Raw genomic sequence first — 56,312 nt, forward strand, 5'->3', positions numbered from 1 at the left:
AGCCCGCAGGGTGCCCACCGCCCACGCCTCGCCGACCCGTTCACCGAACGGCAGGAACACCCGGGCCAGTCGGCGCGCCTCCCGCAACCGACCGGCGAGCAACCGGGCGAAGGCGGTGGTGCCGCGCAGCCACGCCCGCCCGTACGGATCCTTCAGCTCGGCGAAGAGCCGGGCGGCCCGGCCGAGCACCGCGTCCGTGCCGGCGAAGTCGCCCCGGGTGGTGGTCACCCAGGCGAGGTTCTGCAACGACCAGGCCTGTCCCCGGCGGTCCCCCACGGCCAGGCTGACCTGGTACGCGGCCGCGAGTCGGCTGCTGGCCTGACCCAGCCGGCCGACCAGGAAGTCCGTCATGCCCAGCCGTCGCATCGCGGACGCGCGCAGGGTGGGCAGGTCGGCGTCGCCAGCCACCTGCAGCGCCTCCCGCCAACAGGACTCGGCCCGCCGTAGGTCACCCATCACCTGCTGTGCCTGCCCGGCGATCAGCAGGGCACTGACCCGCGTCGCCGGATCGCCCGCGTTCGCGGCGATCTTCTCGGCCGAGGCCAGGGCGTCGCCGGCCCGACCGACCTGGAGCAGTGCCCGGGCGTGCGCCACCCGATCGACCGCGGGCACTCCGTCGCGGGCCAGTTCCGCCGCGCGTTCGGCGTACTCGACGGCCAGCGCCGGCTCCCCCGCGTGCAACGCCCGGCGGGTGGCCCGGCCGAGCGCCGCCACGCCCAGCGGAGCGACCGCCCGGGCCGGCGCGTCCGGACGGAGCGTGACCGCGTCGGCCAACGCGGTGGCCCGCTCGACGTGCTCGGCCACAAAGTCGTCCCGGGCCGACTCCGAGAAGCCGCCCGGGCCGGTTCCGGTGCTGCCGGTTCCGGTCGCCTCGGTCACCGGAGCCGCCCAGCGGGCCAGCGCGGCGTGCCGTTCCGCCAGCTCCGCCTTGCTGATTCCGGAGTACGCGGCCTCCCGCATCAGCGGGGTGGCGAAGGCGTACCCGCTGCGGGTGCGGTGCAGCATCCGGCGTTGCAGCAGTTCCTCCACGGCCCGTTCCAGCTCGACGGCGGCGACCGCGGCCGGGCGGCCGTCACGACCGGTGCGCTGCTCCCGCAGGGCCTCCAGCGCACCGTCGGGCACGGTGTCGCCGACCACCGCGGCGTCGCGCAGCACCGAGCGTGCCTCGACGGGCAGCGCGTCGATCCGGGCGGCGAGCACCGCCGCAAGGTCCCGGGAGAGCAGCCGGCTGCCGAGAGAGCCGGGTGCCAGCCGCCAACTGTTGTGTGTCCCGGCGGTGAGCGCGCCGCGTTCCATCAGCAGGGTGACCAGTTCCGCAAGGTAGAAGGCGTTGCCCTGGGCGGTGGCGAGCAACCGGTCGGCGTCGGCCTGGGGCAGCCGTCCACCGCCGAGGTAACTGGTCAGCAGCCGCGCCGCGTCGGCACCGCGCAGCGGCGGCAGTGGTTGTACCTCGGCCTCGGAGACCCGGGCCAGCGTGCCGGCGGCACGCACCAGCTCGGGTCGGCCGAGCAGCAGCACCAGCACCGGCCCGGTGAGCCGGGACAGCGTGACCTCCAACGCGCCGATGGTCTCCGCGGTGGCGTCGTGCAGATCGTCCACGATCACCACCAGCGGTGCCTCCTCGGCGAGCGCGCTGAGCAGGTCGGCCACCGCGTTGGGCACCGCGTCGGCGTCGGCCGGCGGCTGGGCGGTGCTCCACTCGCCCTCCGTCGTGCCGCCGGCGGGTAGTTCCGCGTACCCGAGCAGGGCCAGTAGTTGGTCGATGGCGACCGGGGCCGGCTCCGTCCGGCTTCGGTTGAGCCGTTGTTCGAGCCGGCGCAGCCGCTCCTCGACGGCCGCGCGGGTGACCGCGGTCGCGGCGTCGTTGGGCAGCCCTGTCGCGGCGCGCACCAGGTCGGCGAGGGGAGCCAACCGGCGACGCTCACCGAACGCCGCGCAACGCACCGACAGCACCCGGGCACCGGTGTGTGCGGCGTACCGACCGGGGCCGACGTCATAGCCGGCGGCGAGGCGTTCCACCTCGGCCGCGAACCGGGACTTGCCGATGCCCGCCTCGGCCGTCATCAGCAGCACCCGGGGCTCGGAGCGGTCGATCACCTCGGCGAGCCGGCCGGCCACCCGGCCGATCTCCGTCTCCCGGCCCACGAACGGCGCCTCGTCGCCGAGGCCGGAGCGGGTGCCGGGAGCGTCCAGGAGGCCGAGCAGTTCGTACGCCTCGACCGGCTCGCGTTTGCCCTTGAGCCGCAGCGGTCGCAACGCTCGCCAGCTCGCGACGTGCCGGGTCGCCATGGCGGTACGCCCACCGGCGTAGACCGCGCCGACGGCGGCGGCGTCGGCCAGCCGGGCGGCGGTGTTCACCGTGTCGCCGATGACGGTGTACTCGATGGCGGCCTGGATACCGGCGATCACGTCACCGGTGTTGAGCCCGACCCGGAGTCCCAGCGGCGCGCCGCCGCCCCGTTCGTCGTCGAGCACCCGGCGGACCGCCCGCTGCATGGACAACGCGGCGCGTACGGCCCGTTCGGCGTCGTCCTCGTGCGCCACGGGGGCACCGAAGACCGCCATGATCCCGTCGCCGGTCAGCTTGTCGACGTGCCCGCCGAAGGTCTTGACCGCCCCGGCCAGCGCGGCCAGCACGCGGTCGGTGACCGCGCCGACCCGCTCCGGGTCGAGATCCTCCGACCAGGAGGTGAAGTCGGACAGGTCACCGAAGAGGACGGTCACCACCCGGCGCTCGGCGGCGGGCAGGGTCGCGGCGGCCGGCAGCGCGGCCCCGCAGTTGTGGCAGAACCGGGCGCCGGGCACAGCGACGGTTCCACACACCGGGCAGGTCACGCTGGATCCAACCCCGCGTCGCCGCCGTCGGATTCCCGGTCCAGGTATTCGAGCTGGGCGCGTACCGACCATTCCGCCGCCCACCACAACGACCGGTCGACGTCCGCGTAGACCGTGGCGACCACCTCGGCCGCGGTCCGCGCGCCCGCGTCCAGCGCCCGCCGGACCTGGTCGAGGCGGGCGCGACGGTGGGCGAGGTAGAAGTCGGCGGCCGCACCGCAGTCGGCAAGTGCCGGGCCGTGGCCGGGCAGCGCCGGGATCTCCCGGTACGTCGAGAGCAGTTCCAGACTCGTCAGGTAGTCGCCGAGGTGTCCGTCCGGATGCGCCACGACGGTGGTGCCTCGGCCGAGGATCGTGTCACCGGTGAGGACCACGCGCTGACCGTCCCGCTCGGCGAGGAAGCAGACCGAGTCGGCGGTGTGCCCGGGGGTGCTGAGCAGGCGGACCGCCAGGCCGAAGCCAGCGAGATCCTGGCCCGGCCTTGTCAGCGGCTCACCGCCGATGGTGTGCGCCGGGTCGACGGCGAGGACGTGGGCCCCACCGAGCAGTTCGTGCAGGCGCGCCGAGCCCTCGGTGTGGTCCGGGTGCCCGTGCGTGATCAGCACCCGTCCGACCGGCCCCTGTGCGACGATCGCCGCCAGGTGCGCCTCGTCCGCCGGCCCCGGGTCGACCACCACCGCCGGCTCGCCCGGCGCGGCCCGCAGCAGCCAGGTGTTGGTGCCGTCCAACGTCATCGGCCCCGGATTGGGTGCCCGCAGCAGCGTCACCCAGTCCGGCAGTTCGCTGGCGAGGGCGCTCACCGCCCCCGTCACATGCCCTCCCATGGCTGCGATCGTACGACTCCGCCGACGCAGCCCCGCGATCTTGCAGTTCTGGTCGCCGATTCGCCCTCGTTAGGGGCCTTCGTCCCGGCCAGAAGTGCAAGATCGCGGGAAGATCCGGCGGTGTCTCGTGGTCAGGAGACCTCGAAGATGACCTCGACCTCGACCGGGGCGTCCAGGGGAAGTTCCGCGACGCCGACGGCCGAACGGGCGTGCCGGCCCGCCTCACCGAAAACGGTGCCGAGCAGGTCCGACGCGCCGTTGATGACACCGGGCTGACCGGTGAAGCCGGGTGCGCTGGCGACGAAGCCGGTCAGCTTCACCACCTTGACCACGTTCTCCAGACCGACCAGCGAGTCGACCGCGGCGAGCGCGTTGAGCGCGCAACGCTGGGCAAGTTGCTTGGCCTGCTCGGCGGAGACGCCAGCCCCCACCTTGCCGGTGGCCAGGAGCTTGCCCTCGGCCAGCGGCAACTGACCCGAGACGTAGACGTGCTGCCCGGACTGCACCGCCGGCAGGTAGCTGGCCACCGGCGGCACCACCTCCGGCAGCTCCAGCCCGAGTTCCGCCAGCCTGGCGTGAGGTCCGTTGGTCACGACACTCATGCCTTCGGGCGCTTCAGGTAGGCGACCAGTTGCTCCGGGTTCGGTCCGGGTACGACGGAAACGAGTTCCCAGCCGTCCTCACCCCAGTTGTCGAGGATCTGCTTGGTCGCGTGGACCAGCAGCGGGACCGTGGCGTATTCCCACTTCTGCATCGGTGGAGGGCTCCCTCGGTGGCATGGACACTGTGGGGCACAGCCTACGGTCCACCGGTTGGCCGGGATGCGGGACGCTGTTCAGCGGTGGGCCACTGCTCGGCGGCGGTGCGCTGCTCGGGCGCGGGCGGCAGTTCCCCGCACGGGCCGGCATGGTCGTAGGGCTGGGGGCAACGCGTACGGTCCGGCAGCAGCAGGTCGCAGAAGACCCGGTGCCGATTGTTCTGGTCGTCCGCGGTCGACACCTCGGTCTCTCCCGCGTCCAGTTCGAGCAGAAAGTTCAGCGAGGTGGCCACCCGACCGGCCAGCGCGGTGGCGGCGGCCAGGTCGGTCACCCGGATGGGTAGATGGATGACGTAGCCGGGGCCGTCCTCTTCCCGCCCGCCGGCCGGATCGACGCTCGCGATCGGGTCGGCACTCGTCGCCGGGTCGGCACTCGTGACCGGGTCGACCGGACGCCGGTACGAGCGCTCATTCACCGGTAGCCGGGCGGAGGAGTCTCCGCCAGCCGTCCGGCTGCCCCGCCGCAGCCCGCCGGGGAACTGGGCTCGGGGGGTGTTGTCCGTGTCGCGCATGCACTGCCTCCGGGCGTCGTACCTGGTCACGGCCTCGCCCACCGGTCCGGGACCTATCCGCCCGGCCCGAGCGGGGCGTGCCGGAGCGACCGTAGGACCGGGACGTCGGTCCCATCAACAGGACGCGCGCGCCCGATCGCGTTCGGTCACATTTGCGACACCCGACCAGCGGAAAGTTGATCGTGATCTCGGTAAGGGACACACCGGGCACTCCGCAGCGGGACCGCGGACCGCTACCCTTCCCGTCTGGACGGGCGCCCGGCCCGGACACCCGATCCCACGCTCGCCGCCTGTGCGCGGTGCTGCGCCGCACCCGGGGGGACCGATGACCCAGCCACCCGCCGGCGGCCCGACCGGCCCCACCGACCTCCCGCCGGCCCAGTCCTCGCCGGCCACCGGGCCTGGTGTCCCGCCGGCTGCGCCCGGACATCCGCCGTACCAGTCGCCTCCCGCGCCGCCACGTAAGCGGGGGGCCCTGCTGGCCTCACTCGCGCTGGTCGTGGTGCTGCTGCTCTGCGCCGGAGGCGGCGTGGTCGCGTTCCTGACCCTGCGCAACGCCGAGGCGGGCGAGGGCGCACCCGATCCGTCAGTGGCGGTCGACGACTTCCTGACCGCGGTCTACCAGGACCGGGACGCCGCCAAGGCGGCAGATCTGGTCTGCACCGCGGCCCGCGACCAGGACAAGATCCAGGCCAAGGTGGCCGAGATCGAGGAGTACGTCTCGACCTACCAGAACCCCCGGTTCCGGTGGGACACCCCGACGGTGGACAACGAGACCGGCGACCGGGCGACCGTCACCACCACGGTGACCGTGACCACCGCCGATGAGAAGATCGCCGACCAGGATCTGCGCTTCACGGTGATCCGCAAGACCGGCTGGTGGGTCTGTGAGGTCTCCTGAAAACGCCGGGTGGATAGGCTCGACGGGTGGGAGCAGCGCAGCGACCGACTGACCGGGCCGTCACCGACTGGCCCGCCCGCCTGCATGTGGTGACCGGCAAGGGGGGCACGGGCAAGACCAGCGTGGCCGCCGCGCTGGCCCTGGGCCTCGCCGCCGGTGGTCGGCGCACCCTGCTGGTGGAGGTGGAGGGGCGACAGGGCATCGCCCAGCTCTTCGGCACCGAACCACTGCCGTACGCCGAACGACACCTGGCCGACGCCCCCGGCGGCGGCGAGGTGTCGGCGCTCGCGGTGGACGCCGAGGAGGCGCTGCTCGAATACCTCGACATGTTCTACAAGCTCGGCGCGGCCGGCCGGGCGCTACGCAAGTTCGGGGCGATCGACTTCGCCACCACGATCGCCCCGGGGCTGCGCGACGTGCTGCTCACCGGCAAGGTCAAGGAGGCCACCACCCGCACCGCCGGCCAGCGGCGGGTGTACGACGCGGTGGTGCTGGACGCACCACCCACCGGCCGGATCGGGCGTTTCCTGAACGTCACCGCCGAGACCGCCCGGTTGGCCAAGGTGGGGCCGATCAAGACGCAGAGCGAGGGAGTCTCCGCACTGCTGCGCTCACCGATGACGGCCGTGCACGTGGTGACCCTGCTCGAGGAGATGCCGGTGCAGGAGACCGTCGACGCGATCGCGGAGCTGACCTCGCTTGGTTTCGGGGTGGGCCGGGTGATCGTCAACGGAACCCGGCCACCGCTGCCGACAGGACGGTTGGTCACCGAGGCGGAGTTGGCGCGCGGCCTGCGTGCGGCGGGGCTGCCGGCCAGCGGGCCGATCGTCACCGGTCTGCACGACGAGGCGCGCGACCTGATGATCCGCCGGGAGTTGGAGGATTCGCTCCGCACGGATCTGGTGGAACTCGGCGTGCCCCTGGTCGAGCTGCCGCTGCTGCCCGACGGGGTGAACCGTGCCGGCCTGGAGGTGCTCGCCGCCGCGCTCGTGCAGGGCGATTGACTCACACCTCACCTCGGCCAGGCGCGCGGAGTCGGCGCGCCCTATACGCTCGATTGGTGCCTTCCGACAACGCCGCGCCGCCGCTGGACGTCGACCGGATCCTGGCTGACCCGGGAGTACGGATCGTGGTCTGCTGCGGTGCGGGCGGGGTGGGCAAGACGACCACGGCCGCCGCACTCGCGCTGCGCGCCGCCGAGCAGCACGGCCGACGCACGGTGGTGCTCACCATCGACCCGGCGCGGCGATTGGCCCAGTCCCTCGGCCTGACCGAGCTGGACAACACTCCCCGGCAGGTCAAGGGGATCGACGTCGAGGACAGTGGCGGCGAGTTGCACGCCATGATGCTCGACATGAAACGCACCTTCGACGACGTGGTGCTGGCGCACACCGATCCGGCGAAGGCGGCGGAGATCTTCGCCAACCCCTTCTACCAGGCCATGAGTTCCACCTTCGCCGGCACGCAGGAGTACATGGCGATGGAGAAGCTCGGCCAGTTGCACGCGCGGGGCGAGTGGGACCTGATCGTGGTGGACACCCCGCCGTCGCGCTCGGCGCTGGACTTCCTCGACGCGCCGGCCCGACTGTCGCGATTCCTCGACGGGCGGATGCTCCGGCTGCTGCTCGCGCCGGCACGAACCGGTGGCCGCAGCATGTTCAGCCTGGTCACCGCCTCATTCGGGATGTTCTCCCGGGTGGTGCAGAAGGTGATCGGCACGCAGTTGCTGACCGACCTGTCCGGTTTCGTCGCCGCCCTCGACTCGATGTTCGGCGGGTTCCGGCAGCGCGCCGAGCAGACGTACCGCATCCTGCAGGCGCGGGAGACGGCTTTCCTGCTGGTCGCGACGCCGGAGCCGGACGCGGTCCGGGAGGCCGCCTACTTCGCTGGCCGGCTGGGCGCGGAGAAGATGCCGCTCGCCGGCCTGGTACTCAACCGGGTGCACCAGCCGACGGTGGCCGAGTTGGACGCGACGGAGAGCCGCGCGGCCGCTGACCGGTTGGCCACGGTCGGTGGCCATGAGGGCACCGTCGAGGTGCTGCGGGCGCACGCCGCCCTGGCCGAGCAGGCGGTGCGCGAACAGCAGGTGGCAGCACGTTTCACCGAGGCGTTCCCGCAGGTGCCGACGGTGTCGGTGACGGCGCAGCCCGCCGACGTGCATGACGTCGACGGGCTGCGGACGATCGCAGCGGCGGTCAGCCGCTCCTGACCGACGTTCGGTGCGGCGGAAGCCGCAACTGACCGTGCCGGTTGGTCAGTTGCCGGCGGCGGCCAGGATCTTGTCCTTGCCGGCCTTGTCCTTGGCGTTCTTCTTCATCGCCGCCTCGAACATCTTGCGCCAGCTGGTGACCTGGGGGTGACGACGCAGCAGCGCCCGACGTTCCCGTTCGGTCATGCCACCCCACACGCCGAACTCGATCCGGTTGTCCAGCGCGTCGGCCAGGCATTCGTACCGGACTGGGCAGCTCCGGCAGATCCGCTTGGCCACGTTCTGTTCGGCGCCCTGTACGAACAACGCGTCCGGGTCCCCGTTCTGACACGCCGCCAACGACGGCCAGTCAGTGATCATGCCCATCTGTACACGTCCCCCCTTGCAGTACTACCGACGCCGTCGCGGGCCAGCCGGCAATCCCCCCGGATCGTCCGGCACGCCTTACCCCAAGGCGGCACAGACGACATGTGGCGCTGTCGCCGCCTACATCATGCTCTGTAGTCGCACGATTACGCAACGTTGTCGGCGAAATCCATCATTCCGGACACTCCCGACGTCTCGGGCTCGGGACCGCCGCTTACCCCACCGAGGTCCGCGAAAACGCTGCAAGCCACCTCCGTGAGGAGGAAACTCGGCTCGGATCCACGCAACCGGACACCCGGTGCCACGCGTCTAGCACAACGAGGACGGCGCGCGCAGGAAATGGGGAAAAGACGCCCCAGCGCCCCTCGTTACCTGTTCGCGTACCCTGTCGAGGTGACCTGGATGCGGAAACGTGACCACAACATCCTGACCAACGCCGCATCGCTGCTCATCTGTGGGCTGTTGGCCGGCGTGGTCGTTGCCGCTGCGGCCTTCCCCGCCGTGGCGATGTCGGGCCTGGCCGCGAAGGCCGGCGCGGAGACCTTCGGCGCGCTGCCGAAGGAACTGACCGTGGCCCGCGCGCCGCAGATCAGCTACCTGCTCGCCTCCGACGGCAAGACACCGCTCGCCACCATGTACGACGAGAACCGGCGCGACGTGAAGTTCGCCGACATCTCGAAGAACATGCGCGACGCGATCATCGCCGCCGAGGACCACGACTTCTACAACCACAACGGGGTCGACCTCAACGGCGTGGCCCGGGCCTTCGTCAACAACAGCCAGACCGGTGCCGACCGGCAGGGCGCGTCGACGCTGACCATGCAGTACGTCCGGATGGGCATCGCGTACTCGGCCACGCATCCGGCCGACGTGATCGCCGCGACCGAGGACACCAGCGCCCGCAAGCTGCGCGAGATGCGGTACGCGATCCAGCTCGACAAGGAGATGTCGAAGGACGAGATCCTGGAGCGCTACCTCAACCTCGCCGCCTTCGGCAACGGCGCGTACGGCATCTACGCCGCAAGCCAGGTCTACTTCAACAAGCCGCCGAAGGATCTGAAGATCGAAGAGGCGGCCATGCTGGCCGGTCTGGTGAAGGCCCCCACCTCGTTCGACCCGACCACCAAGGACGGTTACCCGCACGCGGTGGCCCGGCGCGACTACGTCATCGACAACATGGTAAAGATTGGGGCGATCACCCAGCAGCAGGCCGAAGAGGCCAAGGCCGTCAAGCTGGTGGTCAAGGGCAAGCGGGCCCCGAACGGCTGCGTCGCCACCAACAAGAACGCCTGGGGCTTCTTCTGCGACTACTTCTACCGCTGGTGGATGGCGCAGGAGACGTTCGGCTCGACCTCGTACGACCGGGAGCGGCGGCTCAAGAGCGGTGGCTACACCATCGTCACGACCCTGGACAAGCAGGCCCAGACCGGAGCCGACAAGGCGGTACGCAGGGCAAAGCCGGTGAGTGCCAAGGAGGCCGCCATGATTGCGGTCGTCGAGCCCGGCACCGGCCGGGTCCGGGCGCTGTCGGTCAACCGGAACTTCAAGCTCGACAACCCGGACAAGCCGAAGAACAAGCCACACAGCGATCCGGTCCAGCGCCGGAAGGGCAAGCTCGGCAACTACCCGAACACGGTCAACCCGCTGCTGACCGGCGGCGACGGCATCACCGGCTACCAGGCCGGCTCGGTCTTCAAGATGTACACGATCGTCGCCGCGCTGGAAAAGGGCATCCCGCTCAGCTACACCTTCAACGCGCCGCAGCAGTTCAAGTCGGAATACATCATCGACCGGGGCAACCCCGCCGCCTGCGCCGGCACCCACTTCTACTGCCCGACCAACTCCGGCCTCAAGGCCGGCGGCGTGCAGAACATGTGGAGCGCCTTCTCCGCCTCGATCAACACCTTCTTCGTGCCGCTGCAACAGCAGGTCGGCGCGGAGAACGTGGTCGACGTGGCCAAGCGCCTGGGCATCCAGTTCCGGCAGAGCAAGGACGCGGAGTTCGCCAACAACAAGGAGGCTGCCCACCAGTGGGGCGCCTTCACCCTGGGCGTCTCGCAGGTCACCCCGTTGGAACTGGCCAACTCGTACGCCACCCTGGCCGCTGACGGCAAGTACTGCGAGCCGATTCCGGTGCAGGAGATCCGGGACCTGGACGGCAACAAGCTGGACGTGGCCAACCCGCGCTGCGAGAAGCGGTTCAGCACCGAGGTGGCCCGCGCGGCGGTGGACGCGGCCCGCTGCCCGGTCGGTGACAACTCCTCCACCAGCAAGTGCGGCGGCAGCCGTACCGCCGCCGAGGTGAAGTGGAACGTCGGCAAGCCGGTGGCCGGCAAGTCCGGCACCACCGACTCCGAGAAGACCGCCTCGCTGGTCGCGATGACCAAGCAGTACGCGGTCGCCGGCATCCTGGCCGACCCGGACTGGCCGCAGACCAACGTCAAGATGAAGCACAAGACGCCCGACGGCATCAACCCGCCGGTGTGGAAGACGTTGAAGGCCGCCATGAAGGGCAAGAAGGGGATCAACTTCGACCCGCCCGGTAAGAAGATCTCCCTGGGTGACCAGCGCACCATCCCGGGCGTCTCATGTCTGGACGTCGAGCGGGCCAAGTCCCGCCTCTCCGGCGCCGGCTTCGAGCCGATCGTCTCCAGCACCCGGGTCACCTCCGACTGCCCCGCCGGCACCGCCGCCGGCACCAGTCCCAGCGGCCGCACCATCAAGGGCGGCATCGTGACGATCATGCTCAGCGCCGGTAAGGCCGACAACGACGACGGGGGCGGCAACGGCCGGCCGGGCACCAGTCCGTCCTCCGGCCCGCCCAGCAGCCCCGGTCGTCCGCCGGGTAGACCCGGCGGCTGACCGGCCGCAGTGACGCCTGAACGGGCGGGCACCCCACACGAGGGGTGTCCGCCCGTTCATGTTCGGTTCACCGCCGCAGCAGCCGAGCCAGCGCAGTCAGCACCAACAGGACCCGGTCAGCCGCGCAGGTGGACCTACGCAGCGGTGCTCGGCGAGACGATTCAGAGGCCCAGCTGGCGGCGTACCTCGGCGGCCACCCGACCGCCCTCGGCCTGGCCGGCCACCGCGGCCTGGGCCGCCTTCATCGCCGGGCCCATCTGCGCCTTTCCGGTGAAGCCGCCCGCGGAGAGCGCCTGCGTGACCACGTCGGTCAGCTCGGCGTCGGAGAGCTGCTTCGGTAGGTAGCGCTCCAACACCTCACCCTCGGCGGACTCCTTGGCAGCCTGCTCGGCGCGGCCCGCGTCGGCGAAGGCGGTGGCCGCCTCGCGGCGCTTCTTGGCCTCCTTGGTCAGCACAAGCACCACCTCGTCGTCGCTGAGCTCCCGCTTGGCCTTGCCGGAGACCTCGGCGGTGCCCACGGCGGCCAGAGCCATCCGCAGGGTGGAGGTGGTCAGCTCGTCGCGGGCCTTCAGCGCGGCCCGCATGTCGGCGGTGAGGCGGTCCTTCAGCGTGCTCATGGACGGTCAAACTACCCTGATCGGCATGCGAAAGCGCACACTATTCCGGCTCGCGACCGCGACCGTCGCGACGGGTGCCGCCGCTCTGGCGTACGCCTCCCTTGTCGAGCGCAACATGTTCACCCTCCGCCGCTTCGACGTGCCGGTGCTGCCGACCGGCACCGAGCCGCTCCGCGTGCTGCACCTGTCGGATCTGCACATGACCCCCAACCAGGTACGCAAGCAGCAGTGGGTCGCCTCACTGGCCGCCCTCGACCCCGACCTGGTGGTGGTCACCGGAGACAACATGGCACATCCGGGCGCGGTGCCGGGGGTGCTGCGGGCGCTGCAGCCCCTGCTCGACTACCCGGGCGCATTCGTGTTCGGCTCGAACGACTACACCGGGCCGGTCTGGAAGAACCCGTTCAGTTACTTCCTGCCCGACCGGGAGTACACCGATGGGGTCGAGTTGCCCACCGAGGACCTGCGTGACGTGCTCACCGGTGCCGGCTGGGTCGACCTGAACAACCGGCGGACGACGGTCAAGGCCGGCGGCCGGGCGATCGACATGGCCGGCGTCGACGACCCGCACGTCGAGCGGGACGACTACGCCTCGGTGGCCGGCCCGGTCTCCTCCACCGCCGATCTCTCCATCGCGCTCACCCACTCTCCCGAGCCGGCGCTGCTCGACGAGATGGCCGCCGACGGATTCGGGCTGCTGCTCGCCGGGCACACCCACGGTGGCCAGGTGTGCGTACCGGGAGTGGGGGCGTTGGTGACCAACTGCGGGCTACCCAGGTCGATGGCGAAGGGTCTGCACCGCTGGCCCGGATCGGACTCCTGGCTGCACGTCTCCGCCGGGCTCGGCACCCACCCGACCGCGCCCGTCCGCTTCGCCTGCCCGCCGGAGGCCAGCCTGCTGACCCTGATCCCGAGCTGACCGCCCACACCCCGGGTACCGAGTTTGAGCCCCGGCACGGGTGGGCTACTATTTGTCGGCACGCCTCGGGGTGTGGCGCAGCTTGGTAGCGCGCTTCGTTCGGGACGAAGAGGTCGTCGGTTCGAATCCGGCCACCCCGACCAGGTAAGAGGGCACACCCCATCGGGGGTGTGCCCTCTGGTGCTTTGGTGGTGGTCGGTCGGTTCAAGCTCGTATCGGCATGAGCAGGTCGATCCGGTCATGGCGGCGGTAGAACTCGATACTGGGGCGAGCGTCGTCTCGGTCTCCGGAGCGCCGCAGCTGTTCAAAGGCCGGGGTGAGCAGGGCGTAGGTGGCGGGTTGGGGACCACGCACGGTTGCGCTCAGATACCGACCTCCTGGCACGACGCCTGATTGCAGGTCGAGTTGGTCAGGGTCGTCGCCAGCTCGGATCTGGACGCAGCAGCGGTAGATGCCGGAGTCGTCGAACACGCCAAGGAACTTGCGCCCGCGTAGCGACCCGAGCAGGATCTCCAGGTGGTCCCAGGCTGGCCCGATCTCGTCTGATCCATCTTTGACAGCTACGAACATAACCGGCGTCTCGGCGCGCTCGACTCGCCTGAGCGGTAGTTCCATCTGCGGCCTTCCTCGGCGTGATGGTCCGTATTGCATAAAGCTACTCACCACCTCTGACATGGCGGGACCCGCAAATCAGGTTCCCGTGGTCCGGCTGGCGTTTCCACGCCATGGAGGTTCCGGTTTGCGGACCTTGAACCTGGCGATGGCCTTGGTGGTGCTGCGAGCTCCGCTGGCGCTCCGACTCCGGCCACGCAACACGCCCGGCTGCTGGCGCGGAGAGCAGGTAGGAGTCGCCGGTGTGTGAGGGGTTATGGGTCGGCCTGCGGATCGGTAGCGTTGGGCGTGATTGTGGCCGTTGAGTCGGTGCTACATCCCGCGCTTTGCGAGGAGGTTCCGGGTGGATTCCTTGCCGGAGTTGACGTTCGGGCAGCGGTTGAAGGTTTACCGGGAGCGGTCCGGGAAGACCAGGGCGGTGCTCGGTGGGTTAGTGGGACGTAGCGCCGAGTGGGTCAAGGCGGTGGAGACGGATCGGATCCTTCCGCCGCGCATTCACATGCTGGATCGGATCGCGCGTGCCCTGAAGATCGATGTTTCTGTCCTGGCTGTGGAGTTTGGTGACCGCTCTGCTGCGGTCAACGGGCCGGAGCATCCGGCGCTGGGGTCGGTCCGGGATGCCGTGAACCGTGTCGGATTCTCCGGCGATGCTCCGGCCGAGTCGTTGTCCGGTCTCAGGGAGCGGCTTGCGGTGGCATGGCGAGCGCGGCATCAGGCGTCGGATCACCGTACGGTGCTGGGCGGGTTGTTGCCGGGGTTGCTGCGCGACGGGCAGAGCGCCGTTTTGGCGTACCAGGGTGAGCAGCGGCGGCAGGCACAAGCGCTGCTGGCAGAGACGCTCGGGCTGGCGCAGATGTTCATCGCATACCAACCGGCTGCCGAGTTGCTGTGGCGGGTGGCGGACCGGGCGATGGTGGCGGCGCAGGAGTCCGGCGATCCTGAGGCGATCGCGTGTGCGGGGTGGTTCCTGTGTCAGGTGCATCGGGATGCCGGGGACTGGGACACCGCAATGGCGGTGACGCTGGACGTGCTGTCGGCTCTGGAGTCGCGAGCGGCTGACGGGAGCACGAATCTGCTGGCGCTGTGGGGTGCGCTGAACTTCGAGGCCGCGTACACGACCGCTCGTGCCGGTGAGGAAGGGCGGGCCTGGCGGTACTGGGATCGTGCGGATCGGGTGGCGCAGCGCCTGCCGCAGGGTTTCTACCAGCCACAGACGTCGTTTTCGCAGGTCATCATGGGCGCTCATGCGGTGACGGTGGCGGTGGAGTTGCAGAAGTCGGGTGAGGCGGTGCGGCAGGCTCGTCGTCATGATGCGGCGGCGATCCCGTCGAGGCCACGTCGGGCACGCCATCTGATCGAGGTCGCGCGGGCGCACTACGGCAAGAACAACAAGGAAGCGGCCGTGGCGACGCTGCGGCAGGCGTACGAATCGGCGCCGGAAACGATTCGCTTCAACGGGTACGCCCGTCAGATCACCTTGGACCTGCTCGACGGGCCGCGTTCCACCCAAGATGACGCGCGCGACCTCGCGGCCAGGGTCGGACTCGTCTCCTGATTCAGGGGTAGAAACCTTACCCAGCCTGGATCGCGACTGACCGTAACTTCTCGCTCACGGGATGCGGCGAGCGGTGTAAGGCCTTTCAGAGCACGTCGCCGCGCCCCTACCAGCGGAGGTGGGGCATGAGCGAAAACTCTTCGTCCGAGAACCGGGGCGAGCAGATTCAGGCAGCAGAGCGGGAGGCCGCGAAGCAGCGAATCCTTGCCCAGGCGGAGGCGGAACGAATACCGGTCGCGGAGACGACTCGGGCGGTGCCGGATCGGCCGTGGCGTCGTCGTGAGCGGTGACCGCGTGCCGATTGGTCGGCGGGTGGCGTATCTGCGGGTACGGCGGCGGCTGTCGCAGCAGTCGTTGGCTGATCGGCTGGGCAAGTCGAAGAGTTGGGTCGACAAGGTCGAGCGTGGGGTCCGCTCGCTGGAGCGGGTGTCGACCATTCGCGACATTGCCGCCGTGCTCCGGGTCGACGCCGCGGCGTTGCTCGGTCGGGACGCTCAGCCCACCGGTGCGGCAGAGCGGGACGAAGATGTCGCGCGGATCCGGGAAGCTTTGTCGGCGTACGAGATGGTGCGCGACCGGTCCGCGCCGGTGCTGCCGGTCGAGCGTGTTGCCCGGCACGTCGGGTACGCGTGGACCGCCTACCAGCACGCCAGGTATCCACAGGTGGTCGAGCTGCTACCGGACCTGCTGCGCGATGTTCAGCGAAACTACGCCCGGGATCCGACGGCTGGCCGACTGGTGGTGGACGCGTACCGCATGACGGCAGCGTTACTGGTCAAGCTGGACGCGACGGATCTGGCCTGGCTGGCCGTCGATCGGGCGATGGCTGCCGCGACGGGGGACCGGGCGTTGATGGCGTGCGCGTCGGTGCAGCTCGGGCAGGTGTTGCGGTCCTCGGCGCGGGCGCGGTCGGTGCTGCTGGCGGCGGCGTACCAAATCGCTCCTTCGGATCTTGACGCCGGCTCCCCGCAGGAGTTGTCGCTGTGTGGGGCGTTGTTGGTGCAGGCCGGGTTGGTCGCAGCCCGGTGCGGTGACGAGCGTACGACCGGTGACCTGCTGGACGAGGCCGCCGAGATGGCGGCTCGGGTGGGCGACGGGCACGACCATCACCGGACCGCGTTCGGGCCGACCTCTGTCGAGCTGGCTCGGTGCGCTGCCGCCGTGGAGTGGGGCGACGGGTCGGCGGCGATCGCGCGGCACCAGCAGGCGATTCGGCGGGACGGGTGGCGGTTGCTGCCGGTGGAGCATCGGGCCGCGCATCTGGTCGACGCCGCCCGCGCGTACCTTCAAACCGGCGATCCCGGGAGTGCGGCTAGGGTGCTGCTCGACGCGGAGATCCTGGCGCCGTACGAGGTACGTCGCCGGCCGGCGGGCCGGGATGTCCTCGCCCAGGTGGCCCGTGATCCGAAGGCTCCGGCGATGATCGGTGAGCTGGCCCTCGGTCTCGGGTTGGTGTGCGGGTGACCGCGCCGTTCCTGTCCCTGGCCCAGATCCGCAACCGGCTGACCCTCGCCGCGCGGCACACCCTTACGAGGCCGTCAGGTGAGCAGGTTTGGCCGATGGGTCGGCGGGGATGTCGGATCATGCGCTTCAACGTGGACGAGCCGGACGCCCGCGAACGGTTCTGGGAAGGGATGCGAGAGGTTGCCGACGCGGCGGCGCGCTACCAGGATCAGTCCCTCTACCAGGCAATTGTCAAGATCGGCAGAGCGGCTCTGGCGCAGGGCATCCAGGTGGTGTCGTCGGGCGGGCTGTTCCTGCTCTGCCCGGTCTGCGACGCCCAGCCAGGTCAACGCTGCATCAACGTTGCCGGCCGTCCACTCGGTGATCAGGCACTCCATCCTGAACGCGTCGAGTTGGCCCAGAAGACGATGCGCGGAGAAGGACCGCTTCCCCCTCCACTGTGACGGCCTGGGCGATTCGACCGTGCTGCGGCGAGTGGGCCTCAACCAACCCGACGGCGATGTTCCCGGCTCAGCCGAGCCGCCTGCACGACGGCAACGCCGAGGAGAAGCAGGAGCACCGGCCCGCCGGCAAGAACGACCAGGCCGGCGCCGATGTTCGCTCCGATCGCTCCGGCGGTCGCGATCCGCCAGGCCAGGCCGATCAGCACGCCGGCGAGGACCACCGGCACCAGCACCGACCACCAGCGGGGATCAAGCTTGCGGGTGGCGGTGGCGTGGATCAACAGGGCCAGCGACACCACCATGAGCACGCTGGCCACGACCACCAGCACCCGGTCGCCGACTGCGCCCAGACTGACCGGCTCCACCGCGTAGTCGAGTGACTCCCCTTCGGCGGCGAGCCGCCGGGCCGCCCCGCCGGTCAGGTCACCGACGAGCCACCCGGTCACCACCGGCGTACTCAGAAACAGGGCCAGCGCCAGCACCGCAAGACCACGCCTCAACACGACATCCCTCTGTTCCGCTGGATGGTCGGGTCGGACCGCCCGGGACGACCACCAGCACGCTCAGCGAACCACGATAATGATCGATCCGCACCAGCACAGGTCGTCCCGGGCCGTAGCCGGTCAGCAGGTCGTGTAGCCCTTGCCCTTCTTCCAGGAGCACTTGTCGATCTGCTTGCCACTGGCGTTGCGCAGGTACGCGGTGTCGCCGGTGTTGTTCCAGATGTAGTTGCCCGAGCCCCAGTAGCGGGTACCGGCGGTGTTCTTGCCCTTGCCGGTCCGGATGACGACGCTCTTGCCCTTGGCGAGTTTGACGTCGCCGCTGAACTTGTAGACGTGGTTGGCCTTGTCGCGCAGGGTCCAGTTCTTCAGGTTGATGGTGCGGGCCCGCCGGTTGGTCAGCTTCACGTACTCGGCGTTGAGGCTGGAGTTCGAACGGTTGTCGGCGCCCGGCGAGTCGTAGTAGACCTTCGTGATCTCGATGGCCGGGGTGGCGGCCTGCGCCGGGGCGGCGACGGTGAACGAACCGCCCACCACCACGGCGAACGCGGCCACGAACCCGATGAGCCTTCTCGTCATGCGTGTTACCCCCACGGACGGCGCCGGAGTTTCGGCGCGGATGTGTCACGCCGACGCGTGACGGAGCGAGGCTAACGACGCAGCGGTGTGCCGTGAACACCCGAACACGCCCCGCCACCGATTAGGCCCGACCGGCGGCTCAGGGACATCCGGCCGGTGTGTCGCGGGCGTCCGGCCGGCTCGGTGGAGCCGCCCGGTCCGACCGCTCGGACCCGCCCCGCGACGATGATCAGTTACCCGAAACGGTGTTCCGGATCATGCTTTCGGCGTCCACTTCGGACCTTGTCGACGGACGTCGGCCACTCCCGCGCGGATCGGCCCCGCGCCGTGGGGATGCTCAGAAGCCGCAGGTCATCCCGGCGGTGTGGCTGACCTGCACGGTGTGCGTGACGCAGCCCGCTCCGGACACCACGTGCAGCAGCAGCGCGGTGGGCTCGGCGACCCAACCGATCCGCTCGTCGTCGCTCATGGTCAGCGTCGCCTGTCGCCAGGTGCTCGGGGCGACCGACAGCACCGTGCCCGCGAAGGTCGCGGTCACCGGACGGTGCAGGTGGCCGGCGGCGACGCGTACCACGTGCGGGTGTCGGAGCAGCACCTCGGCGAGTTCGTCGCCGTCGGCGAGCCGGATCGAGTCGGCGACCGGGATGCCGACCTCGACCGGCGGGTGGTGCAGACAGACCACGGCCGGCACGTCGGGGCGCGCCCCCAGCACCCCGTCCAGCCAGGCGAGCTGTTCATCGCCGAGTCGCCCTCCGTCCGAGCCGGGCACGAGGGAGTCGAGCACGACCAGCGTCGCTCCGGGATGATCGACCTGGTAGTACGCGGAGAAGCCACCGCCCAGCCAGGGGGTGCCGCCGAAGGCGTCGAGCAACGACTCCCGGTCGTCGTGGTTGCCGGTGACCAGGTGCACCGGCAGCGGAAACCGCCCCAGCACCTCGCGCAGCACGGCGTACTCATCGGGGCGACCGTGATCGGCCAGGTCGCCGGTGATGACCACGCAGTCGGGTCGGGGGTTGAGCGCCAGCACCCGGCCGAGCGCCCGGTGCAGGCCGGCAGCCGGCTCGGCACCGAGGACACCGGTGGTCAGGTGCGGATCGCTGAGGTGGGCGATGAGCATCGGGCCTCCACTCGACCGGAAAAACCCACGCTATCGCCGCCGAGCCCCGCCGGTGGCCCACAGGCCGTGTCCACACCCTGTGGATAGCACATGTGTACGACCGCAGCCGGCTCTCAGTCCCGGCTGAGTACGCTTGATCCGCGACCCGGCGCCACCGGGAACGGATCCGACCTGGGACGACGTAAGAGTGGATCACCAGCAAGTCATCCGTGACGTCACGGTCCGCCTGCCCATGGCGTCGACCGTGGCCGAGGTCTGCGAAGCGACCGTCGACGCCCTCGCCCAGCACACCCCCGCCACCATCGCCGTCCTGTTGCACGTGCAGGGCCGGCTCCGCTGCGTTGCCGCCACCGGGTCCTGGCAGGTCTTCGCCACCGTCGCGCCGGACGCCGGAATCGTCGGACGGGTCTACACCGGTGGGCGTTCCGCCGTCGTCCCGGACGTCGCCGCCGACCCCGCCCACATCCCGGTACGCCCCGACGTCACCGCCGAGGTGTGCGTACCGGTGCTGAATCCGGCGGGCCGGACCATCGGGGTACTCGACCTGCAGTGGACCGGGCCGACCGACCTGGTCTGGTGGCGGAAGGTCGCCGAACGCATCGCCGCCCGCCTCGGCGCCCGCATCTCGGCACTCGGTGGCCCTGCGGAGAGCCGCAGTGAAAAGCTGCTCCGGCACGCTTCGGCGATGACCGCCGCCACCACTGATTGGGACCTCATGACCGCCGCGATCGCCGCAGCCCGGGACGTGTCGACGCTCGCCGCGGCCGTCCTGCTGCTCAGTGGCCGGGGCGGCCCGCGACTCGGTGCCCCCACGATCGCTCCGGGCGACCTGGAGACCCGGGTGCGTGCCGAGTTGGCCGAGCTGGACGCCCCGGCACTCGCGCGCGTCATCGACCGGGCGCACCGCTACGGGGCCGGCTACACCCTCGGTGAGGCCGGCCATCCACCGACCGACGAGCACCAGCCGCTGGTCCGGGCCGGCGTACGCACCCTGGTGGCGGTGCCGTTCGGGCCGCCGGAGCGCGGCGGGGTGCTGCTGGTCGCCGACGAGCGGCTGCTGCGGCCGGACCCGATCACGGTCAACCTGCTGGAGCTGTTGGCCGGGCAGGCGTGGAGTTGCCTGGACCGGCTACGCACCCTGGATCGGCTACGCGAGCAGGCCAGCTCCGACCCGCTGACCGGGCTGCGGCACACCGGCCCGTTCGGCCAGCGGATCGCCACCGTGATCCCCGGCCGCACCGCCCTGCTGGCGATCGACGTGGACGACTTCAAGACCGTCAACGACACGTACGGCCACCAGGCGGGTGACCAGGTGCTGATCGGGCTGGCCCGGGCGCTGGAGGATGCCCTGCGCCAGGGCGACGAGTTGTATCGGATCGGCGGCGACGAGTTCGTCGCGGTGATTGAGGTGAGCCGCCCCGAGGAGGCGGTACGCGTCGCCGAGCGGCTCACCGAAGCCGCGCGCCGGGTGGGGCGCACAATCAGCGTCGGAGTCTCCCTGCCCCGCCCCGGCGAGTCACCCGAGCTGGCCCTACGCCGCGCTGACCAGGCCCTCTACGCGGTCAAACGCCAAGGCCGCGACGGCGTCCACCTCTCCGCCGCCTAACCCCCACCCCCACCCCCACCCTCCCCCTCCCCCTCCCCCTCGCCCTCCCCTTCCCCCTCGCCCCGGTGATCATGAGGTTGTTACCCCGGAGAGCGCTCCCGAGCGACAACAACCTCATGATCGACGCGAGCGGGGGGTGGGGTGGGGGAGGGGAGGGTGGGTGGGGAGGGTGGGGTGGGGGGTGGGGGTGGGTGGGTTAGGGGCGGGGGAGGGCTTGGGCTAGGAGTTCGGCGATCTGGGCGGTGTTGAGGGCGGCGCCCTTGCGGAGGTTGTCGCCGGTGACGAAGAAGTCCAGGGCCCGAGGGTCGTCGACGGCGCGGCGGATCCGACCGACCCAGGAGGGGTCGGTGCCGACCGCGTCGATCGGCATCGGGAACTCGCCGGCCGCCGGATCGTCGACCACGATCACTCCGGGCGCGTTGCGCAGTACGCCACGAGCGCCCTCGGCGTCGATCTCCGTGGCGAAGACAGCGTGCACCGCGACCGAATGGCCGGTCACCACGGGTACCCGTACGCAGGTGGCGGAGACCTTCAGGTCACGCAGCCCGAGGATCTTGCGCGACTCGTTGCGCATCTTCATCTCCTCGGACGACCAGCCACCGTCGGTCAGCGAGCCGGCCCACGGGACCACGTTGAGCGCCAGCGGTGCGGGGAACGGGCCGAGGTCGTCGCCGACCGCCTGCCGCACGTCGCCGGTACGCGAGCCGAGCAGCCGATCACCTGCCACCTTGGTCAACTGGTCGTGCAGCGCGTCCGCGCCGGCCTGACCGGCTCCGGAAACCGCCTGGTACGAGGCGAGCACCAGTTCCCGCAGGCCGTACTCGCGGTGCAGCGGGGCGACCGCGACGATCATCGCGAGGGTGGTGCAGTTCGCGTTGGCGACGATGCCCCGTGGCCGGTTGCGCACCTGCTCCGGGTTGATCTCGGGCACCACCAGCGGTACGTCGGGATCCATCCGGAAGGCACCTGAGTTGTCCACCACGATGGCGCCGCGACCGACCGCGATGGGCGCCCAGTGGGCGGCGACCTCGTCCGGCACGTCGAACATGGCCACGTCGACGCCGTCGAGCGCCTCCTCGGTGAGGGCCTGGACGGTCAGTTCCTCACCCCGGCAGCGGATCTTGCGCCCGGCGGATCGTTCGCTGGCCAGCAGCCGGATCTCGCCCCAGACGTTGCGCCGCCCGGTGAGCAACTCGCACATCACCGTGCCGACGGCCCCCGTCGCCCCGACCACGGCCAGGGTGGGCAGGCCGGTCACGCCCGCTACCGCCCCGTCCCCGCGTACACCACGGCTGCGGTGTCGCCGCCCAGGTCGAAGGCCTCGTGGATGGCACGGACCGCCGCGTCGAGGTCGGTGTCCCGGCAGACCACCGAAACGCGGATCTCCGAGGTGGAGATCATTTCGATGTTCACCCCGGCCTGACCCAGCGCGGCGAAGAAACCGGCGGCCACCCCCGGGTGCGAGCGCATCCCCGCGCCGATCAGGGAGACCTTGCCGACGTGGTCGTCGTAGAGCAGGCCCTTGAAGTTGACCGTCTCCTGGATCTTGCTGAGGGCGGCCATCGCGGTCGGACCGTCGGCCTTCGGCAGCGTGAAGGAGATGTCCGTACGGCCGGTGCCCTCGGTGGAGACGTTCTGCACGATCATGTCGATGTTGATCTCGGCCCCCGCGACGGTGTCGAAGATGCTCGCGGCGGCACCCGGCTCGTCGGGCACCCCGACGATGGTGATCTTGGCTTCGCTGCGGTCGTGGGCGACCCCGGTGATCAGTGCCTGCTCCACAGAGAGATCCTCCATCGCTCCGGTGACCATGGTTCCGGTGTTGGTCGAGTATGACGAACGGACATGGATCGGCAGCCCGGCCCGCCGGGCGTACTCCACGCTACGCAGGTGCAGCACCTTTGCCCCGCAGGCAGCCAGCTCCAGCATCTCCTCGTAGGTGATCTGCTTGATGTGCCGAGCGTTGGGCACGATGCGCGGATCGGCGGTGAACACCCCGTCCACGTCGGTGTAGATCTCGCAGACGTCCGCGCGCAGCGCCGCGGCCAGCGCCACGGCGGTGGTGTCCGAACCACCGCGCCCGAGGGTGGTGACGTCCTTGGTGTCCTGCGACACGCCCTGGAAGCCGGCGACGATGACCACCGCACCCTCGTCCAGCGCGCCCTTGAGCCGCCCCGGGGTGACGTCCATGATCCGCGCCCGGCCGTGCACCGATGTGGTTATCACGCCCGCCTGGGAACCGGTGAACGAGCGGGCTTCGTACCCCAAATTGTGTATCGCCATGGCGAGCAGCGCCATGGAGATCCGCTCGCCGGCGGTGAGGAGCATGTCCAGCTCTCGTCCGGGCGGCAGGGGACTCACCTGGTTGGCCAGGTCGAGCAGTTCGTCAGTGGTGTCGCCCATCGCGGAGACCACCACGACCACGTCATCCCCGGCCTTGCGGGCCGCGACGATGCGCTCGGCCACCCGCTTGATCCGCTCGGCGTTGGCGACGGAGGACCCGCCGTACTTCTGCACTACGAGTGCCACGACGGTGCACTCCCTCCCGGTTGCCCTGAGCGTGCCGACGCCGCCGGCACCGGGGCCGGCGGCGCGGGTCGGACGACCTCAGGGTATCGGTCGGCTCTGACCGCCGGGTCAGGTGATCCCACGATCCGGCCCCCGGACACGGCGACAGTGGCCTGCGACACGCCGGAAACGCCAGCCTTTCCGGGGGTGTCCCGAACCCTGCCCAACACCCAGAATGACCGAGTGCCCGCCGCCCATCATTCGATCCGCCGACGGACCGTCGCGCTCGCACTCGCCGTGCCCGCTCTCCTCGTCGCCTGCTCACCCGACCCGCCCGCCGATCCCGCACCGCCACCGACCGTCGCGCCACGCCCGGCCGGTCCCGACGCGGCCCGGGACGAGTTGGCAGCCCTCGCGGCCGCCGCGCAGGACCGGCACCTGATCGCCCGGTACACGTTGCGGGTGGACGGGGTCGCCGACCGTCTGATCGTCTTCACCAGCGCGAACGACGGCAGCTGGCGGATGGACGTGCCGGGCGGCGCGCTCGGCGGCACCCGCGACATCGCCCTGGCCGCCAATGCTGACGGGTTGTTCCAGTGCGGGCTGCCGTCGGCCACCCGGCCGGAGCCGGCGAGCTGCGTACGCCTCGGTGAGCGGGACGACACGCTGCCGCGGCGACTGGATCCCCGGGTGCAGCATCCCTTCACCGACTGGCTGGATGTGCTGACCGACCGGCGCGCCCCACTGGCGGTGTCGCCGGCCATGGTTCTGCCCGAGGCGACCGGCAGCTGCTACTCGGTGGAGACCACCGCGGCGTCGATCAACCCACCACTGGACGTCGGAATCTACTGCTTCGACGCCGACGGCACGCCGACCGCGGTACGAGCGGCGTTCGGCACACTGACGCTGTCCGCTCCGCCGGAGCCGGCTCCGGGCACGGTGCAACTACCCGGCCCGGTGTTCGAGGGCGAGCCGCTGGGCATGGAAGCGCCTTCCGTGGAGCCAGCCGCGCCCGACGGTCTGGATGCCACCGATGCCGCCACTGAACCGACCGGCGCGGATGAGCGCGCGGGAACGCTCTAGGGGTTTGTTCCGTTACGGGTGTCATTGCCCACATTCATCCGACCCGACCGTCCGGGTCAAAACGCCCATACGGGATGCTCTTCGCATGACCGACATCACTCCGCTACTCGCCTTCCGCTGGAGCCCCCGCTCCTTCGACCCGATTGCGGAGGTGACCCCGGCCGAGGTGATGACCCTGCTGGAGGCGGCGCGATGGGCCCCCTCGATCGGCAACCGGCAACCCTGGCGGTTCACTGTCGGGCACCGCGAGGACGAGACCTTCAAGCGGATCCTGGTCAACCTGTCGGCGTCGGAGCAGCGGTGGGCCGCCCGGGCGAGCGTCCTGGTGCTCACCGCGTATCACGCCAGTGGCAACCCGTTCGCGACGTACGACCTGGGGCAGGCGGTGGCCCACCTGACGGTGCAGGCCACCGCGCTGGGGCTGCACGTGCGTCAGGTGACCGAGCTGGACCATCCCGGCCTGATCGCCGACCTCGATCTGCCCACCGACGTGCGACCGTACGTGGTGTCGGTGGTCGGGCAACTCGGTGATCCGTTCAGCCTTCCGGCCGACCTGCTGCGCCAGGAAACCTCGCTACGCCACCGTCGACCACTGGCCGACCTGCTTCTGAGCTGCACAGACAGCGCAGTTTGAGGTCACCGCTGCGAGTCTCGTCCCAAATGCCGGACGCACCTTCCCAGACCACGTCCCATCACGTAGTGTCACTCTGTCATGTGGCAGGCGCACCTTCTCCTTGGTCGCCGCGACGAGGCCTGACGGCCGGCACCTCGTCGCGGAGTCGAACCGCGCCGCCAGCATTTTTGGATCATCCTCGGCATCGCTGCCGACCTCCACCGCTGACGTCACATGACCACGGGAGAACTCCGCCATGGCTCACCCAGCCGGCACCACCGACATCGACTCCGATCCGATCGCCCAACAGCGCCCGAGCCGGATGCCGTACACCCGGTACCAGCCGTACCAGCAGCAGTTCCGAATCGACCTGCCGAATCGCACCTGGCCGACCCGACACGTCGAGGCCGCCCCGCGCTGGTGCGCGGTCGACCTGCGGGACGGCAACCAGGCGCTGATCGACCCGATGTCACCGGAACGCAAGCGCCGCATGTTCCAGCTCCTGGTGCAGATGGGTTACAAGGAGATCGAGGTCGGCTTCCCGTCGGCCAGCCAGACCGACTATGACTTCGTCCGACAGTTGATCGAGCAGGACCTGATCCCCGAGGACGTCACGATCCAGGTGCTGACCCAGTGCCGGGAGCACCTGATCGACCGCACCTTCGAGTCGCTGCGCGGGGCCCACCGGGCGATCGTGCACTTCTACAACTCCACCTCGACCCTGCAACGCCGGGTGGTGTTCGGGCTGGACCGCGATGGCATCACCGACATCGCCACCAGCGGTGCCCGGCTCTGCCAGAAGTACGCCGAGATCCACACCCCGGACACCGAGATCTTCTACGAGTACTCGCCCGAGTCGTACACCGGCACCGAGCTTGAGTACGCGCTGGAGGTGTGCGCGAAGGTCATCGAGGTGGTCGACCCGACCCCGGACCGGAAGCTGATCGTCAACCTGCCGGCGACCGTCGAGATGGCCATGCCGAACGTGTACGCCGACTCGATCGAGTGGATGCACCGGCACCTGCCCCGACGCGACAGCCTGGTGCTCAGCCTGCACCCGCACAACGACCGGGGCACCGGAGTGGCCGCCGCCGAGTTGGGCCTGCTGGCCGGGGCGGACCGCATCGAGGGCTGCCTGTTCGGCAACGGCGAGCGCACCGGCAACGTCGACCTGGTGACGCTGGGGCTGAACCTCTTCTCCCAGGGCATCGACCCGATGATCGACTTCTCCGACATCGACGAGATCAAGCGAGCCGTCGAGTACTGCAACCAACTGCCCGTGCACGAGCGCCACCCGTACGCCGGCGACCTGGTCTACACCGCCTTCTCCGGATCCCACCAGGACGCCATCAACAAGGGTTTCGCCGCGCTGAACGCCGACGCGGTGGCGGCCGGAGTGCCGGTCGACGAGTTCACCTGGGCGGTGCCGTACCTGCCGATCGACCCGAAGGACCTGGGCCGCAGCTACGAAGCGGTGATCCGGGTCAACTCGCAGTCCGGCAAGGGTGGCGTCGCGTACATCATGAAGACCGAGCATCAGCTCGACCTGCCCCGCCGGCTCCAGATCGAGTTCTCCGGCGTGGTGCAGCAGGTCACCGACCACGACGGTGGTGAGGTCGACCCGACCACCATGTGGCAGATCTTCGCCGGGCAGTACCTGCTCGACCACCAGCGCGATCCCTCGGTGTCCCTGACCGAGTACGCGATCGGCACCGCCGACGGAAAGGTCGAGATCACCGCCCAGATCCACACCGACGGACAGTCCCGCTCGATCACCGCGATCGGCAACGGGCCGATCGACGCGTACGTCAACGCGCTCGGCTCGGCCGGCGTGAGCGTACGCGTGCTCGACTACCACGAGCACGCACTCTCCTCCGGCGGTGACGCGCAGGCCGCCGCGTACGTGGAGTGCGAGGTGCAGGGACGCACGGTCTGGGGTGTCGGGATGGACGCCAACATCGTCACCGCCTCCATCAAGGCGGTCACCAGCGCCGTCAACCGCGCCCGAGGCTGAGTTGCAAGGAAGGGCCCCTTGTTAACGGATTCTGTACAGGAAGGGGCCCGGGTTAACACCAACCTTGTTAACCCGGGCCCCTTCCTAACTCCGGTCTACCTCGGAGTGGAGGTCGGCTGCGAGCCATGGGGCGGGGCCGGTGGCGGCCGACGGACCGGACGGTGCACCAGCAGAGCGGCGATGAGGGCACCGGCCAGCAGCAGACCGGCGCACCAGAGCAGCGCGCCACGGTAGGCGGCGGTGAGTTCGGCGGGTTGTTCGTACCCGGTGCCGGAGAGCCCGACCAGCAACGGCAGGGCAGCCACCGCGAGCAGCCCACCGACCCGCGAGGCGGCATTGTTGAACCCGCTGGCCACTCCCGCGAAACGGTCGTTGACGGCGGCCAGCACCGAGGCGGTCAGCGGCGCCACGACCAGGGTCAGCCCAGCTCCGAAGATCGCCACCCCGGGTAGCACCTGCTGCCAGTACGATGCCCCCGGCTCGACGCCGCGCAGCATCAGCAAACCGACGGCGGCCAACACCGGTCCGACGGTCAGCGGCAACCGAGGTCCGATTCTCGTCGACAGCGCACCGGTGACCGGTGAGCCGACCAGCAGCAGCAAGGTCATCGGCAGCAACGCGACACCGGTGAGCAGGGCCGACCAGCCGATCACGTTCTGCAGGTACACGGCGATGAAGAAGGTGAACCCGCCGAGGGCCGCGTAGACCAGCACGGTGAAGAGGTTCAGCACCGAGAACAGTCGGCTGTGGAACAGGCCGACGGGCAGCATCGCGGTCTCCCCACGCCGCCGTTCCAGGAACACGAACGCCACCGCGGCGACCACCCCGGCCAGGACCGCCGCCACCACCGCCGGCGAGTGCAGACCCCGACCCGGCGCGTCGACCAGGGCGTACGTGACACCGGCCAGCGCGAGGGCACCGAGCAGCGCGCCGGCCACGTCGAACTGGCGGGTTCCCCGTTTGCGAGAGGCGTTCTCGTCCCGGCTCTCCGGGACCCAACGGAGCGCCGCCAGCACGACCAGCACCGCCAGCGGCACGTTCAGGAAGAAGATCCATCGCCAGGAGAGCGCATCGATCAGCCAACCGCCGATGAACGGCCCGAGTGCGGTGGAGACGCCGGACAGTCCCGACCACGCCCCGATCGCCTTGGCCCGGTCGTCAGGATGGAAGCTGGCCTGGAGCAGCGCCAGCGAACCCGGGGTGAGCAGGGCTCCACCGGCACCCTGCAGGAACCGTGCGGCCACCAGCCAGTCGATTCGCAGGGCCAGCCCGCAGAGGACGGAGGCGACGGTGAACCAGACGATCCCGAGCAGGAATATCCGCCGACGCCCGAAGCGGTCACCCAGCGCCCCACCGAGCAGAACGAAGGCGGCGAGCGTCAACAGGTAACCGTTGATGGTCCACTGGAGACCCGCCACCGACGCGTCGAGTTCGGCACCGAGGCGAGGCAGCGCCACGTTGACCACGGTGCTGTCCAGGAAGACCATGCCCGAGGCCAGCACGGCGGCGGCGAGGGTGCCTCGGCCTGCGCTGCTGCGCAGGCGGAGGGGGGACGAGGGTTCAGCCATGGTTACCAATCTGCCGTGCACCATCCGTCAGACACCACGAAACGCCGAAACCCTCGCCGGGTACTGTGCGGGATCGCCGGAAGCCCGCAAGCTGGAGAGGTGTCGTCTGTGCGTACCAGATCAGGATCGCGTGCCGTGGTGGCGCTCGCGCTCACCGCGGCGCTGACCCTCGGCGTGGCCGGCTGCGTCCCTCTTGAGGAGGAGCCCCTCCCGCCACCGAGCGGCAGCGGCAACATCAACCAGATGCTCTCCGAACTCACCGTCGCGGAGGCAGGCTCGATGCGTGGCTACAGCCGCAGCCGTTTTCCGCACTGGCGCAAGACCGGCCAGAACTGCGACGTCCGGGACACCGTCCTGGAGCGTGACGGCAAGGACATCGAACACTCCGGCTGCAACGTGATCGGGGGCCGGTGGGAGAGCGTCTACGACGGACGTACCTTCACCGACCCCTCCGACGTGGACATCGACCACATGGTCCCGCTGGCCAACGCCTGGCGCTCCGGTGCCGACGAATGGGACAACTCAAAGCGCGGCGACTTCGCCAACGATCTTGACCGACCGCAGCTCTTCGCGGTTTCCGCGTCCTCCAACCGGGCAAAGGGTGATCAGGACCCGTCCCAGTGGAAGCCGCCAAACCGGTCATACTGGTGCCAGTACGCCGGGGACTGGGTGGCGGTGAAGCACCACTGGAAGCTGACAGTTACCAGTGCCGAGCAGGCCGAGCTGGCCGACATGTTGGAGGGCTGCACATGGGAGAGCAAGCCGTAACCGGCGGCGAGGACGCGACGGCTACCGGCAGCCCTCCGCCCGGCCCGGCCACGGCCGGCATGACCGCCGACGGTGCTGCCGGGGGCGAGGCGGAGGTGCCGGGTGCCGGAATGACCGCCGATGCCGGCGGTGCCACCGGCCCGCAGAGTCGCAGCGCCGACATCGTGCCGGGCCCGGGCGGCGTGATGACCGACGAGGTCGGCGTGGTGACCGGCGAGTTGACCCTGCGTACCGACTTCGCCGACGGGCGGGTCAGTCTGCACGTCCAGTACAAGGACGCCGACGAGTGGTACGCCGTCACCGGTGGCAGCGCTCCGCTGGCCGACGCCGCCGGCTTGGACGCCGTGCACGGCATCGCCGTCGGTCTGCTGCACCGCCCGGAGGGCTGACCGCCGCGGCGCGACAGCTCCAGGCGTTAGGAAGGGCCCCTTCCTATACCGCAGGCGTTAGGAAGGGGCCCTTCCTTGCATCTAGACGAAGGAACCGGGCTCGGTGGGGGCGGAGACGACGGACGGTTCCTCGCCCTCTCCCGCCGGCCGGACAAGCTCCACGCTGACCTGGTGCGGGCGTAGCTCCCCGCTCGCGATCTGCTCGGCCCAGTGGCAGGCGACCCGACTGCCGCCGATCTCCCGCAGTTCCGGCCGCTCGTCGGCGCATCGGGTCGGCTGCGCCCACGGGCACCGGGTGTGGAAGCGACAACCCGGCGGCGGGTTGGCCGGCGACGGCAGGTCACCGGCGAGCAGGATCCGCTCCCGGCGGTCCTCCACGTCGGGGTCCGGCACCGGCACCGCCGACATCAACGCCCGGGTGTACGGGTGCAGCGGCTCGGTGTAGAGCCGGTCGCTCGGTGCCTCCTCGACCAGTGCCCCCAGGTACATCACGCCGACGGTGTCGGAGATGTGCCGGACCACCGCCAGGTCGTGCGCGATCACCAGGTAGGTCAGGCCCAGGTTGTCCTGGAGTTCGTCGAGCAGGTTGACCACCTGGGCCTGAATCGACACGTCGAGCGCGGAGACCGGCTCGTCCGCGACGATCAGTTCCGGTCCCAGCACCAGCGCGCGGGCGATGCCGATGCGCTGCCGCTGGCCGCCGGAGAACTCGTGCGGGTAGCAGGACAGCGCCCAGCGCGGCAATCCGACCTGGTCCAACGTCTCGCTAATGATCTTGCGACGACCGTCCCGGTCACCACCGATGCCGTGCGTCTGCAGGCCCTCGGTGAGGATCGACTCGACATTCTGCCGAGGGTCGAGGCTGGACATCGGATCCTGGAAGATCATCTGCATCCGTCGACGCATCGCGCGCAGCTTGTTCGGTGCGAGCGTGGTCAGCTCGACCCCGTCGAAGGAGACCTCCCCCGAGGTCGGCGGCGTGAGCTGGAGCAGCGCCCGCCCGAGCGTGGACTTGCCACAGCCCGACTCGCCGACCAGTCCGTAGGTCTCGCCCCGCGCGATCCGCAGATCGACGCCGTCGACCGCCTTGACGTGGCCGACCGTACGGTCGAACAGCACCCCCCGCTTGATCGGGAAGTGCACCTTCAGATCCCGTACGTCGACGAGGACGTCACCCCTGCTGCGCTCGCTCATGACGTCTCCTCCTCGCTGGGAGCGGCGGCCAGACCCGGCACGGCCGGCGGGTCGTTCGGCACCGCCTGCGCGGGTACCGAACCCGGCGTGGCCTGCCCCGGCACCACCTCTCGAACGTCCTCGCCCGGCGTCAGCCCCGGCACCGGGGCCGGGTTGACGCAGCGGTAACTGCGACCGTCGTGGGTCAGCACCAGCTCCGGCGGCTCGCCGACACAGGCGTCCACGCGCCGGGCACAGCGCGGGGCGAAGGCGCAGCCGTCCGGCCAGGGCAGCAGGTCACGCACCGAGCCCGGGATGGGGTTCAGCCGCTCACCACGCCCCGCGTCCAGACGCGGCACCGAGCTGAGCAACCCCACGGTGTACGGATGCCGGGGCTGGCGGAACAGCGGACGTCGCCGTGCGGTCTCCACCACCCGGCCGCCGTAGAGCACGTTGATGGTGTCGCACATGCCGGCCACCACGCCCAGATCGTGCGTGATCATCACCAGCGCGGTGCCGGAGTCCCGGACCAGTTCCTTCAACAGTTCCAGGATCTGCGCCTGGATGGTGACGTCCAACGCGGTCGTCGGCTCGTCGGCGATGAGCAGCCGGGGCTGACAGGCCACCGCCATGGCGATCAGGGCACGCTGACGCATCCCGCCGGAGAGCTGGTGCGGGTACTCCTTGAGCCGCCGCTTCGGGTCGGGGATGCCGACCCGGTCCAGCAGCTGCGCCGCTTCCTTCGCCGCCGCCTGACCCTTCATCCCGCGGTGCCGGGTCAGTACCTCGGTCACCTGGATGCCGATCGGCACGACCGGATTCAGCGACGACAACGGATCCTGGAAGATCATCGCGATGTCCCGGCCCCGGATGTCCCGCCGCGACCGGTCGTCGATCTGGAGCAGGTCGGTGCCGTCGAAGACGGCCTTGCCACCGACCTGGACACCGGGCTGCCTGGGCAGCAAACCCATGATCGCCAGGGAGGTCACCGACTTGCCGCAGCCGGACTCGCCGACCAGGCCGACCACCTCGCCCGCGTCGACGGAGAAGGAGACCCCGTCGACGGCCCGAACGGTCCGCTGATTGCGCCGGGCGAAGGTGACGGACAACTCTTCGACATCAAGCAGTGCCATGCCGCACCGCCCTTTCGTTCACGGCTACGGAGATCGCGTACGCACGTCTCATGCTCGGCGCACCTACTTCCGCAGCTTCGGGTCGAGGGCCTCACGCATCGCCTCACCGAGCAGGGTGAAGCCCAGCGCGGTGATGATGATCGCGACTGCCGGGTAGATCGCCAGCGCGGGTCGGATACCGAGCCACGGCTGCGCGTCGGCCAGCATCACGCCCCACTCGGGGGTGGCCGAGTCGGGGTTGCCGAGACCGAGGTACGACAGCGCGGCAGCCTCGATGATCGCGGTGGCCAGCGTCAGCGTGGCCTGCACGATGACCGGGGCGAGCGAGTTCGGCAGCACGTGGGACAGCGCGATCTTCGACTTGCGTACGCCCAACGAGGTGGCCGCCAACACGTAGTCGCTGTTGGACTGCGCGATCATCGAGCCCCGCAGCAGCCGGGCGAAGACCGGCACCGAGACCATACCGACCGCGATCATCACGGTGATCAGGCTCGGGCCGAGCAGCGCGGCGATGCTCACCGCGAGCAGCAGGCTGGGCATCGCCAGCAGCATGTCGATGAAGCGCATCAGGGTGGTGTCCACCCAGCGGCCCCACCGACCGCCGAGGCCGGCGGCGGCACCGGCGACGCCACCGATCAACGCACCGATGGCCAGACCGATCATGGTGGCGACGACGCCGACCAGCAGGGTCTGCCGGGCACCGACGATCATCCGGCTGAAGACGTCCCGGCCCTGGTGGTCGTAGCCGAGCCAGTGCTCGGCCGAGGGGCCGGGGATCAGGCCCTGGCCCACCTTGACCACGCCCTCGCGGATGCCCATGGTGTCCTTCGGGCCGTACGGCACGAAGAACGGGCCGACCAGCGCGACCAGGACGAAGACGATCAGGATGATCGCGCCGACGATGGCCGCGGGGTTGCGCCGCAGCCGGCGGAAGGCGTCCTGCCAGAGGCTGACTCCGCGTTCCTCGTCGCGGGCGGCGAGTTCGGCGAGCCGGTCGATCTTCTCGCGCTTCTTGCCACTGATGATCGTCATCGGACCCTCACCCTCGGGTCGATCAGGCTGTAGGAGAGGTCCACGATCAGATTCACCAGCACGTAGACGATTGCGATGATCATGATGAAGCCCATCAGGACCGGATAGTCCCGATGATCGATCGCCTCGGCGAGGAAGGCGCCGATCCCGCTGAACGCGAAGACCGTCTCGGTGAGGACCGCGCCGGAGAGCAGGCCGCCGGTGAGCAGACCGATCGAGGTCGCCACCGGCAGCATCGCGTTGCGCAGCACGTGCCGGCGGCGGACCACGTTCTCGGTCAGGCCCTTGGCCTCGGCGGTCCGCACGAAGTCCTCGTTGAGCACCTCCAGCACGCTGGCCCGGGTGATCCGGACGATGATCGCCAACGGGATGCTGGCCAACGCGAGGCCGGGCAGGATGAGGTGCCAGAGCGCGTCGGCGGCGGCGTCCCACTCCCGGGTCATCAGCCCGTCGAGCACGAAGAAGTTGGTGATCCGGGTGGCGCCGAGGGTGGGGTCCTGCCGGCCGCTGGACGGGAACCAGCCCAGGTTCTCCGAGAAGATCGCCTTGAGGATGTACGCCAGGAAGAAGACCGGGATGCAGATGCCGATCAACGACCCGCCGACCGAGGCGTGGTCGAGGAACCGGCCGCGCCGACGGGCGGCCAGGTAACCCAGCGGGATGCCGATGCCGATCGCGATCACCATCGCGGTGATCGTCAGCTCGACAGTGCCGGGGAAGCGCTGGATGAACTCGGTGGTCACCTCGCGCTTGGTCGAGATCGAGGTGCCCAGGTCGAGCCGGATCATCCGCCGGACGAACCGGCCGTACTGGATCAGGATCGGCTCGTCGAGGCCGAGGTTCTGGCGGATCGCGGCCCGCATCTCGGGCGTACCCCGTTCGCCGAGGATCGCGGTCTCGGGGCCGCCGGGCAGCCGACGGAGCCAGATGAACAACAGGATGGAGAGCCCGAACAGCGTGGGTATCAGCTGGAGCAGGCGTCTGACGATGAACCGGATCACGGCGGCCTCGAAGGTGTGCAGGGGATCGCGGGCGGGCGCTGTGGGTCACAGCGCCCGCCCGCGGTCAGTGCGTCAGATCAGGACTTGAACTCAGCGGAGGAGAACCGCTCGTCGGTGAGCGGGCTCGCCTTGACCCCGGTCACGTCCTTGCCGAACACGATGGCCGGCGGCGAGTGCGAGATCGGCACACCGGGCAGGAAGTTCATGATGTCGGCGTTCAGCTCCTTGTAGAGCGCCACCCGGGCCGCCTGGTCCGCGGTGGAGTCCGCCGTCTTGAACTTCTCGAACAGGGCGGGGTTGTTGAAGCCCCACTCGTCCTTCTGCCGGTCGAAGAACGTACCGATGAAGTTGTAGCCGTCGCCGTAGTCGCCGGTCCAGCCGAGGAAGTGCAGGTCGTGCTTGTTACCGGAGGTGGTGGCGTTGAGGTAGTCCGGGCTCCACTTCAGCGGAATCGGCTCGATCGTGATGCCGGCCGCCTGAAGGTCCGCCGAGAGCAGCTCGAAGAGGTCCTTCGGGTTCGGCATGTAGGGCCGGGTGACCTCGGTCGGGTAGTGGAACCGCAGCTTCAGGTCCGACGCGCCGGCCTCGGCCAGCAACGACTTCGCCTTCTCCACGTCGTACTCGTACTTGGTGACGTCGCCGTTCCAACCCTCGACCGTGTCGGGGAAGAAGTTCACCGCGACCTGCGCGCCCGGGGGCAGCTTCGAGTCGACCAGGGCCTGACGGTTGATGGCGTGGGCGAGTGCCTGCCGCACCTTCAGGTCGGCCAGCTTCGGGTTCCCCTTCTGGTTGATGGCCAGGTAGAGGATGTTGAAGGCCGGGCGGGTCAGGACGTTGAAGCCCTCGCTCTTGAGCGGCTCGACGTCGGCCGGACCAACCAGGTCGTAGCCCTGGATGCCGCCGGACCGCAGCTCCTGCTTACGCGCGTTCTCGTCCGAGATGGTCTTGAAGATCAGGCTCTTCAGCTTGGCCTTGTCGCCCCAGTAGTCCTCGTTCCGCTCCAGGGTCAGCGTCTTGTTCGCGATGTCCCAGGCCTTGAACTTGAACGGACCGGTACCGGTCGGGTGCTCGGTCGCGTACGCGGGGTACTTGATGTCGTCCGCGCTACCGCTCACGTTGCTGGCGTCGTGCTCCTGGAGCGCCTTCGGGCTGTGCATGGAGAACGACGGCAGCATCAGCGCGGCCGGGATCTTGCTGGAGACCCGGCTGAAGGTCAGCGCCACCGTGGTGGGGTCGGTGACGGAGCAGGACTTGAAGAGGCTCTCACCGAGGGTGTCGCTCTCGTTGGCGGCGAAGCCACCCATGACGTCCTGCCAGTAGGCGGTCACGTCCGGGCTCTGCATGAGGCCCTTGGCGTTGTACCAACGGTCGAAGTTGACGCAGACGGCCTCGGCGTTGAAGTCGGTGCCGTCGTGGAACTTCACGCCGGACCGCAGCTTGAACGTCCACGTGGTGCCCGCGGCGTCCGGCTCCCAGGACTCGGCGAGGCCGGGGCTGACCTTGGTGCCACCCTCCTCGGGGCGGACCAACGTCTCGAACACCTGGCGGGCCACGCGCAGCGACTCACCGTCGCTGGCGAAGCTGGGGTCGAGCACCTTCGGGTCTCCGGCGACGCCGAAGACAAGGGTGTCCTTGCTACTACCGCTGGAACCTTCGCGGTCGCTCTCGGCACAGCCTGCTACCGCGAGGGCCGCGGCCGCCACGGCCGCGATAGCGACCTTCGGCCTGGATGCACGCATGGTGCTTCACCTCGTCCTTGGGGGTACGGACAACGTGGTGACAGGGTCACCGATGGCCGTGACCTTAGCTCCCGTTCGGACCACCCGGAAACGGCGCGGGAAGCTCTTGGTACCGGATCGTGTCCTTAGTGCCTGGCCCAGGTGAAACGGGCCAGCAGACCCACGGACAAAAACCCCAAGAGCTCCATGCAATCGATATCATTCTGTTACATCAATTGGACGACCCTTAACCCCGGTGTCATACCGTCGGCCAGCACCTCTCACGGTGTGGGTGGCGTCGGGCAGGAGGGCAGACGCACCAGATCAAAGCCGGCGTCAGGTGTGCCCAGCGCCCGGAAGTCGAGTCGGTGGCACAGCTGCAACGTCGCCTGCGGCCACCGGCCATACCCCTCCGAAGCCTCGATCACCAGCGACAGCTCCGGCTCACGGCGGGTCTGCCACAACTGGACGTCGTGGTCGGCGGCCAAGGTCCGTAGCCGATCGTCCGGCACCGGATCGCCGACGGCCAGCACCGCCTCGGCGTAGCGGGTGGCCCGGCGGTCCAACTCCGCTTCGGCAAGCGCCGCGCCGTCCCCCTGCGCCTCTCGGAACTCCCGCAACTCTGCCGCGATGAACCAGCCGGCGACGAGCACTCCGACGACGAGCAGACCGGCCAGCACCGAAGGGGTCCAGGACCGCTTGTTTCGCTCCTGCCGCATCCGGACTCCTCGTGTCGCGTGCCAACGGTGGGGCCGGCCCTTGCACAGACCGGCCCCACCTGCGCACTCAGTTGTAGCCGACAGCGGCTAGCCGGGCAGTGACCGCGTTGGCGTACGTCACATTGCCGGTGTCCTTCGGATGGAACGAGGCTCGGCTGATGCAGACGTTCAGGCCGGCCGTGATCCATCCGACGCACGTGGCGTAGGTGTCGCCTTCGATCATTCGGAAGTCACCCCTGCCCGCCGGACCGGCCACCACCGAGTTGATGTCGTCGGGCACCAAGATGTCGTGGGTAGTGTCGTACTTGCGGCAGGTGCCGTGATCCAGCATCCCCTCCACCATGTCGGTGAACTGGACCCGACGACCCGCAGCACGGGCCTGGTCCACCATTTGCCGCTGGCCGTCGCGCATGTGCAGGGCGAGCCGGTTGACCATGCTCATCTCGCCACGGCTGTACCGGCCGAAGACACACTGGTCCTGGTGGTAGTCGGCGAACAACCGGGGATAGCCGACCAGCATGATCGTCGCATTCGGCGCTCTGGTCGCTACCGCATCGATGAGCTGCCGCACCTGGCTCTGCGAGCTGTCAATCCGCTGACGGACAGTCGTCTCGTAGCTGGCAGTGTCGCAGGTTTCGATCGCGCAATGGCTCATCGTGCCGGAGAAGTTGGCATCGTTGCCGCCAGCCGAGAGCAGCACCAGGGTGGTGTTGTTATCAAGCGCTCCCGACTCGATCTGCGACATCTCCCGGAACTGCCCCTCGGCCTGCCCGTGGTAGTAACCGATCGAGGGTGACGAAGCCTGCCAGTGGCTCGGCGTCGCCGTACCACGCATCTTCGCGGCCGTGGCACCCGAACAGCTGACGAACTGGAAGTCGAGACTTGGGTCGTGCGCCGCCACCCGATCCCTTATCGAGCTGGACGATCCGGGCAGCCGGGTCAGCATCTGCCACGACCTGTTGGTACGCCGGCACGCGTTCCAGGATTCGCTGCCGTAGTTGTTGTCCGTCTCGCCGTAGTAGCCGCCAGCACCCTCACCCGAGCCGTAGGAGTCACCCATCGCCACCACGAAGTGCCGGGGCTTGGCGGCCAGCGGTACGAATGCCACGGCATCCCAGGCAACGTCCTCCACGCCCTTGCCGTCCTCGGTGATGTTCGTCAACTCGACGTACTGCGCCGCCTGGTTGGAGAACTGATATGTGCCCAACTTCACCCACCGGTGCTGCTCGGTCCGGGTCGGGATGTAGCGGGTCTTTACCCCCTGCCCCGTGTTGATTGTGTACTTCGCCTGTTGGGTGTGTGCCCCGTGATCCGGTAGGTGCACCATCACGGTGGCCCAGCCGTTCAGCCGGTTCGTTGGCGTCCAACGCCCCGTGACCTTGTGCGGGGAGTTCTCGGACGCCTGGCTGTGCGCGAACCAGAAGTGGCCGCCGAAACCACCACCGATCTGGTGGGTGTCCACCTTGCCGGGGTAGATGGTCGTCCCGTTCGGTCCCGATCGCCCCTGGTAGGTGAAGGAGAACTTGCCGACCCGGGTGTGGTTGCGGGCGCAGCCCTGCGGACCGAGTGCACTGGCACTGTCGATGTCGTCGATGACCAGTGCGTTGTCCGGCAGGCCGTTCCGGCCGCATTGCGAGTCGTAGATGGCGGTCGCGTACGGGCGTGGCTCGACGGTTGTGTACCGCCTGGTCTCCAGGCCACAGTTGATGGCGCAGTCCGTCCAGGTCACCGGTCCGTTCCACCAGCACTTGAGGTCGTCCCGGGTGCACGGACCCGCTGGCTCACCCGGATGGCCACCCGGCACCTGGGAGGTGGCCGGGTCGCAGGCGTTACGCGCGGGCACGCAGAAGGTGAACCGGGTCGGCTGTGCCACGAACTTGTTGCGCTCCAGTGCTGTGGAGTACGTCGGGGAGTAGTTGCCGGTCGAGTAGTTGTAGCGACGCAGCGAGGTGTAGGCGAAGCCCATCACCCGCTCCGGGTACGACCAGTGGTTGGGGTGCTTGGCGTTGTCGTACCCGATGTCGTCGTCGATCGGCGGGTTGGCGGTCGGCACGTCGAGCGGCGCGGTGAGAAACATCTGCCGATCCGGCGGAAAGTTCGGGTTGCTCGGATTGTTCGCCCAGCCCACGCCCCAGGGCTGCGACCCGTCCTGCGGATAGAAGCCGGTGTTGTACGCCCAGATGGCGAACCACCAGTTTTCGATGTACTGCGGGTCGCCGTTGTTGGCGATCAGGCCGGCGTTGCGGGTGGTGTTCCACTTGTCCTGAAGGATGCGCAACCCGGCGGCGGCGTTCGTGGCGTAGTCCAGGGCCACGGCCCGCTGCTTGGTGTAGTCCCACTGAACACCGGTGATCCACTGGTCGGTGTCGGACCGCTTCATCCCGGTGGTCACCTGACCGACGCCGTAGCCACAGTCGGTGTGTGCCCAGTTGATCTTCGTGACGTCGGGATTCATCAGGTCCAGTCCGTAGAAACCAAGACTGGTCAAGGGGTTACCGGCGAGCCCGTCCACGGCGTGCCAGCTGGCCTGGAGCAGATTCGACTCCTGCGCCAGAATGCCGAGAAAGACCTGAGCCGGCACGAAGCCGCCACCTGACAGGGGCAGGGAGGGAAACATTCCCTGCGGCGCGTACGCCGGCAGCCCGTTGTTGGACCAGTTGGCCGGCCGCTGGAACGTCAGTTGACCGCGAACAGCGAGGTTGGCGGCCCACTCCATCTGCTCCCGGCTGGGCTGGTAGACCTGGATGGTCTCGTCGTTGCGTGGCACGGCGCAGGACCGGTCCGGATCCCAGGGCACCGTCGCGGGATCGGGATCGGCCGCCGAGGTCCGGGCGGTCGTGCCTCCATCGGAACTGCCATCGGAACTGCCATCGGAGCCGCCGTCCGCAGCCGTTCGCTCCCGGCCCTGCCGGTGCAGCATCGGTGCCACGGTGAACGCCACATCCGACCCGTCGGCGAGCTGCGCCGAGATCGCCACCCGGTCCGGCCGGCCGTCACCAGCCCCGCCACCCTGCCCGGCCGCCTCGGTGCCCGTACGAACCCGCGTGACCACCAGGTCGCCACTACGCGACACGTCGCTGTCCGGCAACGCGTCGACAGAACGCCACCGGGTAGGCAGCGACCGGCCAGCGAGCCGGGCACCGCTGCGACCACCCACCACAAACACCTGACCGTCCGCGCCAGGCCGCAGCTTGACCGTGCCGAGCGGCGCCGAGGCCACCGTCGTCAGCTCACCTCCGGCGTAGCGGACCAGGTCGGTGGTGTCGACCCGAGCTACCTGGAATGCGACGTCGTCGGCTCCGTCGGGCAACAGCCGGAAGGGAGTTCCGGCAGTACGGGCACGGGTGGTGAGCCGGCCCTGCCGGTCGATGCTCACGAGTTCGTCGCCCTTGGCGGCGACGATCGTCCGCCCCACCGGAATGGCGGAGGTGACCTGGCCGGGCGTGATCACCTGACGGGCGCCGCCGATCCGACGGGTGTCCAGCGTGGTCAGCACTGTCCGCGCGGTCGTGCCCGCCTGCGGAGTGGCCGGCAGCTCCAGTCGGGTCAGCACCACACTTTCCCCGCTGCCGCAGCCTGGATTGTGGTAGGCGAGCGAGTAGCGTTCGGGCAACTTGCTGACCCAGCCGGTCTCCAGGTTCACCACGGCCGCGAACGCCCCCGCGTTGGAGAGCGTCTCCCGGTTGGTGAACTGCCTGGGCGCGTAGACCGCCACCGCCGTTCGGCCCGAACCGGTGAGGCAGGCCTGGCCCACCCACTGATCCGTCGCCACGCCGGGCTCCGCCAATGTCGTCACGGTCCGCCACTGGTATGCCGTATCGGCGTCCGCAACCAGAATGTGCAATCCGGTCTCGTCAGCCGAGGTCGTCATCACGCGGTCGGCCGACTGCCGCCAGGACTTCCCGAGCCGGCGGTCTGGATCCAGCACCCGGTCCGGTGCGAGTGGTGCCGCCTGCGGTGGCCGAGGTGGCTCGGGATCAGAATCCGGGGTGGCCGGCGCGGCTGACGCCGCGCTGCTGGACGGTGCCAGCGGAAGGAGCACCGCCAACGCCAATAACGAGATGAGGGGACGACGCACGGCGACCTCCGTGAATCCAGACATGGGCATCCAGATTCACGGACGTCGTCATCGGCGCGTCACTATCGGCCCACCGGCGACCGACATCGGCGGTGGCGGATCCGTCAGACGGCTCGGCGGCCTTCGAAGGCGCGGCCCAGGGTGATCTCGTCGGCGTACTCCAGATCGCCGCCGACCGGCAGTCCACTGGCCAGCCGGGTCACCGCGATCCCCATCGGCTTGACCATCAGCGCGAGATAGGTCGCGGTGGCCTCGCCCTCGGTGTTCGGGTCGGTGGCCAGGATCAGCTCACGGATCACACCGCCACCGAGGCGGGTCATCAGCTCGCGGATGCGCAGATTGTCCGGACCGATGCCCTCCAGCGGATTGATCGCACCGCCGAGCACGTGGTAGCGACCCCGGAACTCACCGGTCCGCTCGATCGCCACCACGTCCTTCGGCTCCTCGACCACGCAGATCACCTCATCGGTGCGGCGCGGGTCGCGGCAGATCCGACACTGGTCCGACTCGGCGACGTTGTAACAGCTCGTGCAGAACCGCACCAGATCCTTGACCTTGCGCAGCGCGCTCGCCAGCCGGTTCACGTCGGCCGGGTCAGCGGAGAGCACGTGGAAGGCGATCCGCTGGGCGCTCTTGGGGCCCACCCCCGGCAGCCGCCCCAGCTCGTCGATCAGATCCTGAATGGCGCCCTCGTACATCTGCGGGCTCAGAACCCGGGCAGGCCGAGGCCGCCCATCCCGCCCGCGACCGGGCCCATCTTCTGCTCGGTCAACTCGCGGGCCGCCTCGGTGGCGTTGTGCAGCGCGGCGACGACCAGATCCTCCAGGGTCTCCACGTCGTCCGGGTCGACGGCCTTCGGGTCGATCTTGATGCTCTTGATGTCGCCGGAACCGGAGACGACAGCGGTGACCAATCCACCGCCGGCAGTGCCGGACACCTCGGCCTCGGCCAACTCGGCCTGCGCCTGGGCGATCTGCTGCTGCATCTTCTGCGCCTGCTTCAGCATCTGCTGCATGTTCGGCTGTCCACCAGGCCGCACGATGACTCCCTCAACTCGCCTACCCTGCCGCCGCTCACCCTAACGTCCCCCACCGACCTACCCCGCGCGCCGCACCCCTTACCCGTCGCCGGGCGGGCGCGAGAGTCAGTCGCTGAGTTTTTCGACGCTGCCGAAGGTCTCACGGAGCAGGCGTACCGCCTGTTCCTCACTCGACTCGCGGGCAGTCTTCTCGTCGATGATCTCGTCGAGTGGTTCGTCACCCGGGTCGAAGCCTTCGTAGGTGGCAGCAACGGCCGGTGGGGCACCGCCGGGACGCCCCGCGCCGCCGCGCAGTGGGCCGTCGAAATCCGGGTCGTACGGCGGCTCGCCGGCAAACTCCACGTCCGCGGTCTGCCGAGCGCCCTTGCCGGTACGCGCGCCCCGCCCTGCCGCCGCCGCCCGAGCTGCCGCGATCGCACTACTCACCGGGGCACCACCGGGGCCGCCGTTTCCATCGCGTCCAGCCGCCTGGCGCGGCGCGGCACTCGAGCCATGGCCGCCCGGCCCGCCGGCTGTCCGCGTTCCACCGGACCCGCCATTCGTCCCGGTCCGGTCCGCGCCGGAGGGCGTCCGCGTGCCACCCGGCCCGACGCTCTCCCCGCTTCCGGGCGAGCCAGCGGTCGTCCGCGCTCCGCCCGCCCCGTTTCCGCCAGGCCCGACGCTCGCCTCCGCCCGGCCCGACGCGGTGAACGCCCCCGGACCGGCGGCCGGTGAACCGTTACCCGGAGTCGCGTCACGGGCAGTCGGGTCCGCCGAGGTGGGCGACGCAGCCCGAGGGGCACCCGACGGGCCCGCTGCCGCATCGGCGGACGCGCCGCCAGGACGGGCCGCTTCCGGCCAGTCCTCGTCGGAGCTGCCGCCGGCAGCGGACGGATCACTGCCACCTGGTCGCGCCGGTTCCGGCCAGTCGTCGCCGTCCTCGGCGGCGGCGGCCGGGTCAACGGACCGATGAGCGCTGGCGGAACGACCTCGATCGGTTCGTCCCGGGGACACCTCCGGGCTGGTGCCCGCCGGAGCGGAAGCAGAGCCGGGAGCGGAGGAGCCGCGGGGCGGACCGAGCGACGCTCCGCCCCGCTCGCCGGCCACCTCGCACCGGATCTGCCAGCGTCCGCCCAACTCCTCGTAGAGCGCGTCGGTGAGCACCTGCGCGTGGTCGGACATCATCCGGGCCAGCACCGCCGACTTCACGGTCAGCACGAGAGTGTCCCCGTCGAGGTCCCGGACGACCGCGTCCCGCATCAGCGCGGCGATCCGCTTGTTGCTCCGGTTGACCTTGCCGACCACCTCCGGCCAGACCCGGCGCACCGCCACGGCGTCCAGCACGCCGGGGCTCACCGCACCGGGGCGGGGCGGCTCCGGGGTCGCCGGGTCGGGCATGACGGCCGACGGTGGCACGGGACGCCGGGGCGTGGCACCGCCGTGGGTCGCCACGTCCCGGGTGTCACCCGCGCGCTCCGGACGGCCTCCATCGGATGCACCGGCCGGGGCGGTCCCGTTCGTGCCGGCGCGGTGACCCGCGTCGGCTCCACCCGCTGCGGTACCACCGGTCGAGGTCGCACCGCCACGACCGGCGGCCTGGATCGCGCCGTCGGGACCGGCCGACCCGTCGCCATGACGTGAATGCCCGGGGCCACGATCGGCCGACGGGGACGCGCTGCCGCGACCGGTCGGCGGGCCTGCGCTCGACGACGTGGCGGTAGCCGGCGCGGCAGCGCCGGTCCCGGCCCGGTTCGCGGCGGCAGCCGCGGGCGCGGCGGGAGGCTGGGTGCGTACGGCCGGGGGGTTGGTGGCGGGCGCGGAGCCGGCGGTGGCCGACGGCGCGTCGGTGCCGGCGAGGGTGAGCCGCCGCTCCATGCGTTCGAGACGCTGGAGCAGACCACCGGTGGAGTCGTCCACGCCCGGTAGCAGCATCCGGGCGCAGATCAGCTCAAGCAGCAGCCGGGGCGCGGTGGTGCCGCGCATCTCCACCAGACCGTCGTGCACGATGTCGGCGCAGCGGGACAGGGCGCCCGGCCCGAGCTGCTGGGCCTGGGCGGCCATCCGTTCGATCTGATCGTCCGGCCCGTCGATGAGCCCCTTGGCCACCGCGTCCGGGACCTGCTGGAGCACGATCAGATCGCGGAGACGTTCCAGCAGATCGGAGGCGAAGCGCCGGGGGTCGTGCCCGGCCTCGGCGACCCGGTCGACGGTGGCGTACGCGGCAGCACCGTCCCCGGCGGCGAGGGCGTCGCACATCTCGTCGATCAGCGCCGCGTCGGTCACCCCGAGCAACGCGGCGGCCCGGGCGTAAGTCACCCCGTCGGGGCCGGCACCGGCGATGAGCTGGTCGAGTACGGAGAGACTGTCCCGGGCACTGCCGCCACCGGCCCGCACCACCAGCGGGAAGACCGCCGGCTCGACCTGCACCCGCTCGGCCTCGCAGAGCTGCTCAAGATAGGGCCGGAGCACCTTCGGCGGGATCAGCCGGAACGGGTAGTGGTGGGTCCGCGACTTGATCGTGCCGAGGACCTTCTCCGGCTCGGTGGTGGCAAAGATGAACTTGACGTACTCCGGGGGCTCCTCGACCAGCTTGAGCAGGGCGTTGAAGCCGGCCGACGAGACCATGTGCGCCTCGTCGATGACATAGATCTTGAAGCGGCTGTTGGCCGGCGCGAAGAACGCCTTCTCGCGCAGCTCACGGGCGTCGTCCACGCCTCCGTGACTGGCCGCGTCGATCTCGATGACGTCGATCGAGCCGGCCCCGTCGCCGGCCAGCGAGCGACAGGAGTCACAGGTGCCGCAGGGCTCCGGAGTGGGCCCGTGCTCGCAGTTGAGCGAGCGGGCCAGGATGCGGGCACTTGAGGTCTTGCCGCAGCCGCGTGGACCGGAGAAAAGGTACGCGTGGTTCAGCCGCCCGCTACGCAGCGCCTGCGACAGCGGCTCGGTGACGTGCTCCTGCCCGATGACCTCGGCGAAGGTACGCGGCCGGTACTTGCGGTAGAGCGCCAGTGCCACGGCGTCCCGCCTCCTCTCGACCGAGCCATTCTGCGCCGCCTGCGCCCGCCCCACCACCCACCCCGCTGACGGCGGTGCAAGGAAGGGCACCTTATTAACGCCTCCGGTAGAGGAAGGGCCCCTTATTAACATGCCTGAGCCGGCAGCACCCGGGCACGGCGAGTGAGGTGGGAGGCACCGGAGGCGGAGACAGAAAGGCCTCCCGTGCACCCGGCAGAGCTCGCTTATCCTTGCTGCCTTCCGGCCCTGGGGAGGTTCACGAGATACCGCCGCACGGGAGGTACGCCCAGCCTACCCGACCGATCGTGGATCTTCAGGGGGTGGTGGGGTGGGATGCTCGGCACAGACCTGTATCCTGGCTCGCGGAGGATTCGCCTAGAGGCCTAGGGCGCACGCTTGGAAAGCGTGTTGGGTTAACACCCTCACGAGTTCGAATCTCGTATCCTCCGCTCACCTGAGCACCACGAAGGGTCGGCCCCGACGGGCCGACCCTTCGTCGTCTCCACACCCCCGAACCGAACTCACCCCAGCAGACACCTGCCAATCGATCATGAAGTTGTTGTCATGCCACGCCGGCGTCGATGACAACAAGTTCATGATCGACGCAGTGGGCGGTGGGCGGGTGGATGGCGGGAGACCCTCGGGGGGTGATCGGTTGACGGTATATATCGGTGGTCGTACTATCGGCTCATGCAGGAACCCACCTTTCTGATCCTCACCGCGCTGGCTGCGCAGCCGTTGCATGGCTACGGGGTCATTCGAGCGGTCGACGAGCTGTCGGCGGGCGAGGTCAGGCTGCGGCCGGGCACCCTCTACGGCGCGCTGGACCGGTTGGCCGAGCAGGGCCTGGTCACCGTCGACCGGGAAGAGGCGGTCGAGGGCCGGTTGCGCCGCTACTACCGGCTCAGCGACGCCGGGGCCGCCGCGCTACAGGCACAGGTCGAGCGACTGCGCCGACACGCCGCTGCGGCCGAGGTCCAGTTGGGCAAGCGTCTCGGAAACGCGCTGAGCTTCGGCCCGACAAGCGCCCCGATCTCCCGCGTGGTGACCGGATGACCGCCGCTTGGCCGAGCGCCGACGACCGGCTGGTACGCGGCTACCGCAGGCTGTTGCTCGCCTACCCCCGCCGACACCGAAGGCGGCACGGCACCGAATTGGTGACCACGCTGCTGGAGATGGCCGAACCGGGTCAGCGTCGCCCCCGAGCCGGCGAGGCTCTGCACCTGATCGTCAATGGCGTACGGCTGCGGTTCCGGCTGCCCGCCGGCCGGCCGTTCATGGCGCTTGCCGCGCTGCTCACCGCGTTGACCATGGGTGGCTTCGGTGCCGCCGCCGGCTCGTGGCTCGGCGCGCAGACCTTCGCGGACCTGCCCGACGACGCCACCATGAACCGACTCTTGCAGCAGGCCGGCGGTTTGCCGGGCGACGTAGCGCCGCGTCGCGGTGCGTCGCCCTGGCAAGCCGAAAGCGTGGTGTCGACCGCTCACGGCGGCGGCAGCTGGGATGCCGAGCAGGTCCGGCAGCGGTTCGCCGCCGACGGCTGGTCCGTCTCCGGGTTGACGCCGGTCTCCGGCCTCAGCGTCATCGGCCATGCAGACGGGACCGCGACCGAGACCAGGCTGAGTGGTGCGGAGTTCACCGCCGGGTCGGACGGCCTACTCGTCAGCGTTCGGGGATGGGACCACGGCCACCATACGGTCTGGGCCACGCCGACGCGTACCGCCGTGTTCCTGCCCCTGGTCGTCGTCGGCACGGCCGTCGGGCTGGTCGTCGGCTGGTTGGTCGCGGCGGCCGTCGCGTACCGGATCACGGCGACATCTTCCGGACGGCGCGAGACCGCCGCGGGGTTGTGGGGGCTCGCGGTGCTGGCGCTGGTTCTGCCGGCGGTCGCGCTCTACGGCAACGTCATGCGGGTGTTCCGCGTCGGCAGCGCCACGGATTCTCCCGTGTACACCGTGCACAGCGCCTTCAACCCGGGCAGGTACTACCCCTTCGGCCCGTCCTGGCTGGTCCTCGGGCTGACCATCGTCGGCTTCGCGCTCGCCGTCGCCACCGCGCTCGCCGCCCGCCCGGGCGAGCAACCACCACCGCAGCAGGCCGCCGTAGCCGGCTGAGCTGAGCTGAGCTGCACGCAACGACACGGAGACGGGGGCCGCCGGCAACGCCGAGCGGCCCCCGATCGCACCCATGGCACCGTCGCGGGCATTCCCGCCCGCCACTGGCGCGCGGAGTCCTGTTCAGCCCTTCGGCGGTACGCGGACAGCCTCCTCATCCCCGCCCACGCGCCCAGGACACGAAGCGGTCGAACAGCCCGACCACCGACGTCACGTCACCGAGTTGCGCGGCGGCCTCGGCGTACAGTTCCGCGAGGTGAACCAGCAGAGCGACCCGATCCTGCCGGTACTCCCCGAGCAGCCGTAGCTTCGCCCTGCCACAGGGCCACGCGGCACCACATGCCCGGCATCGCCACGTCGGGCGCGACGGCACGTGTTCCGGGCGAGGTCGACTCATCGGCGGGCCGCCACGGCCGGGTCGCTCCGGATCAGACCGGCGGGCATCAGGAACAGCTCGCGGCGGTCGAGCGCGTCACCTCGGGCGTCGAGCTGGTAGCACTCGATCCAGGTCCACCCGTCGTAGGTGGTCCGGTCGGTGCGGTGGCGGATGACCCGGACGGTGATCGGGCGGACGAACTGCGGGGAGGCCGCCCGGGTCAACAGGAAGACTTCCCCGGGCTTCATCGAGCCACCGCAGACGCACGGCTCGGGCCTGCGGCACGGATGCGGCCCGACGCGATCCCGCCCGGCAGCATCCGGCCGGAGAACGGGCCGCCCGAGGGCGGGGCCGGCTCGATGCTGATGCGGCCTTGCGCTCGCGGTGTGGTGCGGCACTGTGTCACCCCGATCCGTCCGGCGGTCGAGCTGTGGCGCGGTTAGGAAGGGGCCCTTGTACAACGCGAGGCGTTAACAAGGTGCCCTTCCTTCGCTCTCGTGGTGGATGGGGGCCGCCGTGGTTGCTCGCCCGACGGCGGCCCCCGGACGTCACGACCGCCGGGTCAAAGGGGGATGACCTCCGCCGGCCGCGCCGTCGCTACCTCCAACTTTCCGTAGGTAACGGGACAACTACATGGCGTGTGGGTATGGTCGGCGGATATTCGAGACGTCCGATGGGAGACGGCCATGAACGATGCGCTGCGGGTGGCGCTGCGGGACACCGGGCACACGATCGAGTCGCTCGCGGAACGCGTCGGCGTCGACCCGAAGACGGTCAGCCGGTGGTTGCTCGAAGATCGGATTCCGCACGCCCGACACCGGCTCACGGCGGCAGACACGCTCCAGAAAAACGTCTCGGACATTTGGCCGGACATTTCGAGACGTCGCGCGCTGGTCTGGTTCCGTCCGTGGCAGGAGATCGAACGCGAGGCGACCACGCTGCGCTGGTTCGAACCAAACGTCCTACCCGGCCTGCTCCAGACCGAGGCGTACGCCCGTGCGGTGCTCACCGGCGGCGGCCTGATCCCCCGCAGCGAGGTGTCGCGGCTGGTCGACCACCGGATGTCCCGCCAGTTGATCCTGCACCGCGAGGAGCCACCACTGCTCACCGCCGTGCTGGACGAGGCGGTGCTGCGTCGCCCGGTCGGCGGCCCGGCCGTCATGCGCGAGCAACTGCTCGCGCTCGCCGAGGCGTGCGCCGAGCCGCACATCCGGATCCATGTGGTGCCGTCCACAGTGGGCGAATACGCTGGGTTGAACGGCCCGTTCATCATCGCCACCGCGCCGGATCACCGCATCGCCGGCTACCTGGACAACCAGTTGCAGGGGCAGGTGGTCAGCGAACAGGCCGAGATCGCGGCGATACTGGCCGCGTGGGAGAACGTGCGCGGCGAGACGCTGTCGCACTGGCAGTCGGTCGACCTGATCAGGGAGGTGGCGCAGTCATGGCAGTGAACGACATCCCGGTGCTGTCCGGCGCCCGGTGGCGCAAGAGCAGCCGCAGCAGCGGCAACGGTGGCGCCTGCGTCGAGGTCGCCGGGAACCTGCCCGACGTGGTGGGCGTACGCGATTCGAAGGACCCGACCGGGCCGGCGCTGATCTTCACTCCGGCCGCCTGGCGCGCCTTCGTCACCGAGATCAACAAGACCTGACCTCCGTCGTACACATGTTCTATCCACAGGCTGTGGACGCCGGGTGAGTTACCAGCTCAGCGCGATCGTCGCGGACGCCGAGCTGCTGCGCGAGGAGACGCGTGAGCTGGACCATGCCGTCCTCGGCAAGCTGCGGCAGGACTTCGCGTTGCTGCCCGTCACGCCGCAGCTCGTGCAGGAGCTGACCGGCACGCCGCCCGACTACACCACGGAACCGCCCGCGCCGGAACACCCGTTCACGCTGATCCTCTCCCCCGCGCTGACCGACATCCTGGCCCGCTGGTCGCTGCGCGGCCCGGTGGCGTACGTCGAGGCGGAGTTCGCCGGTGGGACCGGGCACCAGGCGGCGGCGGTCTGGCTGAACGGCGACCTCTCCTGGGGGCCGCGCTTCGACGCGACGTTCGACGGGCCGCGCCCCGGATGGCCGATCAACGCGGCCCTGGTGGAGCTGGGCGCGGAGCCGGGTCGGTGGATCGACCCCTTCGCTGAGCTGGGATTACACGTCGAGCGGAGCACCGAAGGGTGGCTCGCGCACGGGCGACGAGGGCTCAGCGTCGACTACTGGGACGAATTGGCCGACGAATGGGAGTCCCGGCAATAACCTCAGCGCCCCCGTCACGTTGGGGACCGGGGGGATTCTGATGAAATTGCGACAATTCGGCTTCATCGCCGCACTGCTTCTGGCTGCCTCGGCATCGGGTAGCGGAGTCATGCCACCGGACACCACCGCCGTCCGCGAGCCCGTCGCCTCGGTCAGCATCGTCGATCTCGACGGGGTGGCCGATGTGGACTTCGGGGACTCGGAGAGCGAGCTGGCCCGGCGTGGCATCCTGCGTACCGACGTCGACGCCTGCGGGCCGACGCTGGCCGGACACGACGAGATCAGCCCGATCTTCATCGATGACCGGCTGGTGCTGCTCTGGGCCGGCGACCCGGTCCGCACCCCCGAGGGGATCACCGCCGGCTCACCCATCGCCGAGGTCCGGGCCAACCATCCGGCGGTACGCGAGCTGCACGCTCCACACGGGACGCACCGCTTCGACGGCCTGCTCGCCCGCGACGGCGACCGCGCGTATCTGTTCTTACACGACGGCCACGCGGTCCAAAAGATCATCGTCGGTTACGCCGCCTGGGCACACCGCCTCTTCGTCGACGGCCACGCCCCCTGTTGACCCGCGTCACCAACTGACCGGCAGCTCCGCCGGGCCCAGGATGGCGTGCCCCTGCTTCCACCGCACCTCGTCGGGGGCCACGGCCAGTCGCAACGTCGGCAACTCCCGCAGCAGGAGCGCCAACGCGACGCGGACCTCCAGGGCGCCCAGGTGCGCGCCGACGCAGTAGTGCGGGCCGTACCCGAAGGAGAGGTGGGGGTTCGGGTTCCGCCCGAAGTCCATCCGCTCCGGGTCGGGAAAAACCCGAGGATCCCGATTCGCGGCGTCGTGCGACGGGATCACGATGTCACCCTCGGCCAGCCGCGCACCGCTGGGCAGGGTCACGTCCGCCATCACCCGCCGGGGCATCTCGTCGCCGTTGGAGGTCGAGTGCAGCCGCTCCAACTCGGTGACCGCCCCGTCGACCGCCTCCGGATGCGCCAGCAGGTAGTCCCACGCGTGGTCATGCCCGGCGTACGGGCGGGTGCGCAGCAGGTAGACGAAGGTGGAGATGGAACTGGCCGTGGTCTCCCAACCGCCGACGAGCAGCGACAGGGGAAGTTTGACCTGCACGTCCACCGGCTGGTCCGCCGCCGCCGTGGCGATCCGGGTCATCAGGTCGTCGCGTGGACAGCCCCGTCGCCCGTCCAACTGCTGCCACAGGTAGCCGCCCATCTCCTCGGCGGAGCGGGCGGCCTCGGCTCGGGTGAGGTCGGCGGTGCCCATGAACATGTCGCCCCAGCGGCGGAACTGCGCCCGGTCCGGCTCCGGTAGGCCGAGCAGGTCTGAGATCACGTTCAGCGCGAACGGCACCGCGAAGTCGCCGACCAGATCCGCCCGACGGTCCTTGGCGACCAACACCGCGAGCTGCGCCTCGGCGGCGGCGCGCACTGTGTCGCGCAGCTCGGACACGGCAGGCTTGGTGAAGCTGTCCTTCACCGTCCCCCGGACCGCGGCATGCTCCGCCCCGTCCATGCCGAGCATCGTCCCGGACACGTCGACCTGGTCGGCGTGGGCGGCTGCGGAGCGGGAGAAGAGGTCCTGCCGCCGGAGCACCATCCGGACGTCGTCGTACCGGCAGATCAACAGCGCCGGCAGCCACTCCCCGCCAACCTGCCGGATCACCGGCAGGACGCCGGAGTCCGAGGCAGCGAGCTGCGCGTAGTAGGGGTGCTTGTCCGGGCCGGGTGTCCGGTCGATGCCATCAGCGTCGACGTTCAACGGGTGCCGTACGGGATCTTCATCGACCGCCACCATGGAATTACCATGGCACGACTTCCCAGTGAAGGCAATCAATCACTGAGAGTATTCCGGGATCATGGGGAGGTTCAGAGACCTCCGGTCTGGGGGGTGGCGAGCCGGCGGCCGTACCACTTGGGCCAGACGAAGTCGGTACGCATGCTCAGGCCGCTCCACGAGGTGGACTGCGGCACGAGCCCGCCGGAGCCGCCGTGGAACAGGGCAACCGATCCGGAGCCGAACCCGGCGGAGTCGCCAGACACCTCTTCGCCGGGCGAGGTCACCACCGCGTCCAGCGGACCGGCACCGTTGAGATTGAGGATCGCCACCGCACCACCGAACCGGTCGCCCCGCTCCGCTCCGCCCGGCACGATCGCGTGGTCCTGGTCGAAGCCCTGAGCGCCGGTGCCGGTCAGCCCGGAGGCAGAACCCTTCAACAGCGCGACGGTGCCCGCCTCAGCCTTCGTGCCGATCGCCTCGCCGGGCGCACCCACCAGCACGTCCGCGCGTCCGTCGCCGGTCACGTCGCCGACCGCGAGCGTCGCACCGAACAGGTCACCGGCCTCCGGCGACCCCGGCACCCCGGCCGTACGCTGCGAGAAGAGCTTCACCGCGCCGCTGGACAGCCCGGTCGAGTTTCCGGGGAAGACGGCGACCATGCCCTCGTTGCCCTTCGGGCTCTGCGCGTACGGCGCTCCGGCGATCACCTCACCCGACCCGTCGCCGTTGACATCACCGATGGCGAGCGCCATGCCCAGGTCCCACACGTAGCTGTCGCTGCGACCGGTCGCCTTGCGGAGCGCCGCCCCGGTGACCGAGGTGGCACCGCTGAGCTTCACCCCGCTCGCCGAACCCCACATCAGGGTGAGCATTCCGCTGCCCGTCGGCGAGCTGCTCTTGTTCTCCTGCGGCGCCCCGATGACCAGGTCGGCGTACTTGTTGCTGTTGACCTTCCCGATCGCGAGGGTCCACCCGAAGTGGTCACCGCGTTCAGCCGAGCCGGGCACCGCCGCCTGGTCCTGGTGCAACTGCTGCGCACCGGTCCCGCTCAGGCCCCCGACGCCGCCGTACAGCACGGTGACCGCGCCCGCCTCCCTGATGCTGCCGATCGCTTCGCCGTACGCCCCGATCGCGAGGTCGTCCCGACCGTCGCCGTTGAGGTCACCGGCGGCCAACGCCGAGCCGAACCCGTCTTCCTTCTCCGAGTCACCCGGTACACCTGGAGAACTCTGGCTGAAGTGTTTCGCGGAGCCGATCGCCAGCCCGGTGGCGCTGCCCGGGACCACCCACACGCCGCCGGCATGCACCTTCGCGGTCGGGTCGTACTCGCTCGCGTCCCCGATCGCCAGATCGTCGTATCCGTCGGCGTTGAAGTCCCCGGCGGCGAGGATCTCGCCGAAGGTGACCGCACCGCCAGCCGGCGAGATGAAGCTCGTGTAGTAGTCCACGTACGGTGCCGATGAGTACCGCACCACCACCAACCCGCCCGGCGACTCAGGCATCGTGTGTGCGAACGGGTCGGCGGAGGCGGCGATGTCGTCGACGCCGTCCCCGTCGAAGTCGGACCGCGTCTGCCCGGTCCCCTTGACCGGGGTGGTCGCCTTCGCAACCCGATGCACCTGGAGGGTGATGCCCTCCCGGGTGACGGTCCGCACCTCGTCCGCCGCCCCGGCGGGCGCTCCCACCACCAGACTGGCCGCCACCGCCAGCACCGACACTCCGGCAACTCTCCGCCGCACTGTGGCCCCCGCTTTCATGGCCGCTTCAGCGGCCTGTGCAAAAGAACTCGATGAACTCAGTACCACGGGCCGCTGCTGTGCGGACCGGCGATTTTCTGGCCGTAGTGCAGCACTTCGAGCCGGTTGGTGTTCAGGGAACGACCGCTCCAGGAACCGGTCTGCGCGACGATCCCGCCTGAGGAGCCGTGGAACCGGGACAAGGTCGCGGAGGCGTAACCGGGGACGTCGCCGGCGACCTCCTCCCCGGTCGATGCCACGAGGGCGTCGAACGGACCACTGCCGTTGAGGTTCAGCAGCGCCACCGAACCGCCGAACCGGTCGCCGCGCTCGGCGCCGCCCGGCACCACCGAATGGTTCTGGTCGAACCCCTGAGCACCACTGCCGGTCAGTCCGGACGAGGAACCCTTGAGCAGGGTGATCATGCCAGCCTCGGCCTTCGTACCGATCGCCTCGGTATGGGCACCGACCAGCACGTCCGCCCGGCCGTCGCCGGTCACGTCACCGGCCGCCAACGTCGCGCCGAACCGGTCACCGTCCTCGGGCGAACCCGGCACCCCGGTCGTACGCTGGGTGATGATCTTCACCGCACCACCGGAGAGGCCGCCGGTACGTCCGGTGAAGACTGCGATCAGGCCACCGTCGAGGTGCGGGGTCTGGGCGTTCGGTGCCCCGGCAATGACCTCGCCCAGCCCGTCCCCGTTCACGTCACCGATCGTCAGCGACGTGCCGAGATACCAGGCGATGGTGTCCTCGCGTCCGGTCGCCTTGTACACCCCCGCGCCGGTGACCGAGGTGGCTCCACTGAGCTTCACCCCGCTCGCCGAACCCCACATCAGGGTCACCATGCCGCTGCCGTTGGCACCGCTGCCGTCGTTCTCGTGCGGCGCGCCGATGACCAGGTCGGCGTACTTGTTGTTGTTGACCTTGCCGATGGCGAGGGACATGCCGAAGTGGTCGCGGCGCTCCGCCGAACCGGGCACCGCAGCCTGGTTCTGGTGCAACTGCTGAGCCCCGGTGCCGGTCAGGCCGCCGCTTGCGCCGTAGAGGACGGTGACCGCACCGGCCTCCTTGATGGTGCCGATCGCCTCCTTGAAGGCACCGATCGCGAGGTCGTCGCGCCCGTCACCGTTGATGTCACCGGCCGCCAGCGACGCGCCGAAGGCGTCGTAGTTCTCCGAGTCGCCCGGGATACCCGGGGAACTCTGGTTGAAGTGCCTGGTCGAATCGACCACCAGACCGGTGCGGCTACCCGGGATGATCCAGACACCGCCGCCCCGGGCCTTGTTCCGGGTGTCGATCTCGTCGGCATCACCGATCGCCAGGTCGTCGTAGCCGTCACCGTTGAAGTCGCCGGCCACCAGCGCGATGCCGAAGCTGGATCCGGTGTCCGTCGTCATGGCTCCCATGAAGTAGTCGACCTGAGGCGTGGACGAGTAACGCACCACGACCACCCCGGTCGGGTAGTACGGCAGGCTGTGGTTGAGGAAGTCGGCCGAGGCGGCGATGTCGTCGACCCCGTCTCCGTCGAAGTCGGAGCGCGTAACCCCGGTCCCCTTCACCGGAGCGACCGCCTTCGTCACCCGGTGGTACTGCATGACCAAACCGTCGCGAGTGATGGTCCAGAACTCCTCCGCGGCCTGTGCTGGAGCACCTATCGCCAGTCCGGCCAGCACCGTCAGAACAGTCAACCCGGCAAGCTTCCGCCGCATCGAAATCCTCGCATCCCCGTAGTCGCTCACACATCCTAGGGACACGTAGATCAATAACCATGTCCGGTCGGTCAGAGATGGCAACCTCTACGGGCGGAGTTGATGGCTGCGTGCTTCAGTACTTCCGTGGCGGCTCGGCCGGTCCGGCGACCGGCACGCTCGCGGGCAGTGCCGGTTGCAGCGCCTCCAGCACCCGGCTGACGCCCAGGCCGGCGAGGATCGCCACCGCGAAGACGACCGTCGACACCCACCAGGGGCCTTCCGCGACGAGGATGGTCATCTGTACCAGGCTCAGCAGGACGACTCCCAGGACGGTGCCCGCGAAGCCGCCCCGCCCGCCGGCCACGCTCACGCCGCCGAGCAGGACGGCGCCGGCCACGAACGCCAGCTGGTTGATGTCGGTCGACAGGGTTGTGCCGCCGAGCCGGCCGGTGAGCAGGACTCCGGCCGCGCCCGCGATCAGGCTGGAACCGCCCAGGCCGATGACCGCGCCCAGCAGCCGTGCGCCGAACGGCGACGGCGGCTCCCCGGCGACGACCCGGTTGCCGCTCAGCGCGCGCCGCACCGCCGGGATCGACCACACCACCGCGCCGCCGATCGACAGCAGGAGAAACAGCACCAGCCACCCGGCCGCGGCACCGTCGGACCGGATCCAACCTTCCTTCGCGAGCCGCTGCGGACCGCCGCTGCCGGTGGCGGCGAGCAGGATGCCCTGCGCCAGCGCCAGCCCGCCCAGCGACACCGCCCACCCGGGCGCCTGCAGCAGCCCGGCGACCAGGCCCATCCCGAGACCGATGAACGCTGCGGCGGCGATCGCGGCGACCGCCGCGACGACGACCGGGGCGCCAGCGTCGAGCACCTCCGCGTACGTCAGGCCGGCGAGGGCCGCGACACCGACGACCGCGAGGTTGGGCGTGGCGGTGCGCAGCGACAGTGCGAAAGCGGTCGCCAGCAGGCCGGCGGAGGCGATGTTGAACATCAGCGGCGACAGCCGCGACCCGTCTTGGGAGTACCACACCACTGCGGCGACGACGGTCAGCGCCAGCAGCACCGCCTCCCAGACCAGGTGCGGCCGAAAGGAGCCACCGGAACGGGACGTGGCCGGTCCGGCGGGTGCCAACGGTTGTGCAGGCGTGAAGACCACAGCGATTCCTCCCTTGTGCGGACGCTGACACTAACCCGCAGTGCAACGCAGATGCACGAGCCCGCACACCTAGGGCGGGCCGGGGTCGAGTGCTCAGCTCTGGCAGCGCGCTCTCCCCTATCTCCGAGATCAGGACTGTGAGATTCCTATTGATCACTCCCCGCATCCCTCCACTGTAGGTAAAAGTGCCCTATCATCATCTGCACGTGCATATGCACGTGCACGCGGAAGGATCTTGGGACGCTGGCCGTCGCGCAGGAGCAGGCCAATGGCCGGAAAGCGCGACGGCACCCGCTGCAACGGGTGCCGTCTTGGGATCTCCCATCAGAAAGGATCTCCGCTTATGAGGCTACGTCAGCCAAACGGCCAGCAGTATCCCGAACCCGACGTCTCGCTACGAGTTCTGGTCCTTCTGGCTGTCGCCGCCCTACTCGGCGTATTGGCGTGGCAGGTGCCAGCGACTGTCAATCCGATGCTCATAGCCGTTGCGACCTACGCGGTTCTGGATCGCCTGACTGATCGCAGGCCAGACAACCGTTAGGTGGTCGACGACCTATCGGGGCACGGATCGCAGGACGGCGAAACCAAGTGGGGCGACGGTTGACAACGCCCGGCCGGTCC

Annotated in this window: 51 protein-coding genes, 2 tRNA genes and 1 other RNA gene (1 of these 54 running past the window's edge); 23 read left to right on the forward strand and 31 right to left on the reverse strand. The window is 69.8% G+C overall.

Going from position 1 to position 56,312, the window contains the following annotated elements; genetic code table 11:
* The 5 genes from Vlu01_RS12500 to Vlu01_RS12520 all read right to left on the reverse strand — a co-directional run.
* Positions 1 to 2,835, reverse strand: partial view of an adenylate/guanylate cyclase domain-containing protein gene (locus Vlu01_RS12500; protein WP_203998017.1) — the 5' portion only. The gene continues 750 nt to the left of window position 1, outside the view; 2,835 of the gene's 3,585 nt are visible here — the first part of the coding sequence; the start codon lies at positions 2,833 to 2,835; the stop codon falls past the left edge of the window.
* Positions 2,832 to 3,659 carry an MBL fold metallo-hydrolase gene (locus tag Vlu01_RS12505; protein WP_203998020.1) on the reverse strand — a complete coding sequence of 276 codons (828 nt, stop codon included), beginning with the start codon at positions 3,657 to 3,659 and terminating at the stop codon, positions 2,832 to 2,834. Before Vlu01_RS12505 ends, Vlu01_RS12500 begins: the two co-directional genes overlap by 4 nt.
* A 131-nt stretch (positions 3,660 to 3,790) precedes the next feature.
* On the reverse strand, positions 3,791 to 4,261 hold the full coding sequence (locus Vlu01_RS12510) for a RidA family protein (RefSeq protein WP_203998023.1): 471 nt from the start codon (positions 4,259 to 4,261) through the stop codon (positions 3,791 to 3,793).
* Positions 4,258 to 4,413 carry a Sp36 family protein gene (gene sp36 / locus Vlu01_RS12515; protein WP_013736319.1) on the reverse strand — a complete coding sequence of 52 codons (156 nt, stop codon included), beginning with the start codon at positions 4,411 to 4,413 and terminating at the stop codon, positions 4,258 to 4,260. The genes Vlu01_RS12510 and sp36 overlap by 4 nt, the downstream gene beginning before the upstream one ends.
* Before the next feature lie 44 nt (positions 4,414 to 4,457).
* Positions 4,458 to 4,988 carry a hypothetical protein gene (locus Vlu01_RS12520; protein ID WP_203998026.1) on the reverse strand — a complete coding sequence of 177 codons (531 nt, stop codon included), beginning with the start codon at positions 4,986 to 4,988 and terminating at the stop codon, positions 4,458 to 4,460.
* A gap of 325 nt (positions 4,989 to 5,313) precedes the next feature.
* Here Vlu01_RS12520 and Vlu01_RS12525 point away from each other — a divergent pair, with 325 nt between their 5' ends.
* The 3 genes from Vlu01_RS12525 to bagB are packed head-to-tail and all read left to right on the forward strand — an operon-like array spanning position 5,314 to position 8,098.
* Complete coding sequence (locus Vlu01_RS12525) at positions 5,314 to 5,889, forward strand: Rv0361 family membrane protein (RefSeq protein WP_203998029.1); 576 nt, start codon at positions 5,314 to 5,316, stop codon at positions 5,887 to 5,889.
* A 26-nt stretch (positions 5,890 to 5,915) separates the two neighbouring features.
* On the forward strand, positions 5,916 to 6,893 hold the full coding sequence (gene bagA, locus Vlu01_RS12530) for an ATPase BagA (RefSeq protein WP_203998032.1): 978 nt from the start codon (positions 5,916 to 5,918) through the stop codon (positions 6,891 to 6,893).
* A 53-nt stretch (positions 6,894 to 6,946) separates the two neighbouring features.
* Positions 6,947 to 8,098, forward strand: a complete 1,152-nt coding sequence (gene bagB, locus Vlu01_RS12535; RefSeq protein WP_203998035.1) for an ArsA family ATPase — start codon at positions 6,947 to 6,949, stop codon at positions 8,096 to 8,098.
* Positions 8,099 to 8,143: 45 nt separating this feature from the next.
* Here the strand turns inward: bagB and Vlu01_RS12540 are convergent, their stop codons facing one another.
* Positions 8,144 to 8,464: a WhiB family transcriptional regulator gene (locus Vlu01_RS12540; RefSeq protein ID WP_155214342.1), complete on the reverse strand. Its 321-nt coding sequence runs from the start codon at positions 8,462 to 8,464 to the stop codon at positions 8,144 to 8,146.
* A 402-nt stretch (positions 8,465 to 8,866) separates the two neighbouring features.
* Between Vlu01_RS12540 and Vlu01_RS12545 the strand changes: the two genes are divergently transcribed.
* The gene (locus Vlu01_RS12545) at positions 8,867 to 11,326 is read left to right on the forward strand and encodes a penicillin-binding protein (protein WP_203998038.1); all 2,460 of its coding nucleotides are present in this window, start codon (positions 8,867 to 8,869) and stop codon (positions 11,324 to 11,326) included.
* 161 nt (positions 11,327 to 11,487) lie between these two features.
* Here the strand turns inward: Vlu01_RS12545 and Vlu01_RS12550 are convergent, their stop codons facing one another.
* A complete protein-coding gene (locus Vlu01_RS12550) occupies positions 11,488 to 11,943 on the reverse strand; it encodes a GatB/YqeY domain-containing protein (protein ID WP_203998042.1) in 456 nt (151 codons plus the stop codon).
* A 25-nt stretch (positions 11,944 to 11,968) separates the two neighbouring features.
* On the opposite strand from Vlu01_RS12550, the gene Vlu01_RS12555 reads away from it, so the two are divergent.
* Both Vlu01_RS12555 and Vlu01_RS12560 read left to right on the forward strand, forming a co-directional pair.
* Positions 11,969 to 12,862 (forward strand): metallophosphoesterase, encoded by an 894-nt coding sequence (locus Vlu01_RS12555; RefSeq protein WP_203998045.1) that lies wholly within the window; start codon positions 11,969 to 11,971, stop codon positions 12,860 to 12,862.
* Positions 12,863 to 12,928: 66 nt separating this feature from the next.
* A tRNA-Pro gene (locus tag Vlu01_RS12560) sits at positions 12,929 to 13,005 on the forward strand.
* Between the two features lie 61 nt (positions 13,006 to 13,066).
* Here the strand turns inward: Vlu01_RS12560 and Vlu01_RS12565 are convergent.
* Entirely contained in the window at positions 13,067 to 13,477 is a 411-nt protein-coding gene (locus Vlu01_RS12565) for a GyrI-like domain-containing protein (RefSeq protein ID WP_203998049.1), read from the reverse strand.
* A 340-nt stretch (positions 13,478 to 13,817) separates the two neighbouring features.
* Here Vlu01_RS12565 and Vlu01_RS12570 point away from each other — a divergent pair, with 340 nt between their 5' ends.
* The 4 genes from Vlu01_RS12570 to Vlu01_RS12585 all read left to right on the forward strand — a co-directional run bounded on the left by Vlu01_RS12570 (position 13,818) and on the right by Vlu01_RS12585 (position 16,936).
* Positions 13,818 to 15,029: a helix-turn-helix domain-containing protein gene (locus Vlu01_RS12570; protein WP_203998052.1), complete on the forward strand. Its 1,212-nt coding sequence runs from the start codon at positions 13,818 to 13,820 to the stop codon at positions 15,027 to 15,029.
* Between the two features lie 125 nt (positions 15,030 to 15,154).
* Positions 15,155 to 15,319, forward strand: coding sequence for a hypothetical protein (locus tag Vlu01_RS12575; RefSeq protein WP_203998055.1), 165 nt, complete (start codon positions 15,155 to 15,157; stop codon positions 15,317 to 15,319).
* Positions 15,309 to 16,493, forward strand: a complete 1,185-nt coding sequence (locus Vlu01_RS12580) for a helix-turn-helix domain-containing protein (protein ID WP_239095859.1) — start codon at positions 15,309 to 15,311, stop codon at positions 16,491 to 16,493. Before Vlu01_RS12575 ends, Vlu01_RS12580 begins: the two co-directional genes overlap by 11 nt.
* Before the next feature lie 119 nt (positions 16,494 to 16,612).
* Entirely contained in the window at positions 16,613 to 16,936 is a 324-nt protein-coding gene (locus Vlu01_RS12585) for a zinc finger domain-containing protein (RefSeq protein WP_203998058.1), read from the forward strand.
* Between the two features lie 38 nt (positions 16,937 to 16,974).
* Here the strand turns inward: Vlu01_RS12585 and Vlu01_RS12590 are convergent, their stop codons facing one another.
* The 3 genes from Vlu01_RS12590 to Vlu01_RS12600 form a co-directional block, all read right to left on the reverse strand.
* Positions 16,975 to 17,436, reverse strand: a complete 462-nt coding sequence (locus Vlu01_RS12590; RefSeq protein WP_203998061.1) for a hypothetical protein — start codon at positions 17,434 to 17,436, stop codon at positions 16,975 to 16,977.
* Between the two features lie 123 nt (positions 17,437 to 17,559).
* On the reverse strand, positions 17,560 to 18,015 hold the full coding sequence (locus Vlu01_RS12595) for a lamin tail domain-containing protein (protein ID WP_239095860.1): 456 nt from the start codon (positions 18,013 to 18,015) through the stop codon (positions 17,560 to 17,562).
* A 337-nt stretch (positions 18,016 to 18,352) separates the two neighbouring features.
* Complete coding sequence (locus tag Vlu01_RS12600; protein ID WP_203998064.1) at positions 18,353 to 19,132, reverse strand: phosphodiesterase; 780 nt, start codon at positions 19,130 to 19,132, stop codon at positions 18,353 to 18,355.
* A 187-nt stretch (positions 19,133 to 19,319) separates the two neighbouring features.
* Here Vlu01_RS12600 and Vlu01_RS12605 point away from each other — a divergent pair, with 187 nt between their 5' ends.
* Positions 19,320 to 20,738: a sensor domain-containing diguanylate cyclase gene (locus tag Vlu01_RS12605; protein WP_203998066.1), complete on the forward strand. Its 1,419-nt coding sequence runs from the start codon at positions 19,320 to 19,322 to the stop codon at positions 20,736 to 20,738.
* Positions 20,739 to 20,934: 196 nt separating this feature from the next.
* Here the strand turns inward: Vlu01_RS12605 and Vlu01_RS12610 are convergent, their stop codons facing one another.
* On the reverse strand, positions 20,935 to 21,996 hold the full coding sequence (locus Vlu01_RS12610) for an aspartate-semialdehyde dehydrogenase (RefSeq protein WP_203998070.1): 1,062 nt from the start codon (positions 21,994 to 21,996) through the stop codon (positions 20,935 to 20,937).
* A 5-nt stretch (positions 21,997 to 22,001) separates the two neighbouring features.
* Positions 22,002 to 23,267 carry an aspartate kinase gene (locus Vlu01_RS12615; RefSeq protein ID WP_203998073.1) on the reverse strand — a complete coding sequence of 422 codons (1,266 nt, stop codon included), beginning with the start codon at positions 23,265 to 23,267 and terminating at the stop codon, positions 22,002 to 22,004.
* Positions 23,268 to 23,489: 222 nt separating this feature from the next.
* Between Vlu01_RS12615 and Vlu01_RS12620 the strand changes: the two genes are divergently transcribed.
* From Vlu01_RS12620 to leuA, 3 genes are all read left to right on the forward strand, one after another.
* Positions 23,490 to 24,329, forward strand: a complete 840-nt coding sequence (locus Vlu01_RS12620; protein WP_203998076.1) for a hypothetical protein — start codon at positions 23,490 to 23,492, stop codon at positions 24,327 to 24,329.
* A gap of 85 nt (positions 24,330 to 24,414) precedes the next feature.
* Positions 24,415 to 24,963: a nitroreductase family protein gene (locus Vlu01_RS12625; RefSeq protein WP_203998079.1), complete on the forward strand. Its 549-nt coding sequence runs from the start codon at positions 24,415 to 24,417 to the stop codon at positions 24,961 to 24,963.
* Positions 24,964 to 25,198: 235 nt separating this feature from the next.
* A complete protein-coding gene (gene leuA / locus Vlu01_RS12630; protein WP_203998082.1) occupies positions 25,199 to 26,956 on the forward strand; it encodes a 2-isopropylmalate synthase in 1,758 nt (585 codons plus the stop codon).
* A gap of 95 nt (positions 26,957 to 27,051) precedes the next feature.
* Here leuA and Vlu01_RS12635 read toward each other — a convergent pair whose 3' ends face one another.
* Positions 27,052 to 28,524 carry an MFS transporter gene (locus tag Vlu01_RS12635; protein WP_203998084.1) on the reverse strand — a complete coding sequence of 491 codons (1,473 nt, stop codon included), beginning with the start codon at positions 28,522 to 28,524 and terminating at the stop codon, positions 27,052 to 27,054.
* A gap of 108 nt (positions 28,525 to 28,632) precedes the next feature.
* Between Vlu01_RS12635 and Vlu01_RS12640 the strand changes: the two genes are divergently transcribed.
* Entirely contained in the window at positions 28,633 to 29,292 is a 660-nt protein-coding gene (locus Vlu01_RS12640) for an HNH endonuclease family protein (RefSeq protein WP_203998086.1), read from the forward strand.
* Positions 29,274 to 29,681: a hypothetical protein gene (locus tag Vlu01_RS12645; protein WP_203998088.1), complete on the forward strand. Its 408-nt coding sequence runs from the start codon at positions 29,274 to 29,276 to the stop codon at positions 29,679 to 29,681. Before Vlu01_RS12640 ends, Vlu01_RS12645 begins: the two co-directional genes overlap by 19 nt.
* 81 nt (positions 29,682 to 29,762) lie before the next feature.
* Here Vlu01_RS12645 and Vlu01_RS12650 read toward each other — a convergent pair whose 3' ends face one another.
* The 11 genes from Vlu01_RS12650 to ffs all read right to left on the reverse strand — a co-directional run bounded on the left by Vlu01_RS12650 (position 29,763) and on the right by ffs (position 44,851).
* Positions 29,763 to 30,875, reverse strand: coding sequence for an ABC transporter ATP-binding protein (locus tag Vlu01_RS12650; RefSeq protein ID WP_203998090.1), 1,113 nt, complete (start codon positions 30,873 to 30,875; stop codon positions 29,763 to 29,765).
* Entirely contained in the window at positions 30,872 to 31,987 is a 1,116-nt protein-coding gene (locus Vlu01_RS12655; RefSeq protein ID WP_203998092.1) for an ABC transporter ATP-binding protein, read from the reverse strand. Before Vlu01_RS12655 ends, Vlu01_RS12650 begins: the two co-directional genes overlap by 4 nt.
* A gap of 63 nt (positions 31,988 to 32,050) precedes the next feature.
* Positions 32,051 to 33,019 carry an ABC transporter permease gene (locus Vlu01_RS12660; RefSeq protein ID WP_203998094.1) on the reverse strand — a complete coding sequence of 323 codons (969 nt, stop codon included), beginning with the start codon at positions 33,017 to 33,019 and terminating at the stop codon, positions 32,051 to 32,053.
* Complete coding sequence (locus tag Vlu01_RS12665; RefSeq protein ID WP_203998097.1) at positions 33,016 to 34,020, reverse strand: ABC transporter permease; 1,005 nt, start codon at positions 34,018 to 34,020, stop codon at positions 33,016 to 33,018. The genes Vlu01_RS12660 and Vlu01_RS12665 overlap by 4 nt, the downstream gene beginning before the upstream one ends.
* A 77-nt stretch (positions 34,021 to 34,097) precedes the next feature.
* Complete coding sequence (locus Vlu01_RS12670; RefSeq protein WP_203998100.1) at positions 34,098 to 35,759, reverse strand: ABC transporter substrate-binding protein; 1,662 nt, start codon at positions 35,757 to 35,759, stop codon at positions 34,098 to 34,100.
* A 260-nt stretch (positions 35,760 to 36,019) separates the two neighbouring features.
* Positions 36,020 to 36,457: a hypothetical protein gene (locus Vlu01_RS12675; protein ID WP_203998103.1), complete on the reverse strand. Its 438-nt coding sequence runs from the start codon at positions 36,455 to 36,457 to the stop codon at positions 36,020 to 36,022.
* A 67-nt stretch (positions 36,458 to 36,524) separates the two neighbouring features.
* Positions 36,525 to 40,535 (reverse strand): golvesin C-terminal-like domain-containing protein, encoded by a 4,011-nt coding sequence (locus tag Vlu01_RS12680; RefSeq protein ID WP_203998106.1) that lies wholly within the window; start codon positions 40,533 to 40,535, stop codon positions 36,525 to 36,527.
* A gap of 104 nt (positions 40,536 to 40,639) precedes the next feature.
* Complete coding sequence (recR, locus tag Vlu01_RS12685) at positions 40,640 to 41,233, reverse strand: recombination mediator RecR (protein WP_203998109.1); 594 nt, start codon at positions 41,231 to 41,233, stop codon at positions 40,640 to 40,642.
* An 8-nt stretch (positions 41,234 to 41,241) separates the two neighbouring features.
* Complete coding sequence (locus tag Vlu01_RS12690) at positions 41,242 to 41,550, reverse strand: YbaB/EbfC family nucleoid-associated protein (RefSeq protein ID WP_239095868.1); 309 nt, start codon at positions 41,548 to 41,550, stop codon at positions 41,242 to 41,244.
* A 129-nt stretch (positions 41,551 to 41,679) separates the two neighbouring features.
* A complete protein-coding gene (locus Vlu01_RS12695) occupies positions 41,680 to 44,568 on the reverse strand; it encodes a DNA polymerase III subunit gamma and tau (RefSeq protein WP_203998116.1) in 2,889 nt (962 codons plus the stop codon).
* A gap of 193 nt (positions 44,569 to 44,761) precedes the next feature.
* An RNA gene (gene ffs / locus Vlu01_RS12700) (signal recognition particle sRNA small type) lies at positions 44,762 to 44,851 on the reverse strand.
* An 81-nt stretch (positions 44,852 to 44,932) separates the two neighbouring features.
* On the opposite strand from ffs, the gene Vlu01_RS12705 reads away from it, so the two are divergent.
* The 3 genes from Vlu01_RS12705 to Vlu01_RS12715 all read left to right on the forward strand — a co-directional run bounded on the left by Vlu01_RS12705 (position 44,933) and on the right by Vlu01_RS12715 (position 46,682).
* Positions 44,933 to 45,017, forward strand: a tRNA-Ser gene (locus Vlu01_RS12705).
* A gap of 241 nt (positions 45,018 to 45,258) precedes the next feature.
* On the forward strand, positions 45,259 to 45,624 hold the full coding sequence (locus tag Vlu01_RS12710; protein ID WP_203998120.1) for a PadR family transcriptional regulator: 366 nt from the start codon (positions 45,259 to 45,261) through the stop codon (positions 45,622 to 45,624).
* A complete protein-coding gene (locus Vlu01_RS12715) occupies positions 45,621 to 46,682 on the forward strand; it encodes a hypothetical protein (RefSeq protein ID WP_203998123.1) in 1,062 nt (353 codons plus the stop codon). Before Vlu01_RS12710 ends, Vlu01_RS12715 begins: the two co-directional genes overlap by 4 nt.
* A 154-nt stretch (positions 46,683 to 46,836) precedes the next feature.
* Here Vlu01_RS12715 and Vlu01_RS12720 read toward each other — a convergent pair whose 3' ends face one another.
* Both Vlu01_RS12720 and Vlu01_RS12725 read right to left on the reverse strand, forming a co-directional pair.
* Positions 46,837 to 47,079, reverse strand: coding sequence for a flavin reductase (locus tag Vlu01_RS12720; RefSeq protein WP_203998126.1), 243 nt, complete (start codon positions 47,077 to 47,079; stop codon positions 46,837 to 46,839).
* A complete protein-coding gene (locus Vlu01_RS12725) occupies positions 47,076 to 47,306 on the reverse strand; it encodes a hypothetical protein (RefSeq protein WP_203998129.1) in 231 nt (76 codons plus the stop codon). Before Vlu01_RS12725 ends, Vlu01_RS12720 begins: the two co-directional genes overlap by 4 nt.
* A 438-nt stretch (positions 47,307 to 47,744) precedes the next feature.
* On the opposite strand from Vlu01_RS12725, the gene Vlu01_RS12730 reads away from it, so the two are divergent.
* From Vlu01_RS12730 to Vlu01_RS12745, 4 genes are read left to right on the forward strand one after another with little or no spacing between them, the layout of a single operon-like run.
* Positions 47,745 to 48,512 carry a helix-turn-helix domain-containing protein gene (locus tag Vlu01_RS12730; RefSeq protein ID WP_203998132.1) on the forward strand — a complete coding sequence of 256 codons (768 nt, stop codon included), beginning with the start codon at positions 47,745 to 47,747 and terminating at the stop codon, positions 48,510 to 48,512.
* The gene (locus tag Vlu01_RS12735; RefSeq protein WP_203998135.1) at positions 48,503 to 48,709 is read left to right on the forward strand and encodes a DUF397 domain-containing protein; all 207 of its coding nucleotides are present in this window, start codon (positions 48,503 to 48,505) and stop codon (positions 48,707 to 48,709) included. The genes Vlu01_RS12730 and Vlu01_RS12735 overlap by 10 nt, the downstream gene beginning before the upstream one ends.
* 43 nt (positions 48,710 to 48,752) lie before the next feature.
* Complete coding sequence (locus Vlu01_RS12740; RefSeq protein WP_203998137.1) at positions 48,753 to 49,310, forward strand: hypothetical protein; 558 nt, start codon at positions 48,753 to 48,755, stop codon at positions 49,308 to 49,310.
* 40 nt (positions 49,311 to 49,350) lie between these two features.
* Complete coding sequence (locus tag Vlu01_RS12745) at positions 49,351 to 49,881, forward strand: hypothetical protein (protein WP_203998140.1); 531 nt, start codon at positions 49,351 to 49,353, stop codon at positions 49,879 to 49,881.
* 6 nt (positions 49,882 to 49,887) lie between these two features.
* Here Vlu01_RS12745 and Vlu01_RS12750 read toward each other — a convergent pair whose 3' ends face one another.
* From Vlu01_RS12750 to Vlu01_RS12765, 4 genes are all read right to left on the reverse strand, one after another.
* On the reverse strand, positions 49,888 to 51,117 hold the full coding sequence (locus tag Vlu01_RS12750) for a cytochrome P450 (protein WP_203998143.1): 1,230 nt from the start codon (positions 51,115 to 51,117) through the stop codon (positions 49,888 to 49,890).
* A 71-nt stretch (positions 51,118 to 51,188) separates the two neighbouring features.
* Complete coding sequence (locus tag Vlu01_RS12755; protein ID WP_239095861.1) at positions 51,189 to 52,817, reverse strand: hypothetical protein; 1,629 nt, start codon at positions 52,815 to 52,817, stop codon at positions 51,189 to 51,191.
* A gap of 77 nt (positions 52,818 to 52,894) precedes the next feature.
* A complete protein-coding gene (locus Vlu01_RS12760) occupies positions 52,895 to 54,547 on the reverse strand; it encodes an FG-GAP-like repeat-containing protein (protein ID WP_203998149.1) in 1,653 nt (550 codons plus the stop codon).
* 115 nt (positions 54,548 to 54,662) lie between these two features.
* A complete protein-coding gene (locus tag Vlu01_RS12765; RefSeq protein WP_203998152.1) occupies positions 54,663 to 55,691 on the reverse strand; it encodes an ABC transporter permease in 1,029 nt (342 codons plus the stop codon).
* Positions 55,692 to 56,312 lie beyond the last annotated feature (621 nt).

It is taken from the genome of Micromonospora lutea (assembly GCF_016863535.1).
Taxonomy (GTDB): Bacteria; Actinomycetota; Actinomycetes; order Mycobacteriales; family Micromonosporaceae; genus Micromonospora; species Micromonospora lutea.

Excerpts from the sequence above, each read along its gene's own strand:
- Vlu01_RS12675 (WP_203998103.1), bottom strand. The coding sequence starts at position 36,457 with ATGCGGCAGGAGCGAAACAAGCGGTCCTGGACCCCTTCGGTGCTGGCC.
- Vlu01_RS12525 (WP_203998029.1), top strand. The coding sequence starts at position 5,314 with ATGACCCAGCCACCCGCCGGCGGCCCGACCGGCCCCACCGACCTCCCG.
- Vlu01_RS12650 (WP_203998090.1), bottom strand. The coding sequence starts at position 30,875 with ATGAGCGAGCGCAGCAGGGGTGACGTCCTCGTCGACGTACGGGATCTG.
- Vlu01_RS12600 (WP_203998064.1), bottom strand. The coding sequence starts at position 19,132 with ATGCTCATCGCCCACCTCAGCGATCCGCACCTGACCACCGGTGTCCTC.
- Vlu01_RS12725 (WP_203998129.1), bottom strand. The coding sequence starts at position 47,306 with ATGAAGCCCGGGGAAGTCTTCCTGTTGACCCGGGCGGCCTCCCCGCAG.
- Vlu01_RS12735 (WP_203998135.1), top strand. The coding sequence starts at position 48,503 with ATGGCAGTGAACGACATCCCGGTGCTGTCCGGCGCCCGGTGGCGCAAG.
- leuA (WP_203998082.1), top strand. The coding sequence starts at position 25,199 with ATGGCTCACCCAGCCGGCACCACCGACATCGACTCCGATCCGATCGCC.
- Vlu01_RS12710 (WP_203998120.1), top strand. The coding sequence starts at position 45,259 with ATGCAGGAACCCACCTTTCTGATCCTCACCGCGCTGGCTGCGCAGCCG.
- Vlu01_RS12550 (WP_203998042.1), bottom strand. The coding sequence starts at position 11,943 with ATGAGCACGCTGAAGGACCGCCTCACCGCCGACATGCGGGCCGCGCTG.
- Vlu01_RS12745 (WP_203998140.1), top strand. The coding sequence starts at position 49,351 with ATGAAATTGCGACAATTCGGCTTCATCGCCGCACTGCTTCTGGCTGCC.
- Vlu01_RS12520 (WP_203998026.1), bottom strand. The coding sequence starts at position 4,988 with ATGCGCGACACGGACAACACCCCCCGAGCCCAGTTCCCCGGCGGGCTG.
- Vlu01_RS12690 (WP_239095868.1), bottom strand. The coding sequence starts at position 41,550 with ATGCAGCAGATGCTGAAGCAGGCGCAGAAGATGCAGCAGCAGATCGCC.
- Vlu01_RS12565 (WP_203998049.1), bottom strand. The coding sequence starts at position 13,477 with ATGGAACTACCGCTCAGGCGAGTCGAGCGCGCCGAGACGCCGGTTATG.
- Vlu01_RS12655 (WP_203998092.1), bottom strand. The coding sequence starts at position 31,987 with ATGGCACTGCTTGATGTCGAAGAGTTGTCCGTCACCTTCGCCCGGCGC.
- Vlu01_RS12595 (WP_239095860.1), bottom strand. The coding sequence starts at position 18,015 with ATGACGAGAAGGCTCATCGGGTTCGTGGCCGCGTTCGCCGTGGTGGTG.
- Vlu01_RS12555 (WP_203998045.1), top strand. The coding sequence starts at position 11,969 with ATGCGAAAGCGCACACTATTCCGGCTCGCGACCGCGACCGTCGCGACG.
- sp36 (WP_013736319.1), bottom strand. The coding sequence starts at position 4,413 with ATGCAGAAGTGGGAATACGCCACGGTCCCGCTGCTGGTCCACGCGACC.
- Vlu01_RS12505 (WP_203998020.1), bottom strand. The coding sequence starts at position 3,659 with ATGGGAGGGCATGTGACGGGGGCGGTGAGCGCCCTCGCCAGCGAACTG.
- Vlu01_RS12760 (WP_203998149.1), bottom strand. The coding sequence starts at position 54,547 with ATGCGGCGGAAGCTTGCCGGGTTGACTGTTCTGACGGTGCTGGCCGGA.
- Vlu01_RS12510 (WP_203998023.1), bottom strand. The coding sequence starts at position 4,261 with ATGAGTGTCGTGACCAACGGACCTCACGCCAGGCTGGCGGAACTCGGG.
- Vlu01_RS12585 (WP_203998058.1), top strand. The coding sequence starts at position 16,613 with ATGCGCTTCAACGTGGACGAGCCGGACGCCCGCGAACGGTTCTGGGAA.
- Vlu01_RS12635 (WP_203998084.1), bottom strand. The coding sequence starts at position 28,524 with ATGGCTGAACCCTCGTCCCCCCTCCGCCTGCGCAGCAGCGCAGGCCGA.
- recR (WP_203998109.1), bottom strand. The coding sequence starts at position 41,233 with ATGTACGAGGGCGCCATTCAGGATCTGATCGACGAGCTGGGGCGGCTG.
- Vlu01_RS12670 (WP_203998100.1), bottom strand. The coding sequence starts at position 35,759 with ATGCGTGCATCCAGGCCGAAGGTCGCTATCGCGGCCGTGGCGGCCGCG.
- Vlu01_RS12545 (WP_203998038.1), top strand. The coding sequence starts at position 8,867 with ATGCGGAAACGTGACCACAACATCCTGACCAACGCCGCATCGCTGCTC.
- Vlu01_RS12750 (WP_203998143.1), bottom strand. The coding sequence starts at position 51,117 with ATGGTGGCGGTCGATGAAGATCCCGTACGGCACCCGTTGAACGTCGAC.
- Vlu01_RS12720 (WP_203998126.1), bottom strand. The coding sequence starts at position 47,079 with ATGAGTCGACCTCGCCCGGAACACGTGCCGTCGCGCCCGACGTGGCGA.
- Vlu01_RS12730 (WP_203998132.1), top strand. The coding sequence starts at position 47,745 with ATGAACGATGCGCTGCGGGTGGCGCTGCGGGACACCGGGCACACGATC.
- Vlu01_RS12660 (WP_203998094.1), bottom strand. The coding sequence starts at position 33,019 with ATGACGATCATCAGTGGCAAGAAGCGCGAGAAGATCGACCGGCTCGCC.
- Vlu01_RS12540 (WP_155214342.1), bottom strand. The coding sequence starts at position 8,464 with ATGGGCATGATCACTGACTGGCCGTCGTTGGCGGCGTGTCAGAACGGG.
- Vlu01_RS12625 (WP_203998079.1), top strand. The coding sequence starts at position 24,415 with ATGACCGACATCACTCCGCTACTCGCCTTCCGCTGGAGCCCCCGCTCC.
- Vlu01_RS12645 (WP_203998088.1), top strand. The coding sequence starts at position 29,274 with ATGGGAGAGCAAGCCGTAACCGGCGGCGAGGACGCGACGGCTACCGGC.
- Vlu01_RS12575 (WP_203998055.1), top strand. The coding sequence starts at position 15,155 with ATGAGCGAAAACTCTTCGTCCGAGAACCGGGGCGAGCAGATTCAGGCA.
- Vlu01_RS12715 (WP_203998123.1), top strand. The coding sequence starts at position 45,621 with ATGACCGCCGCTTGGCCGAGCGCCGACGACCGGCTGGTACGCGGCTAC.